The sequence below is a fragment of the uncultured Fibrobacter sp. genome, from assembly GCF_947166265.1.
GTDB lineage: Bacteria > Fibrobacterota > Fibrobacteria > Fibrobacterales > Fibrobacteraceae > Fibrobacter.
Map to the genome: position 1 here is coordinate 1 of NZ_CAMVDO010000007.1, position 57,671 is coordinate 57,671.

Here is a 57,671-nt window from a genome sequence, read left to right on the forward strand (position 1 = left end):
CAATGCAAGATATGAACGACCAGGTGCAAGCGCGCCTCGCTAAGCTCGACAAGTTTAAGGAAATGGGTGTGGAAGCTTATCCGCACAAGTTCAACCGCACGCATGATTCCAAGGTTTTGAAAGAAAATAAGGAAGCCCTGATGGCCTCTGGCGAAGAAATCGCTTTCGCTGGCCGCGTGGTTCGCTTTAACCGCAAGGGCAAAATGTGCTTCATGCACCTCAAGGACCGTTATGGCCGCTTGCAGGTGGTGGTCGCTCGCGACGAAGTCGGCGAAGAAAACTACGAAGTCGTGAAGATGACCGACCTCGGTGACTTTATCGGCGTGAACGGTTCCATGTTCGAAACCCAGACGGGTGAATACTCCGTGCACGTGAAGAAGGTGACCATGCTGTCGAAGGCCGTGCGTCCGCTCCCGGTCGCGAAGGAAAAGGTCGACGAAAACGGCAACAAGGTCGTGTTCAACGAATTTGCCGACGTGGATACCCGCTACCGCCAGCGTTACATCGACATGGCCCTGAACGACGACGTGAAGGACGTGTTCATCAAGCGCTTCAAGATTCTGCAGGCTATCCGCGAATACCTGATCGAAAAGGGCTTCATCGAAGTCGAAACTCCGACGCTTCAGCCGATTTACGGCGGTGCAAACGCCCGCCCGTTCACCACGCACCACAACGCTTGCGACATGACGCTTTACCTGCGCGTGGCTCCGGAACTTTACCTGAAACGCTGCATCGTGGGCGGTATGGAAAAGGTTTTCGAATTCTCCAAGAACTTCCGTAACGAAGGCATGGACCGTACGCATAGCCCGGAATTCACCGGCCTCGAATTCTACGAAGCCTACGCCGACTACAACGACATGATGGTGCACTTCGAGAACATCTACGAACGTGCCTGCATTGCGGCGAACGGCACCACCAAGATTGACTACCAGGGCAAGGAAATCGACTTCAAGGCCCCGTGGCCCCGCTACAGCATGATTGAGGCCATCGAGAAGTTCGGCGGCCTGAAGGTCAACGAGATGAGCGACGACGAAATCAAGGCCAAGATGGAAGAACTCGGCGGACACCTGGACGGTGAATTCAGCCGCGGTCGCGGTATCCTCGAACTGTTCGAGCTCACCGTGGAAGACAAGCTTATCCAGCCGACCTTCATCAAGGACATGCCGACCGAAAGTACTCCGCTCTGCAAGAAGCACCGTACCATCGAAGGCCTTATCGAACAGTTCGAGCCGTACGCTAACGGCTGGGAACTGGGCAACGCCTATACCGAACTTAATGACCCCATCCGTCAGCGTGAGCTCCTGGAAGACCAGGTGCGCCGCGGCCGCGGTGGCGAAGGTGAAACCCACCCGATGGACGAAAACTTCATGCACGCTATCGAAAGCGGCCTGCCACCTACCGGTGGCGTGGGCTTCGGCATCGACCGAATGGTTATGCTCCTTACGAACCAGCAGACCATCCGCGACGTGCAGCTGTTCCCGCTGATGAAGCCGGAGACTTGCTAGTTTAGACGAGAGAACGCTCACTCCGTTCGCTACAGACGAGAGACGAAAGATTTTTAATATGGCTGTTTTTGCATACAGAAAGTTAAATGTCTATCAGAAAGCTCAGCAATGGGTGATAGATGTTTATGGCTTGTGCAAAAAATTTCCGGAATATGAAAAATTTGCACTAACTAGCCAAGTCCGTCGAGCAGCAGTCTCTGTGACATCAAATATTGCGGAAGGAATGAGCCGTTCTTCAAATAAAGAGGTCGCTCATTTTCTTGAAATTAGCTATGGATCTTTGATGGAAGTTCAAAGTCAACTAGAAATAGCACAGTTGTTGAATTATATGACAAAGGAATCTTTAGACGAAATTGATCCAAAGACTGAAGAAATTGCAAAGATGTTATCTGGTTTGAAAATGTCTAAGTTGCAATAGTCTCTCGTCTCTCGTCTCTCGTCTCTCGTCTATGATTAAACGTCTTGAATTATTAATCGCCTGGCGTTACTTGGGGGCTCAGCGTAAGAGTCTCTTTGTTTCGCTTATTGGTATCTTCAGTATGCTGGGTGTTTCCATCGGCGTGTTTGCGCTGGTGGTGGCGCTTGCCGCGGTGAACGGCTTCGAAGAAGAGGTGACCGCCCAAATGATTGGGAAGGACGCTCACTTCGAGGTGATGGCATACAATGGTGACATGATTGCTCCGTACGACAGCCTCACGAAGGAAGTCCGTGAGCACGATTCTCGCGTGGTGGCGTCGTCTCCGTTTATCATTTACAAGGTGGGCATCAGCTCCAAGAAGGTGAACGACGGTATCGTGATTTACGGTATCGACCCCGAAACATCGAAGGGCGTAACCGATATCCACAAGTACATGAAATGGGGCAACTACTCCGTCGATAGCCTCGAGGACTTGAGCGGTACGCTGCGTCCGGGAATTATTCTCGGGTCGGGACTTGCGAACCGACTCCGCGTGGTGGTGGGCGACAAGCTTGTGTTGCAGACCTTCCAGAGCCCTGACGCCATGGTCAGTAGCGGTGGCCCGAAGATGATGATGTGCGTGGTGAGCGGCATCTTTGAGACGGGCACTTATGAATACGACGGCAACCTCGCATACGTGGGCATTCCGGAACTCCAGAAGTTGCTGGGACTCGGTGACGTGGTGACCGGCATCCAGTTCCGCCTGAACGACCACTGGTTGGCGGGCGAGGCTGTCGATAGTCTGGCGTCGTGGTTAGGTTATCCGTATTACGTGATGGACTGGAAGACGAAAAACATTACGCTTCTCAAGTGGATGAACTATGAAAAGTTTATCGTGGCGGCGGTGATTTGCCTTATCATTCTGGTGGCAGCGTTTAACATCATCAGCTCCCTGATTATGGTCGTCATCGACAAGACGAAAGAAATCGGCATTCTCCGCAGCATGGGCTTCAGCAAGGTGGGCATCATGCGCGTCTTTATGCTCATGGGTAGCTTTATCGGCGTGGGCGGAACGATTGTCGGTGGCACCATCGGTCTTGTGCTTTGCAAGTTGCAAGAGGCATACCACTTTATCAAACTTCCCGGTGATGTCTACGTGATTCCGTACTTCCCGATTTCGGTGCACATTGTTGACGTAATCTTGATTTTTGTCATCGGCATTGCGCTTTGCGTGGCAGCGACGTTGCTCCCTGCATGGAAGGCGAGCCGCTTGGATCCTGTAGGAGCCATTAGACATGAGTAGCTTGTTGCAAACAGTTAATCTTCGCAGGGTCTTCTCCGAGACGGGCGAGAACCTTGAGATTCTCAAGGGCGTGAATTTTGAAATGGAAGCGGGGGAGCTGGTGGCTCTCACGGGTTCTTCGGGGTCGGGTAAGTCCACGTTTTTGAATTTGGTGGGGATGCTCGATACGCCGACTTCTGGTGAAATCCTTTTCAAGGGTAAGCCACTTTCCAAGTTCAATGGTGAAGAACGGGACCGTTACCATCGTGTGCAGGTGGGTTTCGTGTTTCAGTTCCATCACCTGTTGAGTGAATTTACTGCGATCGAAAATGTGTGTGTGCCGGGCAGAATTCTCGGGACTTCCGAAGCGGAATGCCGTGAACGTGCCGAGATGCTTTTGGAAACGGTGGGCCTTAAGGATCGCTTTAAGCATTTGCCGCGTGAACTCAGTGGCGGTGAACGCCAGCGCGTGGCGATTGCGCGTGCGCTCATGAACCATCCGGACTTGGTGCTGGCCGACGAACCGAGCGGCAACTTGGACGAGGCTAATTCTGCGATGCTCAATGAACTGATTGGTGAACTCAACGAAAAGTTCAACCAGGCGTTCTTGATTGTGACCCACGACGAGAAATTGGCTAGTTTTGCAAAACGCCGCGTCGTCATGCACGGCGGCGTTATTCAGTAAACTTGCTTTGCAAGTTGATGTTATACGTTTTCGTAGTGACCTTTGCAAGAAAGAATGTCGATAAACTCGCCGTTGATTCTGTAAATGAGCCGTCGTCTATTCTGCGACTCCAGAATCCGCTTAGGTTGCCTTTCAATGCTTCGGGTTTGCCAATGCCTTCAAAATGATTACGCTCAATGTCTTTCACAAGTTGGTTCACTCTTTTGAGTGTCTTTTTGTCTTGCGCTTGCCAGTAGAGGTAGTCATCCCAGGCTTTGTCAGACTATATTTTCTTCATTAGTCGTCGACCTCAATGAGTTCGTGTTCTACGCCTTTCCCGGCGTTCAACTGCTCAATGCCTTTCTTAAGAGCTTCGATATCGTTGGCGTTGTAACGGGCGGTGGGTTCGCGAACCTCGAAGGGGATGCGGCGTTCATTGATGACACTCTTGATGAACATATAGATGGCGGCAGATGAGGACAGCCCTACATTGTTGCAGAACTTGTCAAAACTTTCTTTGTCTTTGCTGTCAATGCGTGCGGAAACTGTTGCCTGTGCCATAATGTTACTCCATTCTTTTTTCTATCAAATATATAAAGTTTTTCTGCAAAGTGCAATATATTTTATGCTGTATTCTGCAAAAATATGCAGTTTGCGCTATATTGCATAAAACGTAGCGTGCTTTGCTTGGCTGAAAATCGGCGTCTTGGGCATCATGAGTGAAGTTTCCGTTGGATAGAATTTTTTATTTTTGCCTATGAGAATTTTTATTGCGAATTACGAAATTATAATTAGAATATGTCAGATATCAACGGTATTTTTTCAAAGAAGGCGAAGGCTGTTTTACAGGCGGCACGCATTGCGGCACGCAACTTGGGCAGCGACAGCGTAACGACGGAACATTTGTTGTTGGGGCTTGTCCGCGAAGATTCCGGCTTTGCTGCCGAGACTTTGATGGCGCTTAAGGTCAACTTGAACGAACTTGGTGAAAATATCCAGCGTTCCTTGACGACTAACGGTGGCATTATGACTGTGGGGGATTCCCACGGGGCGCTCCTTTCTTTTACGGCGCGTTGCAAGGCTGCCCTTTTTAATGCGGCAAAGATTGCCAAAGAAGAAGGCGACCAGTACATTGGCCCGGAACACTTGATGCTTGCCATTTTGCAGCAGGCGGAATCTCCGGCGGCGGGTACGCTTTCGACGTTTGGTGTCACCTACGAGAATTTTGAAGCGACTTTGCTGCAAGTCAAGCGAGAAGCGATGAATGGGCAGGCTCCGTCTGATGGCGCCGACGATGGCGATGACGGACGCTTTATCAATCAGGGCCGTGGCGATACGCGTCAGCAGGTTCGTAGCCAGTCCCGCTCCAAGACTCCGATTCTGGATCATTTCGGTCGCGACTTGACTGCGCTTGCGAAGCAGGGAAAACTCGATCCGATTATCGGCCGTAGCCGTGAAATTGAACGCCTGATCCAGATTCTTTGCCGCCGCAAGAAGAACAATCCGGCGCTCATCGGCGAACCGGGTGTCGGTAAGACTGCGATTATCGAGGGGCTCGCTCAGAAGATTGTCCAGAAGAAGATTCCTGAACTCCTGATGAACAAGCGTGTGGTGACGCTCGATGTGGCCGCCATGGTGGCCGGTACCAAGTACCGCGGACAGTTCGAAGAACGCGTGAAGGGACTCATTACGGAACTTCAGCGTGTCGACAGCTCCGTCATTTTGTTCATCGATGAACTCCATACGATTGTGGGCGCGGGCGGTTCCGAAGGAAGTCTCGATGCGAGCAACATCTTTAAGCCGGCTCTTGCCCGTGGTGAACTCCAGTGCATTGGGGCAACCACCATCGACGAATACCGCAAGTATATCGAAAAGGATGCTGCGCTCGAACGCCGCTTCCAGACGATTATTGTGAATCCGCCCAACTCCGAAGATTCTATCCAGATTTTGGATGGGCTGCGTCCGAAGTATGAACAGCACCACAAGGTGCATTACACGCCCGAGGCAATCCGTGCCGCGGTGGTGCTTGCCGAACGCTATATCAGCGACCGTTTCTTGCCGGACAAGGCCATCGACGTACTCGACGAGGCTGGTGCATGTGTGCGCTTGAATTCGATTCGTACGCCGCAGGACCTCAAGGAAATGGAAGATGAGCTTGCGTCTGCGATGCAGAAGAAGGAAGAAGCTATTGCCGAACAGCAGTACGAAACGGCGGCTTCTCTCCGCGACAAAATTGAGGAACTGACAAGCCGCATTGCCGAACGCCGCGAATCATTGAACAAGGAAGATTCTGCGGATTTGCCCGTCGTGGATGAAAACGAAATCCGCGATTGCATCAGCAAGATGACGGGAATTCCGATCAGTCGTCTTGCCGGCGAAGAAACCCAGAAACTTTTGAAACTGGGCGATGAAATCAAGGAAAGAATCATTGGTCAGGATGCTGCGGTTGATGCCGTTGTTAAGGCGATTCGTCGTACACGCGCCGGTATCCGCAACACGAAACGTCCCATGGGAAGTTTCCTGTTCCTGGGCCCCACGGGTGTGGGTAAGACGGAACTAGCGAAGGTGCTTTCCCAGAGCCTGTTTGGTAGCGAAGATTCCATGATCCGTATCGACATGAGCGAATACATGGAAAAGCATAGCATTAGCCGCTTGATCGGTGCGCCTCCGGGATACGTGGGCTTCGAGGATGGCGGTGGACAGCTGAGCGAAAAGGTGCGCAAGCGCCCGTACTGCGTGGTGCTCCTCGACGAAATCGAGAAGGCTCACCCGGACATTTACAACCTGCTTCTGCAGATTTTGGACGACGGTATCCTTACGGATAGCTATGGCCGCAAGATCAACTTCAAGAACACCATCATTATCATGACGAGTAATGCGGGTGCCCGTGAAGTGCGCCACAGTTCGGGCATGGGATTCACCAAAATGGGCGAGACCGACGACTACGAACGTATGGAAACGGCCATCAAGGAAGAAGTCAAGCGCGTGTTCTCGCCGGAGTTCCTGAACCGTATCGACGAACAGATTGTGTTCCGTCCGCTTTCGAAGAAGGACCTCGTTTCTGTCGTGGATATCCAGCTTACGTTCCTTCAGAAGAATTTGTCCGAAAGGGGAATCCTTCTGGAAGTTTCAGAGGCCGCGAAGGAACATGTTGTGTCCCATAACTACGATTCTGCTTTGGGGGCGCGTCCGATTCGCCGCTCCATCCAGAATCTGGTGGAAGACGAAATTGCGGAAGGTTTGCTGCTTGGCATCTACAAGGATTTCTCGACGATTTCCATCGATGTCGAAAATGGCAAGCTCAAGTTTACGTCTGAAGCTTTGCCTAGCTGATTTTTCCTATATTTGTTCCCGAATTTCAACAATCAACCTAAGAGGTTTAACATGTCTCAAATTTCTGCAGTTCTGATCTTTGGCGCTCCCGGTTCTGGCAAGGGTACCGTCGGTGCAAAGCTCGCCGCCACGACCGCCCTCAAGCATCTTTCGACGGGTGACATTTTCCGTGGAATCGCTCCGTCCAGCGAATCTGGCAAGCTCCTCGCTTCTTACTCCAGCAAGGGTCTTCTGGTTCCCGATGAAGCCACTGTTGAAATTTTCGGCCGCTTTGTCGAAGGCCTCGTGAACACGAACAAGCTGAATCCTGAAAAGGATACGCTCCTCCTCGACGGCATTCCTCGTACGGTGGCTCAGGTCGATCTTATCAAGCCGATCGTCGACGTGAAGCACATTTTCGTTCTCGACATCAAGGACGAAGCTACCATCGTTGCCCGCCTTCTCAACCGTGCTAAGATTGAAGGCCGTAAGGATGACGCCGATGAAAACGTTATCAAGAATCGTCTCAAGGTGTACAAGGAATCCACTGCCAAGGTTCTTGAAAAGTACGATCCGAAGATCATCAGCCACATCGTGGGCGACAATACTCCCGACGAAGTGTTCCTTGACGTGCTCAAGGCTTACGTTGACTTCACCAAGAACGCATAACGTTCAGTGTCGCTGACTATTGGGTGCTTCATTCTGCTCTGAATGAGGCGCCTTTTTGTTTTGTTTTGGTTGTTAAAAACTTTACATTTCGGTTACTTTTTTTTAAATTTGTTTTGAATAATTTTTATTTAGGATTACACTAATGGAACAAAAGATTCAAATGGGCAATCAGAACGTTCAGTCCTCCGCACCGAAGGATGAAGACGAAATTGATATCCTTGAAATATTGGGTTTGCTCCTGAAGCATAAGCTTTTTTTGGGAATCTGTATCTTTCTTGGCTGTATTGCCGGTTTTTTGGCTGCGAACTGGATGCATCCGCAATATACAAGCGATGCGCTTTTGCAGATTGATGTGAAAGGTAACAAGGCGGGGCGCGCCATGGGCGAAATGGGTGCCCTTCTTGATGTTGCTAGCCCTGCCGAAGCGGAAATTGAACTTCTGAAGAGCCGTATGGTCCTGAATTTTGTTGTCAATCAGGAACATCTTTGTTTCAAGGCTAGTCCTATTGGTGCCCTCGATCGTCTGCTACATCGTGAAGGCCGTATGGATTTGGAAAACCTTTACATTCCGACGATAGCCCGTGCCGAAAAGTGGATGGCCGAAGTGGTCGGTGAAAACGAAATTGCCGTTATCTCGCCTGACGGTCGTAAGCTTGTTCAGGGCCCCGTGGGCGAAATTCTTTCTGCTCCATACGGTGGCGATACCTTGGTCATTCTGGTGAAACGCCTGCTTGCAACTCCCGGTCAGAAATTCATGATTTCGCAGATAGAACCGCTAGATGCAGTTCGTGCTCTGATTAAGCAGCTCCAGGTGAGTGAAAAGGGTAAACAGACGGGTATCATTGGTGTTTCCTATACGAGTAAATATCCGGATAAGGCCGCCTCTATTCTGAATACGATTGCAAATGTTTATTTGCGCCAGAATGTCGAAATGCGTAGCGCTGAAGCCGAAAAGACCCTGGAATTCCTGGAAGAACAGCTTCCTGGTGTTAAGGCAAAGCTGGATACTGCAGAAAAGGCCTTGGCTGATTATCGACATAAGATTGGCTCCGTGGATATGGGCGGTGAAACCCGTGCCCACCTTGAAAAGGTGTCTACCTTGGAAAAGGAAATCCTCGAATTGGAACAGCAACGTGAGCAGGCAACGCGTTTGTTCAAGGAAGAACATCCCTCTGTTCAGACGATTGTAAAGCAGCAGGATCGCCTTCGTTCCGAACTTTCCAAGTTGAGAGGCTCTGCTGCCAAGATGCCGCTTACGCAGCAGGAAGTTTTACGCTTGCAAGAAGAAGTGGCCGTGAACAATGCTCAGTATACGGCGATGCTCAACAACATTCAGCAGTTGCGCGTGGTTCGTGCGGGTGAAGTGGGTACGGTGCGTATTGTGGACTATGCCCAGATTGAACGCAAGCCTTCTAAGCCGAACAAGAAGCTTATTTTTGTGGGGTGTGTTGGTGGCTTCTTCCTCTTGGGTGCTCTGCTCATTTATCTGTTGCAGATGACGAGGCGTGGTGTACGTAGCTCTCTTGAAATTGAACGCGAAACGGGAATCAGTGTTTATGCCAAGATTCCGAAGGCCGAAAACGCAATTCTTTCCAAGCGCAACAAGGGTAAGAACACGAAGCCCTTGGTCGAAGAAGATCCTGAAGCTCCTGCAAGTGAATCTCTCCGTTCTCTTTATACCGCTATCGAATTTGCCGTTACCGATATGCATGTCATGATGGTGACCGGTATGGTGCCTGGCGTGGGTAAGTCCTTTGTGTCTAAGAACGTGTCTGCCTTGTTTGCGGGGTCGGGCAAGAAAACCTTGCTGATTGACGCGGATATGCGTCGCGGTGTGGTCTATAGCCATCGTAAGCAGGGCTTGGGCGATGTCCTTGAAGGTCGTTGTTCCCTGGATAATGCGGTTGCCGATTCGATTACCAAGAATTTGTATGTAATCGGTGCGGGTAAGACGAATGTGGCTCCGAGTGAACTTCTACGTGGAGACACGTTCAAGAACTTCCTTGAAGAAGCGAAGTCTAAATTTGATATCGTTGTCGTGGATACTCCGCCTCTGGAACTGGTGACCGACTCCGAACTGATTTACCCGGTGGTCGACTTCGCCTTGTTCGTACTCCACTACGGTAGACACTCCATGGACCAGATCAAGGAATCCATGATGAAGCTCGACCGTTGCTGCGAAGGCAAACCGCGTGCATTCGTGATGAACCATTGCGAACACGAAGGCCATGGTTACGGCTACGGTTATGGCTACTACGGTGGCTACGGCTACTACGGTAAGTACGGGTATTACAACAAGGACAAGAAGAAAAAGTAGAACTTAGAGCTTTGGCTCGGCAAGCTCACGCTTCGCACGCTTGCGAACCTTCAAGGTCCCTGAGCTTGTCGAAGGGCCTGCTAACTTCTACCAAATTGCAACGCGGCTTTGCCGCGTTTTTTCTATATTTGCGCCTATGAAAATCTCCCTATACGATACGACTCTCCGTGACGGTAATCAAGACCGTAAGATAAGCCTTTCTCTTGCCGACAAGTTGCAGATTGCGCGAATTCTTGACCATTTCGGTTTTGACTATATCGAAGGGGGGTGGCCCAATCCGAGTAATCCGACCGACGAGGAATTCTTCCAGAAGATCAAGGAAATCAAGCTGAAGCATGCGAAGATTGCTGCTTTTGGTTCGACCCGTCGCCCCAAGGTGCTGCCCGAGAACGACCCGCTACTGCAGGCGCTCGTGAAGTCCGGTGCCCCGGTCAAGACGATTTTCGGAAAGAGCTGGGACCTGCACGTGACCGATGTCATTCGCACGACCCTCGAAGAGAACCTCGACATGATCGAGTCCTCGGTGGCATACCTCAAGGAATATTCCGAAGAGGTGATTTACGATGCGGAACATTTCTTTGATGGCTACAAGGCGAATCCCGAGTATGCGATCGAGACGCTGAAGGCTGCGGAACTCGGCCATGCCGACTGCATCGTGCTGTGCGACACCAATGGCGGGACGATGCCGTGGGAACTCGAAGAAATCGTAAAGGACGTGAAGAAGAAAATTTCGACACCGATCGGAATCCATGTGCATAATGATGCAGGCCTTGCCGTGTGCAACAGCATCTATGCCGTCAAGAACGGTGCGACGATGGTGCAGGGCGTGGTGAACGGTTACGGCGAACGCTGCGGTAATGCGAACCTCACGACCATTGCTGCAGACCTCCATTTCAAGATGGGCGCGAAGTTCTTTGCTGCAAAGAAAATGGCTCGACTCCGTCAGCTGAGCAGCAACGTTGACCAGATCGTGAACTTGCCGAGCGATGTGCATGCTCCGTACGTGGGCGATGCCGCCTTTGCGCATAAGGGCGGTGCCCACATCGATGGCGTGATGAAGGTGTCCCGCAGTTTTGAACACATTGATCCGCATGCCGTGGGTAATGACCGAGTGTTTGTGACGAGCGATCAGGCGGGTGGTTCCCTGGTGGTCGAAAAGCTCAAGGCCATCAAGCCGGGCATCGACAAGAAGGACCCGGTGGTAGGCAAACTCCTTACCCTTATCAAGGAACGCGAAAACGCCGGTTGGCATTTCGATTCTGCCGAGGCGAGCTTCAAAATGTTGGTGTACCGTCAGCTGGGAATGGTCGAAGAACCGTTCAAGGTGCTGAACTACCGCGTGATTGAAGATAAGACTCCGCAGGGCGTTTCTGTGTCGCAGGCGACGGTCAAGCTCCAGATTGGCGATAAGATTAGCCATCAAGTGAGTGAAGGTGACGGTCCGGTAAACGCACTTGATGCGGCTCTCCGTAAGGCATTGCTCCCGTTCTTCCCGAATATGGCGAAGGTCAAGCTCGACGACTATAAGGTGCGTGTGCTTGGATCTAAGGTCGCTTCCGATGCGACGGTCCGCGTGTGGACGACGTTCGGCGACGAGAAGGGTTACTGGAACGTGGTCGGTGTTTCGAGCAACATCATCGAAGCGTCGTGGATGGCTTTCGTGGATGGCCTCACCTACAAGATTCTGGTGGACAACAAGGTGATTGAAAACGCCTACAAGCATTTGGACGTGAATCCTGTTGCCCCTGCCAAGGCCAAAGAAGAAACTGCTCCTGCCAAGACGAAAAAATTGACTGCCCGTAAGGTCCGTAACCTCGCCGGTGTTTCAAGGAAAAAGTAAGCTATGCAAATTGTAAAAGTTACTCCGAAATCTGCTGAAATTGAACGCATCTGCGGCCGTGAAGTCGCTCCGTCCAGAGAAATCCATGACAAGGTGATGCAGATCCTTGCCGACATCAAGAACGGCGGTATCGCCAAGGCAACGGAATACGCCCAGAAGTTTGACGGCCTTAAGGGCAAGAATATTCGCGTACCGGCATCTGCCATCGCGAAGTCTGCTGCCAAGTGCCCGAAAGAACTCCAGAAGGCCCTGAAGCAGGCCATCAAGAATGTTCGCGACTTCCACAAGAACCAGATGGAAGAATCCTGGCTCATGGAAGGTGCCGATGGGGTAGTCCTCGGTCAGCGCATCCGCCCCATGAAGCGCGTGGGTCTCTATGTGCCGGGTGGTGCAGGCATTTATCCGAGTACCGTGATTATGAACGCCGTTCCGGCCCTGGTGGCGGGCGTTCAGGACATCGTGGTGGTGACCCCGATTAAGGGTGAAATCAATCGCGCTGTGGCTTTCGTGCTGCAGGAACTCGGCATTGACGAAGTTTACCATATCGGTGGCGCCCAGGCGATCGGCCTCCTCGCATACGGTGCGAAGGATGCCAAGGGCAAGACCGTCGTGGAACGCGTCGACAAGATTGTGGGCCCGGGCAACGTCTTTGCCGCTATCGCCAAGAAGGAAGTCTTCGGTGTCGTCGATATCGACATGGTGGCAGGCCCCTCTGAAGTGCTCGTGATGGCCGACAATACCTGCGATCCGGACTTTGTCGCTGCAGACCTGCTTTCCCAGGCGGAACACGGTTCCGGTTTCGAAGCGGCTATCTGCATTACCGACAACTTGGAAACGGCCCAGCTGATTTCTGCTTGCGTCGATGTGCAGGTGGAAAATTCCCCGAAGCGTGAACTCCTTGAAAAGGTGCTCGGAAACTTCGGTCGAATTCTCGTGGTGAAGGACTGGTTCGATGGTGTTGAAATCGCGAACCGCATCGCTCCGGAACACTTGGAAGTGATGACCGCCGAAGCGGAATCCATGGCTGCCCAAATTGAAAATGCGGGTGCCGTATTTATCGGTCCGTGGTCTAGCGAACCGGTGGGCGACTACTTTGCAGGCCCGAACCATGTGCTTCCGACGAACGGCACGGGCCGCTTCTTTAGCCCGCTCGGCGTCTACGACTTCCTCAAGCGTATGAGCATCATCCGCTACAGCGAGAAGGCTATCAAGAAGAATGCGAAGGCCATCGCCGCCGTTGCAACCGAAGAGGGCTTTATCCACCACGCCGCTGCAGTGCTGAAGAGGCTGTAGAGCGAGTGAGGAACGAGGTCGCGCGTTTCACGCGCTTCGAGGTCTGAGGATGCTCGCTGCGATCGCTTCGAGGCATGAGCTCACACCTCAAGCCTCTAGGCCGGTTAGGCCGTACCTAGAATAAAAACATAGTGCCATCGCCGAGGTTTACGCACACTCGGTTACGCCCCGATTCCTTGGCGTTGTAGAGTGCGTCGTCGGCGCGTTTGATGATTGTCTCGACGGAGTCTCCATCTTTACGTTCGGTAAAGCCGACACTGATGGTAACCGAGATAAAGTCTTTTTTGTCCAGAAGCGGAATTTTCATAGCTTCTACACTGGCGCGGAGCCTTTCGCCGACAATCTTTGCGTTCTCGATGCTTGTTCCTGGCAGGAAAATCGTGAACTCTTCGCCACCGTAGCGCACGGGCATGTCGGTGGGGCGTAGACACTCTAGAATTGCCTTAGACACCGCGATAAGCACCTGGTCGCCGACGAGGTGACCGTAGGTGTCGTTGATTTTCTTGAAATGGTCGATGTCTAGCATGAATGCCGAAAGGTGAAGATTCCCGGCGTTACTTCGGCTCAGTTCGCGGGTGTACATTTCTTCGAGCCAACGGCGGTTGTGAAGCCCTGTAAGTGAGTCTACCTTGGCGTTTTCTTCGATGCAGCGGATATGGTATTCTTCTTCGCATACCACCTTGTTGTTGTTGCGCAGGCGATTGCTCAGAAGTTGTAAGAAATTCAGGCATAGGTCGTGCGAAGCATTGAGCATGGCGAGTGCTGTTTCGCCATCGATAATTAGGACCTTGCAGTTTTCCTTGGCGTATACCTTGGCACTTGGTTTGATGTTGTCAAAAATAGACATTTCCCCGGCGCAGTGTCCAGGCTTGATATGGTCGATGTATACTCCGCCCTGGGATTCCACCTGCACTTCCATAAGCCCGTCGAGAAGCACAAGGAGTCTTCGTTGTGGCTGATCAGGGTCGATAAGGAGTGTGCCTGGTTCGGGATAAAACGTTTCACAGCCGAGCAGGTAGCCTGCCAGGCTTTCGAAGGCGACATTCTTGAAAATTTCCTGCCGCTGAAATTCGGCCCTGGAAATGGGCAGCGTCTCTAGTTCGTTCGCACTCATACCATAATTATATACAAAAACTTGTGAAAATGAAAAAATAAAATACTACTTTTTGAAAAAACATACGAAAAGAAGGATTTATATGGCAAAAACAATACTCCAATCTGTATTATTCCAGGGGAAAACTCAGGATATCCTTATCTCGGGTAAGAAATTTGCTAAGGTCGGGAAAGCTCTTACCGCTCGAGATTACGACAAGGCCGATGTGGTGGACTGTAAGGGCCTTGCGATTGTTCCTCCTTTCTATAACGGTCACACCCATGCTGCCATGACGCTCCTGCGTGGGTATGCCGACGACATGCCCCTTCAAAAGTGGCTTATGGAATATATCTGGCCCTTTGAAGCGAAACTTACGCCAAAGGATATTGAAATTGGCTCTCGCCTTGCCGTACTTGAGATGATTAAATCAGGAACGGTGTTTTTTGCCGATATGTACTGGCATCGCGAACACACCATGAAGGTGGTTGAGGAAATGGGTATTCGAGCCGCCATTGGTGTGACCATCGCCGAAAACCTGGGTACTTCGGGGCGTATTGAAGAGAACATGAAGTTCATCCGAAATCATTGCCATGAATCGGATCGTGTAAAGATTTCAGTAATGCCCCATTCCATTTATTTGGTGGGAGAAAAACTCTTTAAGCGTTGTGCCAAGGTTGCTCACGAAGAGGGAATGGTGCTCCATACGCATTTGGCCGAAACGCTTAAGGAAGTTCGCGACTGCAAAAAACAACATGGCTGTACGCCGGTGGAACTCCTGGACCGTTATGGAGTCTTGGATGATAACCTGGTGGCAGCCCATTGCGTTCATTTGACGCAAAGCGACATGGCGCTCATGGCAGATGCGGGCACAGCGGCTATTCTGAATCCATGCTCCAACTTGAAGCTGGGCAGCGGAATCCCGAAGATTGCCCAGATGATGGATGCTGGCATCTTGCTTGGTGTCGGTACCGACGGTGCCTCTTCGAATAACAACCTCGACATGCACGAAGACATGAAACTCGTTTCGCTGTTGGCAAAGGCTAACGGCCAAGCCGATTCGCTCCCGGCCGGTGAAGTGCTGAACATGGCAACGGCCCACGTGGCGATGGCTTACAATATTCCTGCGGGAGTCATTGGCGAAGGCCTCTTGGCCGATGCTCTTTTGCTGGATCTTAAGAATGAACGCCTGAATCCGCAACATAACTTGGTAAGCAACTGGGTGTATGCAGCCGACAGCAATGCGATTCATTCCGTAATTTGTAATGGCAAGTTTGTGATGAAAAATCGTCATGTCGATGGTGAAGAAGATATTGTGAAAGAAGCCAATGAATGCGCCATGCGGCTCGCTCGCCAGTAACTGATTTGCTATATTGCACATCCGTATATCATATAGGAGCGCTTGATGGCAAATATTGTAGATGGTGCAGTACTCGATCGTGAATTAAACCCGGAGCAGGCGGCTGCCGCAAAAAAAATTGACGGGCCGATGCTCATTTTGGCGGGTGCAGGTTCGGGAAAGACGCGTTGCATTACCTATAAGATTGCCCACCTTGTGTCGCAGCACGGGGTCGAGGCGGACCGTATTCTCGCGGTGACGTTTACCAACAAGGCCGCGCGCGAAATGAAGTCGCGTATCCAGAAGTTGCTTGATTGCAACATGAATTTTAGCTGGATGGGAACGTTCCATTCCGTGTGCTTGCGCCTGTTGAAGCTTTGCCTTTCCAAGGAATCGGTCGTGGCTGCCATGGGCGGTCAGTGGTACGATGGCAATTTCTCGATCTACGATGACGACGACCAGAAGCGCATTCTCAAGGAAATCTTGAAGGAAGACCTGGGCGACAATTTCGAGGCGTCCGAAGTCAAGAAGTTGCATGCGGCGATTTCGAAGTACAAGAATACCGTTTTGAACAAGGGTGGCTTTGCGCAGTTGCAGACGCCGGACATCGCTCTTGAAATGGCAGCCTTTGCCGACGAGGAAAAGCGGGCGAAGTACTACGCCGAATACCAGAAGCGTCTCAAGGAATCGAATGCGATGGACTTCGATGACTTGCTGTTCAATACGGTCTACATGCTGCAGAAATTGCCGAAGTTAGCCGATCAGCTGGCTGAACGTTTCCGTTACGTGGTGGTGGATGAATACCAGGACACGAACGATGTTCAGTACGAACTGCTGAAATTACTGATAAACGAGAATAAGAATGTGACCGTGGTGGGCGACGATGACCAGAGTATTTACGGCTGGCGTGGCGCAAACATCAAGATTATCCGTAACTTCCACCGCGATTTTGCTCCGGTGACAATTGTAAAGCTCGAACGCAACTACCGTTCGACTGCGAACATCGTGAAGGGCGCTGGTTCCGTGATTGCGCATAACATACGTCCGCAGGAAATGCAGAAGAACGTATTCTCCAAGGAAGATGCGGGCGAGCTCATTCACGTGCGTCACTTTATGGATGACCGCGGCGAAGCGTCGGCGATTGCCGATACGATTGCGAAGGCTGGCCCTGATTTTTATGCAAAGACGGCGGTGTTCTACCGCACGAACGCGCAGTCCCGCGCCCTGGAAAAGGCGCTGAATGACCGCCGTATACCGTCGGTCATTTTTGGCGGCATGCGGTTCTGGGACCGTAAGGAAATCAAGGACGTTCTCGCATACTTGCGCCTGCTTGCTAACGAAAAGGACGATGCCGCCTACCTGCGCGTGATCAACACGCCTCCGCGAGCCATTGGCAAGACGACCGTCGAAAATATCCTGGAGCGTGAACGCAATGGTGAAGGAACCTTCTGGGAAAACTTGCTTGCCGAAGCGAACGGTGTCGGTCGTACCGCCCCCAAGCTCAAGGGATTCACCGACTTGGTGCTTGGCTGGAAGGCGCTTGTTGCTGCCGGCGAGACTCCGCTCCCGATTTTGGCGGAACGCATCATCAACGATGTGGGCTACAAGGAATTTCTCCGCAAAGAAGATGAAATTACTGCCGACGAACGTATCGGTAACTTGGACGAAATGGTGAACGCCATCCGCGAATTCGACGAAGAACATCCGGGGGCGACTCTCGATGCGTTCTTGCAGGATATCTCGCTTTTGACCGATGCCGACAAGAAGGTGGACAATTCCAAGGGCCAGGTGACGCTCATGACGATTCACATGGCGAAAGGTCTTGAATTTAATACCGTTCACATTGCGGGCTGCGACGAAGAAATCTTCCCGCTCATCCGCATGTCCTCGATGCTTTCGGGGGCCGAGATGAACGAGCAGATGGAAGAAGAACGCCGACTTTTTTACGTGGGCTGTACCCGCGCTGAAAAGAAACTTTACCTGTACCATGCGGAACGCCGCTTTTTCCAGGGAAACATCCGTCCTTTTGCTCCGTCGCGTTTCCTGAAGGAACTCGATCCTTCTGTTGTTGATTTTACACCTTGTACAGATTTCGGCGGTTCCGGTTTTGGCGGTGGCTTCGGTGGCGATGACTTCAACCAGGATTTCTCGGGGGCGCGTCTTTCGCGTCCGCCCCGTCCGAATATCCCGTCGAGTTTCCCGCGTAGGCCGTCAAGTGGCTTTGGTTCCAGTGGCTCAAGCGGTTTCCGTCCGGGCTTCAACCGTCCGCCTTCTATTCCGAATTCCGTAAAAAAGAATGACAAGCATATTGTCTATCGCAACCCGGTGAAGGTGGCTGCTCCGCCAAAACCAGCCGCTCCGACTGGTCCGCGTGTGGTCTACGATGAATTCAGTGAAAATCCGTTCCATCCGGGAGTTCGCGTGCGCCATACCAAGTACGGAGTCGGCACGATTGTCAAATGCTACGGCTCGGGGGACAATGCGCGCGTAGATGTGCGTTTCGGGAACGATCCAACGGTCCGCACGATTATCTTGAAGTATGCTGCATTGCAGATTGTTGGGTAGTTTTTTAGAGAGGATTCAATGGCTCAGGAAAATGAAAAATCCGCTTTGACAGAATCGCTCGGGCTTGCTCCCGTAAGGATCGCCCGCCTGATAGCGTCGCTGATAGCCCTGATGGGAATGTTCTTGTTGCTTATTCAGCGGGTTCTTTCCGCCGTCATGGTGATGGCCGCCGATGGCGTCAAGATGGGGCTTGCGCGTTACAACAACTTTACGGGGCGATTTGCGGCACAGAATTTTGCTGAAGACCGTCAGCTTCTCAAGTTGCTAAAGGAAGTGCAGAATCTTTTGCCGACGGCTTCGACTGCGCTTTCGATTTTGATGGTGACATCGATTCTTTTATTGGTTGTTGCGCTTGCCGGGCTTGCTTTCCCGCGTCAATTTACTCATATCCTGGTGGCGTTGAAATTGCTCCGCTGGGTACAACCGGGTGAAACCATGGAAACTTCCGATGCGCGTTCGTTACGCGATGCGCTGACAAAATTCGGTAATATCCCCTTAAAAAAGCTGTCGATTCCGGTTGGCGTTGTAGCAGGCGTTGTTATTCTTTGTCTCGTTGTTTCGAACTGCCACGACAAAATACAGGAAGGCTCGACTGCAGATGCTGTCGATGAATTGCAACAACAGGCGCTTTCCTACATTACCGCTCAAAGGGATTACTTTGCAAAAAACAAGACGCTTGGAAACGCAAAGGCGTTGCAACTTTCGGATAGCCTGTCTACGGACGTGTTTACCTATAAGGTGACACCGTCTCGATTTACGGCGGTGTCTAATGTTGCGCTCGGAAAATGCCCAGCAGGAAGTAGATGGAGCGTGAGTGCGACAGTCAAAGGTGTTTTCAACAAGGAACTTTCGCTATACAGGGGTGTTCCGAAGGATTCCAGTTGTGCCGTTTTGACTCCCGATTATAAGCAGCTGGGGAGAACTCCCCAAAAAACGGCTCCTTAACGATTTCATTAAATGGGGTATGTCATGTCTGAAAAGATGGTTTATGCGTTGACGATTGCCGGTTTTGACGGATCTGCCGGAGCGGGCTTTATTTCGGATATCAAGACAATGGCTCATTTCGGCGTGTACGGTCAGGCGGTTTGTACAGCTTTTACCGAACAGAACGAGGACGAATTTGTTGCTCCCGGCTGGGTGATATGGGAACGCATCGAGGCTCAGCTTGAAACACTTTTTAGACGCCATACGTTCAAGTTCGTGAAGATCGGTCTTGTCGAAAAGGCGCGTACGCTGAAACGGATTGTAGAATTTGTCCGCCAAAAATCGCCGGATGCCTTTATTGTATGGGATCCGATTGCAAGTGCTTCAGCCGGTTTTCATTTTATGCGTGATGCCGAAACCTTCTTGCCCATTATGAAGTCGATTGACTTGGTGACTCCGAATCAAGACGAATATGAGTATTTGGGACTGGAATCTGCGGCAGCCCGCGGTGAAATCCGGATGGGGCATGACTTTGCGCTGCTTTTGAAAGGCGGGCACGCCAAGGGAGATGAATCGGTGGATACCTTGTGGTACAAGGATCATCAGTTTAAGTTCACGAGTCCGAGGCTCCCTGGCAAAGGTAAGCATGGCACCGGCTGTGTACTGAGTTCTGCAATTCTTGCAAACGTGGCTCTTGGCAAGGATTTGCCGACCGCTTGCGAAATTGCCAAGCAGTATATGAATGAATTTCTCGAAAGCGGTGAAGGCCGCTTGGGATTTTTGGTTTAAAAAGGAGTTATTTATGGCTTTATTTAAAAATAAGAGGATGTCTTTGCGGGGATGTGTAGCTACCGTGGCAATCTCTAGCTTGTTTCTTCTTGCCTCTTGCGGTGGCGACAGCGGATCTAACGGTTCGAGTGACAATGAATCCTCCGAAGAAATCGAAAATGACGATTCCTCCTCTTCTTGCGAGGACTGTGAAGACGATGCAACCTCTAGTAGCTCTGCCAAGACGAAATCTTCTTCCAGCGTCAAGAAAGGATCCTCTTCTGATTCCGAGGTCAACGACGAAGAATCCAGTAGTTCTAAGGACCCAGAAGAGTCCTCCAGCAGCGAAGTCTGTGAACAGGATAGTTGCTCTATAGACCAACCCGATGAGTTTATTGTGATTAGCGGTGTGGCGCAAAAGGGACCGTTTGCTTCTGGCGCGTCTGTCAAGCTGTACGAATTTGATAGTACGACTTATACCCGGACCGACAAGAACTTTACGGGAATGATTGTCACGAACGACGGCCAGTTCACCATTTCGGATGTGACGCTTGCTGGTGGGTATGCTTTGTTCGAAGTGGATGGGCATTTCCGTAATGAGATTACCGGCTTGAGATCGAAGGCTGCCGTTACCCTGAATGCTCTTGTTGACATTTCCCACCGTAAGACGGTGAACATCAACTTGCTTACGCACTTGGAATACGAACGTACCCTATACTTGATGAGCCTTGGTAAGGACTTCGTTTCTGCCAAAGAGCAGGCCGAGACTGAAGTTCTGAAAGCTTTTGAAATCAAGAGTAAATTTGCAAGTCCTGAAGACCTTGATATTTTCGGTAAGGGAAATGGCAATGCAGCACTTCTTGCCATGAGCGTGCTGTTGCTTCGAGAATTGAAAGAATCGGAACTCAACGATTTTCTGGACAATTTGTCGACCGATATCGTCAGTGACGGAGTCTGGGGTGATGAGTATGCCAAGGCAGAAATTGCCGACTGGGCACGGACGAAGGACCTTGCGCGCAAACTTGCTGAAATTCGCTCCAATATCGAAAAATGGGATTTGGGAACTGTGCCTGAGTTCGAAAAGTTTGTACGTAACTTCTGGTACATGAATTACGGCTTGGGTGAATGTGATTCAAAGAACAATGCCGAAGTCAAGGCTTCTAGCAACGAACTCACCGAACCCTACGGTACGCAAATTCGTTACATCTGCAAAGATGGCGCATGGATTGAAGCGACAGACATGGAAAAGGATTTTTATCTGTCTGGTAAAGATATGGGAGAAGATGGCGAATTTTGGACGGGACTTGTGACTGAAAAGAAATACAAGTACGATGAAAAATTAGGTGAATGGTTGGAAGCGGATTCGATAGATGTGATTTTGGATAATGCTTGCGTCGAAACACGCATAGGTTTGGTTGATGGTGATGAAAATGGTGGTAAGTACTACTGTACCGCAAACGGCTGGTTGAGTATGGTGGATAAATGGTCTTATGAGGTGCCGAAGGAGGTTCGCATGAATCCGGAAATTGAATATGGTACCATGACCGATTCTCGAGATGAACATACCTATAAGACGGTGAAGATTGGTAATCAGGTGTGGATGGCGGAAAATCTGAACTATGCCGATAGCTCTACGACACCGAGCCTGTTGAAGAATAATTGGTGCTATACCTATGGGGAAAAGTCGGAAAACTGCACCGTGGCAGGTCGCTATTACACTTGGGCTGCGGCTATCGATTCTGTCAAACTTTATGAGGATTATACGATTAAATGTGGCGATGGCGAAACCTGTACGTTGCCTGACACCGTGTACGGTATTTGCCCGCCGGGATGGCATTTGCCGACAGATGCCGAATGGAACACTCTGATTACCGAAGTTGGTGGAGAAAAGACTGCCGGTATAATACTGAAAACGCAGACCGGTTGGGACGAAAGGAAGGGCGGTACAGACGAAGTGGGCTTCTCGGCGATACCTGCTGGCTTCAGGGAAATAAATGGCTACTTCGGTAACGAAGGCTTACTCGGTTACTTCTGGAGTGCTACTGAGGTCGATCGCGACAATGCAAGCAATATGTACGTGGGTTACTATAACGGCGCATACCTGCGAGGCAGCAGTAAGTACTTCGGTTATTCCGTTCGTTGCCTCCAGAATGAACAGTAAGACTAAGGACTCCGTAGGAGTCCTTAGTTAGGTGGGGGAAATGCCCTCACCTTTTGTATGAGAAAAGCCCCGCAGAGCGGGGCTTTTAATGCTTTTAGATCCTTCGACTTCGCTCAGGATGACAATTGCGGTCTCTGTGAGCAACAAAGCCCCTGGTATTAACCAGGGGCGGTTGCGAGAGCGAACGCTTCGGGGCCGTACTTTGATGATTAGGCGTGAGCGGTCTCTGTGAGCAACAAACGCCTCGTATTAACGAGGAGTGGTTGACGCTTTCAGCGTCCGCGGCTGCACTCGGTCATAAAATCATGCAAGCATAATTTTGCGACACTCGTTTTGCACGCTTTTGCGAGAGCGAGCGCTCAGGGGACGTGCATCGTCCGATTGGGCGTGAGCGGTCTTTTGTGAGCAACAAAGCCCCTGGTATTAACCAGGGGCGGTTGCGAGAGGACTGGCTCCAGAGTAAGGATTTTGCTGGTTTTAGCCAGTCCGGTCGTTTAGTCTTCTTCGGCCGGGCGCTTGGAGAGCTGCTTACGCTTGATCGGGTCGAGCTCGGTCTTGCGGAGGCGGAGCACTTCCGGCGTGACTTCGATGCATTCGTCTTCGTTGATGAAGGTGACGCATTCTTCAAGGGTCAGGCGGCGGTACGGAGTCAGCTGGATCATGTCATCGGCGGACTTGGAACGCATGTTGGTAAGGTGCTTACCCTTGGTGACGTTCACGATGATATCGACGTCGCGGTTGTGTTCACCCACGATCATGCCCGGATAAACTTCGGCACCCGGTCCGATGATGAGGTAACCACGATCTTCGAGGTTGGAAAGTGCATAGCTTGCAGCTTCGCCCGGTTCCTTCGCAATGAGCACGCCGTTCACGCGGGCCGGAATTTCGCCCTTGTACGGTTCGTAGTCCTTGAAGATGGACTGGCTGACGGCATAACCCTTGGAAAGGGAAAGGAGCTTCGGACGGATACCGATAAGGCCACGGCTCGGAACGAGGTATTCGAGAGTGACGCGGTCATTTTCGTCGGTGGTCATGTTGACCATTTCGCCCTTACGGGTGTTGATTTCCTGGATGCAGGCGCCGCTGAATTCGTTCGGCACTTCGACCTTGAATTCTTCGATCGGTTCGAGGAGCTTGCCGTTTTCGTCGGTCTTGAAAATCACCTGCGGAGAACCGATGGTGAATTCATAGAGTTCACGACGCATGTTTTCGACGAGGATGGTCAAGTGGAGAATGCCACGGCCGGACACCTTGAAGGTGGAGGCGCCGTCGACCTTTTCGACGAGGAGGGCGGGGTCGGCCATGTGGGCGCGTTCCAGACGTTCCTGGAGCTGGTTACCCGTCATGAACTTTCCACCGTACTTACCGGCCAGGGGCGAGGTGTTCACGGTGAAGAGCATAGAGATGGTCGGCGGGTCAATGTGGATGCGGGGGAGGTGCACCGGATTGTTCGTCGAAGAAAGGGTATCACCGATGTCGAAGTTGTCGAGACCGGCGATCAAGATGATGTCGCCCGGACCGGCTTCTTCGATCGGCTGCGGAGTCAGGCCTTCGTAACGCAGAATCTTCTGGATACGGATGTTCTTCACCTTGCCGTCGCTCGTAGCCTGGGCAACGGTCATGTTCGGCTTGAAGGTACCCTGCTGCACGCGGCCCACGGCCAAGCGGCCGAGGAAGCCCGAGTATTCAAGCGATGCAATCTGCAGAAGCGGTTCGGCAGCCGGATCGCCCTTCGGGGCCGGGATGCGTTCGATAATCTTGTCCATCAAGATGTGGAAGTCGCCATCGGGGTCTTCCATTTCGGCCTTGCAGATACCCTTACGGCCAGAACCGAACACCTTGTCGAAGTCAAGCTGCTGTTCGTTGGCGTCGAGTTCGCAGAACAGGTCGAACACCTTGTCGAGTGCTCCGTGCGGATTGCAGCCGTCGCGGTCGATCTTGTTCACGACCACGATAGGGATAAGTCCCATTTCAAGGGCCTTCTGGGTCACGAAACGGGTCTGGGCCATGGGGCCTTCGAATGCGTCTACCACCAGGATAACGCCGTCCACCGTACCGAGAACGCGTTCCACCTGGCCACCGAAGTCGGCGTGCCCCGGGGTATCGACGATGTTCACGCGATAGCCCTTGTACATGACGCTCGTGTTCTTGGAGAGGATGGTGATGCCGCGTTCGCGTTCCAGGTTGTCACTGTCCATCACGCGTTCGTTGACTTCCTCGTTTTCGTGGAAGGTTCCGCACTGCTTGAGGAGTTGGTCCACCAGGGTAGTTTTACCGTGGTCAACGTGGGCGATAATGGCGACGTTTCTGATTTTAGATGTATCCATAATGGCTCTTTTGATTAGCGTTTATTTTTGGGCGCAAATTTAGAAATTATAACCGATTATGGCAATGTTTTTGCCTCAAGTTTACTATATTTGGGCTACTATGGCAAATGAATTCGACAATTTTGATGACGAAGAAATGGACGAGGCCGCCCTCGAAAAGTTTGAATCCGAGGAAACCCTTTCCCAGGCACCCCAGGTCCGCGATTATAGCGACCGCCGTATCCTGATTTGGGAAGAAGACGATTCTCACCGCGAAGCATGCCTTACCGTGTTGACCGACCTCCTGGTGGGTGCCACCATCAAGGCCGTAAAGACCGAAGCCGAAGCCCAGGAACAGCTCGAAAACGACGACTGGGACACGTTCGTTGTCGATTTCTATACCGAAGGCGTTTCTTCGAGCGATTTCATCAAGAGTGCGAACAACTATCCGGGTTCCATTCTGGTCGCCATCAATATGGGCCCCTTGACGCTCCCCGAAGAACGCGATCCGGTTCGTACGGAGCTTCTGCGCAGGCTGTTCGATGTCGAACGCGCCAATACGCAGATTCACGCCTAACGTCTGCAGTACCCTTGGGTATTAGAACCAGGAATTCGGTTTCGGCAGGTCTTTGATCTGTTATTTATTGTTGCTTGCCCCGGTGAAACGGGGCTTTTTTTATTGTTCAATAAATTTGAGGTTCAATTATACTGCGAAAAAGTGCTGCAAAAATAGCTTGAATATAATATTGACAAGGTTGTATATAAAAACTATTATTTCGCCCAAAAAATTCTGTATAAAAATTTTTACCTTATCTGGTTACGAAAAAACAGAGGATGTCTGATATGAAACTTCAATGTGTAAAGTTCTGTGCGCTCACCGCCCTGGCTACGTTTGGCTTCTGGGGGTGTGGCGATGATCTTGCCATGTCGGAAAATGCGGTTCAAACGTTTACCACGATTGAGTCCCTGACGGAACTCTGTACCGAAGATATCGATGGCACTATGGTCTTTGAGAAAAGTACGGCCACGATGTATGTGTGTGCGGATGAAGAATGGGTTGCCATGAAAAATACGGACGAGAACCCTGGCGAGGCTTATAGTAAGTATGTCATGGTGCGCTTCCCGGTGCAGACGTCCAAGGAAACGAATTCCGAAAACATCTACGACGAAATCTGGAAGAACTTCAAGGGTGGTGAAAATGCCGAACTTATCGTGATGAGCCTTGACGAAAACCTCACTCCGAACGGCAAGGTGTTCTTGCAGGACCTGTTTGCCTCTGCCAACAAATCCTTCGTGACGATTGAAGAAACGAACAATAAAACGGTGGAATACAAGATTGCCCGCCTAGAAGGTCGTATTGATATGACGGACTTGACGTCTCCGATTGTCAAGCTCCGCGTAAAGCTGAATCTGACCAATAACGTGCTCGGCGACGATGGTAAATTCGGTTCCAATGCAACGGATGTTATCTACAATGCCTATGTGGACTTGTCCGGCGAATCCGATACGGTTGTAATTGACTTCTTGACCGACTACAAGGCCGCCCGCGTAAAGAGCTTGATAGCCGACGGCAAAGGAAAAACGGACTTTGTAACTGCAAGTAAGCAGGCCAACCAGGAACTTGCCGATGCCCTCTACTTGGAGAAGGATGGCGAGGATGTATACCCGACATTTGAAACATACGTGCCGAATGAAATTGGCTTGGCCGAATACTTCAACAGCGTCGTCTGGGTGATGGCCCTCATTGACCAAAAGGACAAGACTCCGGGTTTTAACTCGGTCTATAACGCATTCCGCAATGTCTTTGCCGAAAATGGTGACTTCAACAAGGCAATCACGACGACATACGCTGGCGAAGATCGCAGCATGTTCTTTGTAGACTACCTCGCTTTGCTTATCGATGCGAACTTCTTCAAGTGGATCCAAATGCAGCATGGCGACTATACTGCTGAAACGAATGTCTGGAGTGGTACGGATGCCGTCTATTACAAGATTTTGCAGAATGGATTTGTGGAAGCCTATAAGCTTAAAGTCGAAGACGCAAAGGTTTTCAATGATCCGTTTGGCTATAGCAGCAAGGTGTATAAGTCTGATGTCGAAGGGGGATATTTCCGTTACTTTGAATATATCGAAAACGAAGAAGTTTGGTATCCTGTAACACTTTGGGCTGTAGGTGTTGCAACGGTGGAAAAAGTTTGCGATGCTGACGCTGTTAATTCGACCTTCTTCTATAGCTTTGAAGGTCTTGATGAAAATGCCATTTGTGTATGCGACAATGGTAAATGCTACTGGCTTGACACCAACGTATGCCTGGGCCGTAGTGAAGGCGATAAGGGATCGGCGTTCATTGACGGGGAAATTCAAGAGTATGAGTGTGTCAAAGAGAAATGTAATCTGTCTGATTCTACTGTTTGCAATAATCTTGGACTTGTGCCTGGCATTCCGAGCTCTTCGAACTCTGTTGCATCCTCTTCTAGCGCTGCAAGTGGCAAGACTCCGGAAGAACAGGCCAACAATCCGGAATCCAAGCTTTACCTCGGTGTGTGCAATGTCGACAACGCTGGCGAAGAAAAGCTGTTCGACATCAGGAATGCGGAACTAGCCACGGCAACGAGCAAAACAACCCTTGTATGTGATGGCTCCAAATGGAGAAAGAAAGATGGTCATGACGAGGAATATGGAATATGTACAAAAACCGTGATGAAAAAGGGAGTCGTCAAGGATGAAAATGGTTCCGCCTGGTACAAATGCGATTACCTTGATAAACAGGAAAAATACGAATGGATTGCTACTGATTGGCGTGACAAGGATTTAGAAAAGGCTTGCCATTATGGCAATGTCAATGAAAAAGTGGTTACTGAATCCGGTTATGAATATGTTTGTGAAGAAAATTCTGAATATACAGACAACGACGGTAACCATACCCATGAATGGCGTGAAACGACTGCTGATGAATATTGCGTGGGTGACCGCGTCAAGGCTACAGTGCAGAAGCTTGAAGACGAAGACCTCGGCGAATCGACCTTCAACGAAAAGTGTAGCTACCACGGTTCTACCTATGTGAGAAACAATACTGCTAGCGGGGCCAAGAAATGGGTGTACTACGGTGATTTCACCAACGAAAGCACAAAAAACAGCGTTTTCTTGTTCTTGAATGGTTATAAGGATAATGTAATTTACACTTGTAACGATTGGTACTGTGATTCTGTTTCTGTAGAAGTCGTGCAGGGTGCAATTGCCTCGAATATGCCAGAAGACGAAAAACAGAAATGGATTAATGTCCTTTGCAACTATGGCGATTACAAGCGTGCTAGTGGCTACGCCGACGGCATCGCCTTTGAAGTCGAAGTGCAACTCTCTGAAGCCGAAATTAAGAAGACTTATGTCGCAAGCGCTTCTAGAAATGATTGGCACGAACCTACCTTTGAGGATATCTATGGCAAATGCGACGAAGATAAGATGAAAAATCAAACCGAAGTAGCTGTTTACGAAGGAATAAAATACAAGTGTAACTACATTTCTGGAGCTTCTTCCAGCGGATACTCTTGGGTTAAAGCAAGCGATTTGGATGAAAACGCAACGCTTGGAATTTGCACGAGAAATCGAATGAAAGAAAAAGATGTCGCTATAGTCGGTAACGCATACTATGGATGTCTTTATAATAATAACGTAGAAGGAATCCCCGCAAGTTCTTCCTCCACAGATTGGCTAGAAATTGGTGAAAAAGAGTACCTTAACGCCAAGTTTGGTGATTGCGAAACCGATAGAGGTGATACTAAAAATATTACAGACATTAAGAGCGAAACCCTCAAGGACGGTGAAAGCCACAGTTTCAAGTGCTCTATAGCTAAAGAAGTCGAAAATGGTAATGGTAAGTGGGTTGACGCCTCCACAGACATTGCTCTCGACAAGATTTGCAACAGAGATAACGAAGATGCAACTGTTACCAAAGAAAGCGTAATCTATGTCTGTGCGTACAAGGATGAATCATCCATGTATCAGTGGATTACTTTTGATGAGTACTGCGAAACTAATGGTGAAAATTTGACTTACGGTGGGTATCATGACAATCCGCATAGTTCTTCTAGTATGTCTCACTGTGGCGAAAGTCATGAATGTCAAACGGAAACCGACAAGAAAATCTGCCATGCCGGTACCGAGTCTTTCGTCAAATTGGATAGCGTGTGGCAATCTGTGGCAGTATATTGCGATAATCATTCTACAGGTTCCGCCTGTGAATTTGTCAATCATGAAGGTAATATACACGAGTCTACTGTTAAGTATTACGAACAAACGGAATACTACGTAAAAACAGAACAAGGTTATAAGAAAGCAAAAACTGCAGAAGAATATTGCAGCAAAGCGTTTGGTCCGAATCATGAAGAGCTCTGCGTATTTGAATTTGATGTTTATTCTTATAGCGAAAGTTCCAGTGAATGGATTCTTTTCCGTGAAAACTAACCGACCCGTGGATAGAATTTGTACTAGAACATGAAAAAACTTACCCTTATACTTGCACTTGCGCAGGCGGCGGTATTATATGCTGCGGAATCTACCCGTTACAAGGACCGCATGTTCGAAGTTGAAAAAACTTCGGACGTGGTCTATGCAACGGGTGTTCCTCAGTTGAATAAACTTCACCAGTTGTCAATAACGTTCCTGGCCTTCGATCAGAATATTTATTTTTATCAAGATGAATCTTCGACGGAGAATGTTAACCTGAAAATGGATATATACACTCCGAAGGACGATAATCAGGTGAAGCGAGCTGCCGTTATCGTGGTTCACGGTGGGGCGATGATTGGGGGTGCGAAAGACAAGAATAGCAAGATTGTTGCTTACTGCGATTCTTTGGCCGCTCGAGGCTTTGTTGCGGCCTCCATTGATTACCGCCTTGGCGTTACGGTAACAGGAGAATTTTCGTTAAAAGGCTTGCTTAAAGGTAATACCTACAATCTGGCGGTAGACAGTGCCGATTATGCACGGGCTGTCTATCGTGGCGTTCAGGATGTCAATGCCGCAGTTCGTTACATGCGTGCGAATGCAGATAAACTCGGAATCGACTCGAACAGAATTTATCTCGTAGGCAACAGCACCGGTGCAATTCTTTCCTTCGAGAACATTTATGCCAACAGCAAGGACGATTTCTTTGATTACCTCGAATACGACGGTGTCCCGACTCTCGGCGATCTTAACGATTTCGGCGAGCAAGGCGTGAGTGCTCATGCCAACGGCGGCGTGTTCCTATGGGGAGGCGTTCACGATCCGAAAATTGTCGCGAACAATCGTATTCCAGTCTTGCTCGTCCATGGAGAAGAAGATTCGACCGTCTTGTTCAAGACGGGGCGCCCCTTGCAGAATTTTTCCCTGACGGGGACGGGTATTCCGAAGGCTTTTGCAAACAGGTTGCTGATCAACCTTGAAACTCCGACCCTGTACGGAAGCTTTGTCGTCGATTCTACACTGTCTGCAAGCAACGGCGAAAAGGCTAATCAAGAGACTTATTTCGTAGAAGGTCAAAAACACGAATTCTACGATAACTCGGATTATACGGATAACGTCAAGACGAAGGTGTTCGATTTTCTTTATAAGCTTGCGACCTCGAATAAGGTTATTTACGATTTCGGTGCGATAACGATTACCGAAGATAACAAGGGAATACGCCATGCCTCCGTTGACGGAGAATACAATGGCTCCGGTATCGTTTCGGTAGACCGGGAAATTCCGGTGAACGATGTCGTCCTGGAAAGGACCTTCAATACCAGCGGGTATTCTACGGTCGTGTTGCCTTTCAGTGTCAAGAGCGGCGATGTATCGGGCGCAAAGCAGTTCCTAGATTTCGTCGGCGTTGAACGCAATGCCAAGGGGAGATGGGTGGTGCAGATGATGCGCGTCTGGTGTGATGAAAAGACCGTGATCGACGATATCGAACAGATGAACATTAGCGATGAAGATAAGGAAATCGCCAAGGAAGGTTGCCGAAGTGTTTCCGGGGATGACATCGTCCTTTCCGCTTATAAGCCGTATTTTTTACAGATGCAAGGCACGGAACTCACTTTTAGCGGAGCCGTGACGTTTGAACCGTCGGCAAAAAAGGTTGAAACTGTTGTGGATGATTGGATTTTCCGTGGAACGCTGGCTCCGAGGCGGTGGACTGAAGGTGACGCCGAACTGGGCTATGCCTACGGATATTCTGCTATCAACAAGGACCGTGTTAAGATCGGCGATTTTGTAAAGGCAGGTAAAAACGCCTACATTAATGCGCTGCGCTGCTATTTGCTGTATAGCGTCCAAATAATTGACAATGTTCAAGACATGCGCTGGGCTCCCGTGCCGGTAACTGTGAACAATCTCCCGGAGAGCATGGAGGTCGTGATTGTCGACCGTGTTCACGACGAGGAAAAGACGACCGTCATTGGACGGATCGATACACGCACCGGAGAATTCACTGCGGTACCCAGTTATCGTGCTTTCGACCTTAAGGGGCGTTCCGTGGGCAAGGGACGTTCTGCGGCGGGAATGTACTTGAAGAAACGGGTTGCCTCTCCAAAATAACGAAGGGTAAAGGATTTTTATGAAAAAAGAGAATGCCAAGAAAAAGGCTTATGCCGCTCCCAAGATGCGTGTTGTAAAGTTAAAGTTCCAGGAAAAACTGTTGCAAGCGTCTTGCGAGGGTTCGGAATGCAACTTCCAGTAGTTCAGCTATTGTGAGGAAAGGCGTCTGCGTCTCACGACGCAAGGGACGCCTAAAAAATGAAATTTCTAAAATAGCCCGTTAATCGCCGGTAGCTACTTCGCCGGGAGTCGGCTTGCCGAGGTACCAGGCGGTGGAATCGAGGCGGTTTTCCCATTGCGCAAGATTGAGCTGCGTGCTGATGTTGTTCTTGGAACCTGCGCTGGGGATGACGTTCGCGTGTAACGAGTCCGTGTCTGTGGCGTAATACAGTGAATCGAGTGTAGCCCCGTCACACTTGAGTACGATGCTCCCCTTCGTATTGGTGATGTCGTTCCAGCTTTCTGTATTGATATGGTTGGGGGGAGTGATGTCCTTGGTGGCATCTCCGATGGCAATCGCCTGCTGCGGGGCGATTTCGCTGATAGTCAGGGGCAGGTAGCGGATGGAACCTGAACTGGTTGCCCCGATGGAACAGTCGTCCAGAATCAGGGTGTCGATACTTCCGTTGTAGATTTCAATAAATTCGTATTGCGAAGAGTCGCTCTTGGCGGCTGTCGTGTAGAATTCCGTAATCAGCAGGTCGTTTGCCCTGGGCTTGCGGTATCCGGCTTTCAGCGGAAGGGTGATTTCGACAAGGCGTTCGTTTGCTGGCGTTACAGACAGCGTTACCTGGCTGCGTAGCGAGTTCAGGGTCAGGTTCGGTACAGGGCTGTCTTCCGTGAGCAGGAACTTGTCGACGAGCTTATAGATTTCGTTCCCGTCCGAATTGAACAAGGTGATTTGCACGTCGTATTCCTTTCCCAGCTTGAGCATGCCGCTCTTGAATACAATGCCGCCGGTGGTTTCTTCCATCGGAATTTCGTAACGGGTCTTGCCGGATTCGAGAGTCATCAGGCCGCTTGCGATTCCGTTTTCGTTCTTGAGGCCGAGGGGAACATCGACAACGACAAAGCCTACAATCGGGTGCATCTGGATCGAAAGATTGGCGACAGACCCTGCCGAGAGCTTGGTTTCGAGTTCGCCGCGCTGCATGAGCGCCCCGTTCGCGTAAATCTTGGCGTCAAAGCGCCAGTTGTCGCTCGGGAAAAGGTCCATGTTGAAGTGGGGATTGTCGGCAGAGTGCACGTAATGAAGCGTGTCTGCTCCATAGCAGTCGAGTACAAGGCTGTCCAAGAGCGGTGGAGCGCTGTATTGCAGGCTGAGCGACACGTTCGTCATTTCGGAGTTGCTTTCGATGGCGTTGGTATCGCTTGATTCGTTTCCGCAGTTCCAGAGGGCGAATGCGCAGAGGATGCTTGCGGCGAGGGGTGCGTGTTTTTTCATATTAGGACTCATTTTGACCTCCATTGGTTGAGATGTCCTATATGTATACACGTATTTTTCAGGCCGCCACTTGGCTTTTTGCTTAATTTTTATAGTAAAATAATTTTTACTAATTAAATCTTTAGCGGCTTTTGTCCATTCTGCTTGCGGTTGCCCTGCAGCTTGGTGGCGCAGGACTTGTCCTGCCGAAGAATTTTGACTAGTGCACTGGGGGTGAGCCCGAATGCCGCAGCCGCAGCCTTGGTGTCACCATTTTTGGTGGCCATGATGTCGAAAACGTGGGCGACGAACAGCGGAAACAGCGCGTTGGATGGTTGCAAGTGTCCGTTGCTCCCCGGAAAGGGCATTTCCGGATTGGCAGGTGTCTCGCGAATTTGCAAAGCGAGGGCCATTTGCATTCGGTGCAGAGCATGCACCTTATTTTCGTGAGCCGATCTTCCTTCGCACGATTTGATTTCTAAATTGAATTCACGCAGGGTGAGTAAGACTCCCGTGTTGGTCTTGTTGCGGTGTTGGCCGCCTGGACCAGATCCCTGGAAACCCTTAAGGGTGCAGGCGCGGAGTAGCTCGTCCAGATTCATCTTTAAGTAGGTATCGCGATGCATATACTGAAAAATACAATTGTTTTGTCTCTTTTGTCGCTCATCCTTTCTGCGATGGTATGCTTGGGCGGGTGTGCCGGCTCATCGGAAAAGGGAACCTCGGAATCGGCCGAGGTCAAGAATGCGAAGTATCAGGACCGTGAGCAAGACAAGCAGACCATGCTCGAAAATATGTTCAGGAACTTTATGGCGGCCATTCGTGAAGATACTCCTGCCGAAGTCCTTTACTCCATGCTGACGGATTCGTCCGAGTACTGGCTCGATACCTTGGAGCGCCATGCCATGACTTATGGTCCTGAAGAATTGGATACATGCCAGTTCTACGAAGTCTATTCCATTTTGCTTTACCGCCTTTACGAGCGTGAACATCTGTGGCTTGTTCCCGAAGACCGAATGCTCTGGTTGTACCTTTCCAAGGCGGGAGTCATCCACAACTTTACCAAGCTGAAACTTGGACCGATGAAGGTGAAAAATGACCGCGGAAGCATTGGCCTTGCACAAAGCCCCGAAGTACCTATTATGATTTTTGAATGGGACGACAATGCCTGGAAATTGGATTTGACCGAAACGGTTCCCCTGATTACCAAGGGCATCGAGGCGACTGCGGTCAAGAAAAGCTGGAGTAACAAGAAACTCGCTCTTTACTGGCTTGATCGCGAATATCACTTGCAGTATTCGAGGCTTGACGATTCCCTCTGCGAACCGATCGGTTTCTAATCAAGTTAGCACTCACGATCTCCTATGAAATTTTTTAACGCCATTGTTTTTATTTTCGTTCTTGTTGCTTCCGTGTGGGCCGCGCCTTCCAAGACTTCGGGCGGTTATACGGCCGGTTCGGCAAAACTGCTTGGGGCGGTGGAATCCAAGTCGCCTTTTAGCGGAGACCGCCTGTTTTCGACGCTCGATTCCGTGGGGGGGACCGGCTCCTGGATGGAATGGGACGTGAACGGCGTCAAGGACCCGTCGCTGATGGGAATTCTGGATCCGATGCTCAAGAGCGCGAACAAGCCTGAAATGGTGTGGGTGATTGTAGAACGCACAAAGCCGCTCGTCGCCGTTCTTTTGCCCAAGGGCGCAGGTGAAGTCATCCTTTTTTACGAAGTGTCTAAATTTGACGCAAAAGTAGTTCCCTTGAAGGTAAATCCGGTGCTAAGTCCCGAGGTCGTTTTCCGCGATTATAGGCAGATCTCGGAAACAGAATATGTCCACCGCGATAAGGGTAATCTCAAGATTGTGCTTCTGAAAAACGGGATGCGTTTTTCGTACACCAAAAAAGATGAGCAACCCTTGCGTATTGAACCTGGGTATGCGACCAAGTCCATTGCCGAAAAGCGCACGATCTTGCGGGATTACGAGGACTATTTCAAGTATGAATATTCTCTTATGTTAAGGGCTTTTGTGCAGTCGACGCGAGGTGTCTTTAACTGGCAACCTTGGCACTGGTATATGCCTGAATGGAACTCTAAGTTTATGATGAAACGCGATGAACTGGAAGCGATTCTGACGAGTGGTCGTGTCCCTTCGATGTGGATTCTTTTCAAGGCGAAAACAGAACGTAACGAGTCCATTGTTCTGAGTACGAGTGGAAACGGCTATTGGGAAATGGAAATCAGCTGGTAGCTGGTAAATCGAGCCCGCTGAACCTTCCTTAAATGAAGGCTTGTCGCCTGCAATTTACTATTTTAGCAGTGTGAAGTCTTTATATTTCCTTGTCCTGTTGATTCTTTTGGGTATGTCGACGGTTTCTGCCTCGACTTTGGGTCCAAAAGTTTTAGAAGATTCCCGGTCGAAGTTTATCCTGGAAGATGTCGTCATTCAATCTGAAGCGCAATCCTGCGACTCCCTGGATGATCGTGGTGCAAAGTTTGTTCCTGAAAATGCGGCGTATCTGGACGGCAACGCGATGCCGTTTCGCTATTATCGTGTGGCGCTTCCGACAAAGGACAAGCCGACGGTGTCTGTTTCGGACGTAAAGACGGTTCCTCTGGGAAAGCCCCTCTGTAAGATAGGGCCGGACGGAACGTCGGGTATCAAATTCGAATCGGTCCATGTATCTACGCCCGTCCTGCGCGATGGGCTATGGATGGCCGAAATTCGCGTTCCGCTATATGTCAAGCGCGGATCGTCTGTAGCTTTGCGCAAGGACTTTAAGTTGAACGTTCATTTCAACGGTTCTTCTTCGGGCGTGAATCCCGGAAAAAGGGCGCTGGGTCGAGTCAAAAATCCGAGGGCGGCCTCCCGCTTTGGCGTGTCCCGCGTAAAACAGCAAAAGGCGTTCCGCAAGGCCGCTACCGACCAGACGTCCGATGTCGAGTTTCTGGCCCGCTTCAAGATCGGTGACCGGAATATGGCGACTTCGGGCGATGACGGACTGTATAAGGTTGCCTTTGAGGATATTAGCAAGGCGCTGAGTACCTATGACCGTCAGTTTGAACTGGATGGACATCCAGTTGACCGTATTTGCCTGTATGGAGCGTCTCCAGATACGTTGGCGGATCAGGGGCCCGGCGAGGCGGAACGCAATCCCAATCAGATTTTTGAAATCCCGATAGAAATTCGGGACCATACTCCGAATAGCGACCACTCTTCGGGAAGTAGTTCTCCGGACGGTACGTTCAACAAGGGCGATACTCTCGTGTTTGTCGGCTATGGAAACTCGTTCTGGAAACGCTGCGACCGCGAAGACAATTTCTTTATCAATGGGCGGATGGACTATTTCCATTCGTATTCCCCCTATTCGTTCTATCAGTATTTCCTCTTTGGAATTAAGGGAATGGGGAAGGGGCTTCGGCTTTCGAACAAGGTCCAGTCTCCGTCCGGAAAGGGGAAGGATGTCCGCTGGATGCGCTATGTGCGTGTCGAAAAGGATCTCTCGCTGATCGATACCTATTTCGGAAAGGGGCTCGACTGGGAAAAGGCTACGGGAAAGGAATGGTTCTGGCAGTGGCATGGCCGTTTCGAAACAACGACGGTGCGACTGAGTGCAAATGAAACTTCTTCGCTTCCGGGGCTTGTTTCTGGAGGCTCGCAGTATGTGGCGGTAACCTATTTCCCGCATCGTTCCATTTGGGCGGGGGGAGCCGTGGTTGCTGAAGACCAGATGCCGGACCTGCTCTTGTCGGGAGAAAGTTACGAAACCCGCATGAAAGAAATCCGATTCAATCTGGACGTGAACGGGCTGGTGGTTGATCGGAGCGAAACCGCTCTTTTACCTGGGGGAAATTTCCGCGTAGACAATCCGGGTTTGATGGAGCGGGGGAACAGCTATACGCTCCAGATGCTTCCGAACGAACTCCAGTTCGACCGTTTCGACGGTTACACGGTCGCCTACCAATGGAATCCTGTGGTGGATTCGGCGGAGTGGCTCTTGCCGGGTGAAATTTCGGGAATCGTGAATGTCCCCGTTCCGTCGGGAACCCAGGTGATGAAATTTGTGAATTTGCGTCCGGTTGGATTCCTTACGGCAAATGGCAATGTCGCGAAGGATAGCGTTTCTGCAGAAACGGATGTCCGCTACCTGGCGGTACGGTCGAATGTTTTCCGTGACAGTCTTAAGATCGAGGGCATTCCCGCTTACGGGGGGTCGGGCGTTTTGACGGACATCAGTCGGCCGAATACCAAAATGGAGTATTTGATTATTTCCCCGATTGAATTTTTGGAACCTGCGGCGTCCTTGGCTGCATTCCGTTCCGGGGATTCCGCGGTCGCTTCTTTTGCGACGTCGGTTGTCGCCCTTGAAGATATCTACAAGCTCTATACGGCAGGTCGAATGTCTCCTATTGCCATTCGTAACTACATTGCGTATGCCTATTCGGTATGCCCCAATTTGCGTTATGTCCTTTTGGTGGGGGGTGGGCACTTTGACTACCGCGGCCTCAGCGGTCATTTGAGTCCGATGATTATTCCTCCGTTTGAAAAGGAAGATGGCGTAACGGAAGATTTCTTTGCAATTCTCGATTCCGGTGAAGTCTGCCGTTTCGGTACGTACGACCTGGACGTGGCAGTGGGGAGACTCCCCGTGACATCGGCGAAGGAATTTGCGCAATATGTCGAAAAGGCGAAGGATTATGAAAAAATCGGGAAAATGGATTATTCCGATTGGCGTTCGAATCTTTTGCTTGCGGCTGACGATGCCAAGAACAACGGTGCCGAGGACCATACCAAGCATACGGAATACCAGGAAACGGTGTCGCGCTTTATCGATAGCCTTTCGTCTTTAATCGGCATCCGCTGGAATATGAAAAAGATCTATCTGCTGGACTACACGGAAGATGCCGCCGGTCAGAAAAAGGACGCTGCAGATGACTTTCTCAATATCCTGAATCAGGGAGCCCTGTTCACGACGTATTTTGGACACGGTTCCAAGACGGATTGGGCGGGCGAAGGTCTTTTAAAGCCTAGCTATATTTCCAAGCTCACGAATCAAGGTCGTTACACCATTCTGGGGTCTTTCTCTTGCACGGTGGGGCGCTTTGACGAAGGCAATGGACGTTCTCTGTCCGAAGAATTCCTGCTTGCGCCTGCTAAGGGGTCTATCGCCTCGGTGGGGGCTGCTCGTGAAACTTTTGCTTCGTACAACGAAGGTTTCGGCGAAAATCTTCTTTTGAATGCCTTGCTCGAAAATGGCGAAACCATCGGAAACGCTTTTCTGAATGCAAAGCGGGCTGCCGGTATAGATTACAGCAGGCAGCGTTTCAATAACGAACGCTACGTGTTGCTGGGAGAGCCGGTCATTAAGATGCCCAGTAGCGAATTGAAGGTTTCTTTGGATGTTCCGCTCGATACCATCAAGGCTTTGGACAAGATGAAACTGTCGGGAACCGTTGACGGCCTGGATGATGGGTATATCGATCTAGTGCTTCGCGAGGGGCGTTTGGAAAAGCGGATGTCCTTGCAACTTTCGGACGATGATACGGTAGATGTGTTCTATGACGGTGGACTGATTTATTCTGAAAAGATTCCGGTCAAGTCGGGACGTTTCATGACGGAATTTGTAACTCCTCGAAAAATTTCGATTGGCGATACGAATGCCGAATTTAGTGCCTGGGCCTATTCGTCGAAGGTGAGTACGGTTGGGCGTTCTTGGATTCGCGATCTCGTTATTGGAGGTGTTTCGGACTATGCCGACTCGCTGCAGGATACCGTTGCGCCCACCATCCGTATCCAGACTTGCAATACCGAAGGTGCTGCGACCGATTTTTCGGACGGAGAGACGATTCGCCTGCAGGCTCCCGCATGTCTTCAGGTGGTGATAGAAGATTCTACGGCGGTTGACTACAGGGAACAGGCCGACGAAGGTATCACTTTTGAACTGGTCGGAGTGCAAGAACCTTTCCACCCGTGGCCTTACCTGGAACAGAATTCTAAACGGGCCAAGCTGCGTATGAATTTCGGTACGGAACAGTATCCGCCCGGAATGTACGTGTTCAAGGTTCGCGCCTTGGACGTCTTGGATAACGAAAGCATCAAGACGGTGAATGTCGAAATTACGGATGACATGGAAACGGGGCTTGCCGATGTGTTCAATGTCCCCAATCCGATGGGCAAGAAAGGAACGACTTTCTATTTCAAGGACTTGACTCCCGATGATAGGGAATCGAAGGTGAATATCTTTATCTACAACCAGAACGGTAAGTTGGTAAGGGTTCTCAAGAATGCGGTTTCGGGGGTGACCCGCTGGTACGGTCATGACAATCATGGTCGCCTGCTCGCTAACGGCTTGTATCACTACGTTGTACGTAGCGAAGTGTCCGCTTCTGGAAATTTCGGCAAAAAGACTTGGACTAAAAAACAAAAACTACTGATATCGAGGTAAAAATGGATTTGAGAGAAAAACCGGGCAAGGTACAGACGATGCTCGAGCTTATGATGCGGTTTAGATTGATTGCCGTCGTCGCTATGGTCATTGCGACTGTATCTTTTGTGGCGACCAATTGGCAAGAAATTGTGTCTTTGCCGCTGGCGTCTTCCGAGGCGTTTGGAATGTGGCTTGCCGAGATTGAAAATGTGCAGGGCGTGTGGGACTCCGCTCGCTATATCACCGTTGCAAGTCTTGCCGGTGTAGTGATGTTCTTTGTCTTTGGCGGTATTCGCGGCGGTGTGGCGGCGATTGTTTCTGCGGCTCTTTCTGCGGGCGGCCTGTATTTGCTCGGTGGTAGCGAGACGATGCCTCTTCCGATGTTTGGCGTCTTTGCGCTTGTCGCCCTTATCTTGATTTTGTTTGCGAAACTTTCTGTGGCGTGCGGACTTTTCCCGTTCGTGCTCTCTTGGCTTTTCTTGTGCGGACTGATGGCAGCGATTCCGCAGATGCTCGAACCTTCGTGGCTTTTGTGGGCGACGCTCTCCGCATTCGGCTTTGCATCGGCGATGTCCTTGTCGTTGGTGGCCGGAAAGCACCTCGGTGCTGGCGCTCCGCCGGCGGGTTCCCTGGTGAAGGCTGCCAAGCAGATGCTTACGCCGGTCTTGGTCGGTTCTCTTTTGCTGATTGCATCCATTGCGTTTGACATGCCGGCCGATGTCGCGGAGTCGGCAGCGGAAGCTGGGGAGGCTTCTGCCGAAAATGCATCGGTAACGGCAAATATTCCGGGGGCGTTGCTTTATTTTGCCGTGTTCAACGTCTGGTTCTTCGCGTTTCTTTTCCCGACGATGTCCTTTGCACCCTGGGAGCGGTTGCGTGCAGGTTCTCGCCGCGTCGAAATGAAGGACAAGAAAAAGAATACGGGGAAGTCCAAAAAGAAAAAGTGATTTTGACCGTTTCGGTTGAGCCAAAAGAAGGAAGAAAATATGATATCAATTCGCCACCTGAAAAAGGTGTATCCTAATGTCACTCCACTTTTGGATGTCAATGCCGAAATAGGACGCGGAGAGGTGATTTCGATTATTGGCCCTTCGGGAACGGGGAAATCGACTTTCTTGCGTTGCCTTAATCGTCTTGAAAAGCCGACGGAAGGCGAAATCCTGATTGATGGACAGTCCATCACGGCGCCCGGGGCGAACGTTCCGAAGATTCGCCGCAAGATGGGCATGGTCTTTCAGAATTTCAACTTGTTCGATCACTTGACAATTGTCGAAAATATCATGATTGCTCAGGTGGACCTTTTGCATCGTTCAAGGAAAGAGGCCTACGATAAGAGTATGCAACTTTTGCATAGGGTGGGGCTTGCCGATAAGGCTTTGAACCTGCCCCGTGAACTTTCGGGCGGACAAAAACAGCGTGCAGCCATTGCTCGCACCCTGGCGATGGATCCTGAAATCGTCCTGTTCGATGAACCGACAAGTGCTCTTGACCCGACGATGGTAGGCGAGGTGCTTTCCGTTATCAGGAGCCTTTCGAAACAGGGGCTTACGATGTTGATCGTGACGCACGAAATGAAGTTTGCCCGCGACATTTCGAGTCGAATCTTTTATATGGACGAGGGCGTCATCTACGAAGATGGGGCTCCGGAACAGATTTTTGGAAATCCCATGCGTGAACGTACTCGACAGTTCATTCGCCGACTCAAGGTGTTCGAAGAGAAAATCGTGCAGGGGAATGTCGATTTTGTGGGCCTCATGAATCGGTTTTTCGTCTTTGTCGAAAAGAATCAAATCGATCGGACTTTGGTCAGAAACATCAATTTTGTCATTGAGGAACTTTTATCGCAGGCTTTGATGCCGCAGCTTTCGCCGGGTGCGGAACTGGAATTGACTGTTGAATATTCCAGTGAAAATCAACGGGCTGAAATCTTGATAAAGAGCAAAGTGGCGTTTGAAAATCCGTTGGATCGCTGCGATAAAATTTCGAAGAAGCTAATAGAGCTTGCCACCGAAAGCTATGATATCAGAAATTTAGACGGTAAAACTCAAATTCGAATTCTGGTGAAGTAGGAGGCGGAAATGTTCGGCGTCAAATTTTTCAATCAACTTGTAATAGATGTTCTCTTAATTTGCTTACTTTCGCTTTTTGCAGGATGCCGTAAAGAAAAAGCGCAAATCAACAGCGCCAAAGATCTGAATTCCGCAGACATTTGGGTGGGGTACAGCGAAGGCCATTCTGCTGCAACAATGTTGCCGATTGTTTTGCCGAATGCCAAGTTGAAATCTTTTAACGACAATGTCACTGCTTACGAGGCTTTGAAACATGGAAAAATAGATGCCTTTGCTTTTGAAAGACTGCAAATGCAGATGGCCATGGAAAATGGTTTAAAGGGTGTTCGACTTCTGGATGAAAATCTTGGTGATACCGTCGATGTTTCCATAGGCATTTCTCCGGTGTCCAAAATCGATAGCCTTGAATATAAGCTGAACCGTTTTATTGATTCTCTGGAAGAAAACGGCGTTTTAAAAGACATGCGACATCGTTGGCTTGCCTTGAAACAGGAATCGATTCCCGACATTCCCAAAGTCCAAAATCCGAAGGTACGTTTAAAAGTTGGAACTACAGGAATTGTTCCGCCTTACAGCTATTACAAGGATAATGTGCTGAATGGTTTTGATATTGAACTGTCTCATCGGTTTGCTCTTTGGATGCAGGCGTCCGTTGAATTTAAGGTTTATGACTATAGTGGAATTATTGCGGCCGCTGCATGCGGAGATATCGATATTATTGTAGCCAATCTGAATGTAACGGAAGAGCGAAAAGAAAAAATCAAGTTTTCCAAGCCCATTAGCCGTTTGGTGAACACGTGGATGGTTCGCGATACAGATTCGGAACCGTCTTCAAATTTGGAATCATTGGAAGAAACGGTAGATTCCAATTTGATGTTGAAAGATGTTCCGCCTCAGTTTAGAAACAGAACGCTCAAGTATAATTCTATTGCCGACATGAACAAGAATGAAAGGCTTGTTCTCGGTATGCAGACCGGATTTGTATTTGTAGATAAAGAGACTCGTCGACTTCTCCCCAAGGCAAAAATCGACTATTACAAGTCTACGCCCGACATGGCGTACCTGGTGGCAAATGGTAAGCTGGACGGTTTTATCAACGACGAACCAATCATTCGTTATGCGGCAATCGAGAATCCGAATCTTGGCTATATCCATGCCGGTTTTGAACCGATGGACATTGTGGCTGTTTTTCCGAAGAACGAAAAGGGGCGTAAACTTCGCGACGAGATGAATGTCTTTATCGAAAAGTATCGTGCTGCAGGGCTTTTGGATTCGATAGACAATCTTTGGCTGGGTAACGATGAAAACAGGAAAACGGTGGATTTCCCGAAGGCAAAAGAGGGCAAACCAACGCTCAAGATGGCGACAAATGCCACGACCCCGCCTTTTGAGTACATTAAGAATGGCCGTATCGTCGGGTACGAAATGGATTTGATGGCTCGATTTGCGGCAGAGATGGGGTATGGTCTTGAAGTCCACAATGTGGAATTTGAATCGGTGATTCTCGGCATAGAAACGGGAATGTACGATTTTGCGGCGGCAACGCTAAGTGCGACTCCCGCGTTTAAAGAGAAAAATTATCTCTCTAATGCCATCTATGTTTCGGAATGCGTGATGGCGGTGCAAATCATCGATGGCAAGAAAGCGCAGCAGGTTGCGAAAAATCCAGAAGAAATGATTGAAGATCTGAATCGCGATGGCGTAAAGATTGGTATGGGAACAGGAAGTGCCTTCAATAAAGTGATGGACGGATTTTTCCCGAAAGCGAAAGCCCTCTTTTTCAATACCTATACTGATATGGTTCGGTCTATTGAAGCTGGAAAGTTGAACGCCATGCTTGTTGATGAACCCACCGCCAGGCTCTTGGTAGAAAGTCATAAGGGAATTGAAATTGTAAATAAGCTTTTGGAAAAGGCCGATTATGCTTTTGCGTTCTCAAAGAGTGAAAAAGGCGAAAAGTTATGTACTCAAATGACCGAGTTTGTCCAGTCGTCCATAAAACAGGGGTTGAAGACGGATTTGGAATCTGTCTGGTTTGGCTCCGATGAATCGGTCAAGAAAATAGATATGTCAAAATTGAATGCGACCAATGGAACGCTTCATTTGGCGACAAATGCGGAAAACGCGCCGTTTGTTTACATCAAGGATAATGCTATTGTCGGTTACGATATTGACTGGGTGGTCCGTTTTTGTGAAGCTTACGGATATGGGCTTGAAATTGTGAATATGAATTTTGAATCCATATTGCCTTCGCTTGTGTCGGAAGCAAGCGATTTGGCCGTGGGGGAGATTACCATTACCGAGGAACGAAAGCAAAACGTTCTGTTCTCGGCCCCTGATTATGATGGTGGTGTCGTTGTCATTACGAAGCGTACGGACGCAAGTGAAGAGGTTTTCTCCGATGAAGAAAATTGGTGGGTATCCTTGAAGTCTAGCTTTGAGAAAACTTTTATTCGTGAAGATCGCTGGAAACTCGTTTTAAACGGTATAGGCGTTACCATCTTTATTTCGGTATTGTCTGCGGTGTTTGGGACCATTCTTGGATTCCTGATTTGCCTGATGAGACTTTCTAAAAACAAAGCTGTTGATGCTTTTGCTATCACCTATATTCGTATTTTGCAGGGAACACCGTCGGTTGTTCTTTTGATGATTCTTTTCTATGTAGTGTTTGCCCGCACCGGTTTGGATGGAATCTGGGTTGCCATCATTGGATTCGGCATGAACTTCGGGGCTTATGTTTCCGAGATGATGCGTACGGGTATCGAGGCTGTGGATAAGGGGCAGATGGAGGCAGCCCTTGCGCTAGGTTACACGAAACCCAGAGCCTTCTTCAAGATTGTTTTCCCGCAGGCGGCAAGGCATTTCTTGCCGGTGTATCAGGGCGAATTCATTTCGCTTGTGAAAATGACTTCGATTGTGGGCTACATCGCCATTCAGGATTTGACGAAGGCGTCCGACATTATTCGCAGTCGTACATACGAGGCGTTTTTCCCGCTGGTGACGACGGCGATCATCTATTTTGTAATCGCATGGTTGTTGACGCGTGCGCTTACGGCAATTCAGAAACGGATTGACCCCCAAAATCGCCGGAAACACCTGAAATATTAATTCCGCCCCCTATTTTTGTCATTCCGCCCCGCATCAAGTGCGGGTAAACTCCGGCAGGAATCTTTTTAATTCTACATTTGTGTTAATGCCCTGCCTGAAAACTACATTCCTCAGCCTGCTTGCGTTTACGGCTATTGCATTTGCCGAACTCGGTGATTCGACTGTTGTTCCGCGAAATTCCACGTCACCGTCGAGCTGCGCCGAAGGTACGTTAATTTCTGCTATTTCGTTTGAAGGACTGGAACATACGAAACCCCGCGTGGTAGAGCGAGAACTGTTGAACCGTGTGGGGGAGCCGTTCTCCGCTGAAAAGTTCGAGGCTGAAAAACGCCGCCTGCAGGACCTGGACCTGTTCACCGAAATCACGGTGTCATGTAATGCCAATTTGAATTCTTCGGATTCGCCTCGCGAAGACTCTCTTTCGTCTTTCGTCTCTCGTCTCTCGTATGTAACCTATTCTTTCAAGGAAATTTTCCGCTGGATTCCGTCTCCGGCAGGGAAGGAAACTGACCGTGACGGGTTGATGATCGGTCTTGCACTCGCGAATCTCAACGTCCTTGGCGAAGATATCCGTGCCGAGGTGCAGTATCGCACTTCGACGGATCCGTTTCTCAAAAATAATGAGTACGCGTTCTATGTGAGTTCGCCATACCTGTTCGGCTTTCCACTTGGCTGGAATTTTGAGTTCCTGCGTACCGACAGCTACGATGACATCCATGGCTATCAGGATGATAGCTGGCTTGTGGACCTTGACCTGGATTACGAAATGTTGCCGCACCTTTCTCTTCTGGGAACGGTTGCCGGTCGTGTGCTAAAGGAAGCCGCTTTCTTGCCAGAGTTCGGCTTGGGCTTTGCGTTCGATTTCCGCGACAGTAAGCTCGATACCCGTAGGGGCGTCTACTACGAATATATGCTGACTCATGTAGGCGCAGGAAACAATCAGGATTCCGGTTGCGATGTGTCTGATGGCGAAAACTGCGAGGGAATGGGAGGCGAAAATTACTGGGAGCTTTTGACGGATGCCCGCGCCTATTGGACTTTAAGCCGGTTTGTGACCGGAGCGACTGCACTTGCCCGTTACCGTCCGGGTGATGTGAAATTCTACGATTATTACTATCACGGTGGCCCGAATACTTTCCGCGGACGTGGCGGCAGTGCGCTTGGCGGAAAAGAGGACGGCGCCGATTCGGTACGTCTAGGAGTCCACGAGGTTTTGCTGACGCTTGAGGAACGTTTTGTGCTGATGGAACGCCACGCGGCCAGTGTCATGGGGGTCAACTTCTTCTATGGCGTGCAACTGGTGGCTGGCTTTGACGGAAGCCTCTTGTGGGATAGCGGACGGCCCGGCTGGGACGATTACGAGGGCGCTGTCTATGGAGGCCTGCATCTGGTGATTCCGGCACTAGACCGCATCCGCTTTGAAGTGGGCTATAGGCCAGATAGGGGTGAACCCGCGTTCTATTTCGGACTCTTTGATAAAGTTACGTCATCACGTTGGCGCAGCAGATAACTTAATAATGAAAAATGAAGAATTATTGTGTCATCCTGAGCGGAGCAATGAAATTGCAAAGTCGAAGGATCTAGTGATGAAATCTCTTGACTATTTTGTAAATAAATGTTAAATTTGACGTATTGTAATAAAAAAAGAATGAAATGGGCTCAATGGTGAGCCTTTGGAGTATAAATGGCTATTAATTATCTGGATCTTCCGATTGGTCGCAAGTACCCGTTTGAAGTGGATTGCGTCGTGGAAATCGGCAAGGACACCAACCTCAAGTATGAATATGATGAACGTCTGCATGTGTTCCGCCTGGACCGCTGCTTGCTTAGCTCGATGAGTTATCCCTGTACTTATGGCTTTATTCCGAGTACCAAGGCCGATGACGGTGACGCTATCGATATGCTGATTTATAGCCCCGCTTCGATGCAGACGGGTACGGTTTGCACCTGTCGCGTAATTGGTGCACTCGACATGACTGACGGTGGCCGCAAGGACTACAAGGTTCTGGGTGTTCCGGTTTTCAATCCGCGCCCGATCAAGGACATTACTGATGTGGACCAGATGTTCTTGCGTATTACACGTAACTTCTTCCAGAACTACAAGGAACTGGAAGGCAAGGATGTGCAGATTGGTGAATGGCAGGACGCCGCTTTCGCCCGCGAAAAGGTGATTGCTGCCCACAAGGCCTATTTCCAGATGCAGGTGCAGGTGCCTGAAACTTGCTACCAGGAACCGGAAAGCGTGGATCACCTCCCGCCCGATGAATTGATTTAGTGCATTGTCATTCTCGCGAAGGCGAGAATCTTTAGAAACATCTTACTTTCACCGGCAGTACGCTGGTGATTTTTGTTTTTACGCTTTCGAGGAATTCCTTGGGGAGCGCCTCGACACCCTTGAGCAGGGGATCGCGGATAACCGTGTAAAGCTGGATTTCGACCAAGTTTGCGGGATTTGCCGTGTAAATGGCGGACAATTTTTCGATGTAGCGCTCGATTTCTGCATCGCTTGGAATTTCGCCCTGCAAGTTGCAGAGCATGGTCTGGATGCAGAGCGGATAACGCTTGATGGCGCTCGCTAAGTTATCTGTAATCTTTTCGAGGTGCAAGGGAGAACGGTTCATTTTCTTGAACCATTCTTCGGTACCGGCGTCGAGTTTCGCCCAGATTTCTCCGTTGCCTTCGAGCAGTTGCGAAAGTCCCTGTTGGACAGCTTCCGCTTCGATGTGGCTTGCGTTCGTGATAAGCCGCAATTTAAAGTCGCCGAGTTTAGGGGCGTATTCCTTTTGGATTTCACGCATGCGGCGGCAGACTTCGGGGAATTCCTTGACGATTGTCGATTCACCGTCGCCCGATAGGCAGATGTCCTTTAAAAGCTTGTTCTGTTCGGGAACGTTTTCGTAGGCTTTGCACCTGAAAAAGTCGCCGGATTCGTAGGTGTCGAGAAAGTCTCGAAGTTCGCGTTCAACGGCATCGATATCGACGGGGATACGCTTGTGGCCTTCTTGCGGGCCGCTTTGGCAGTAGGCGCAAGAAAAGGAACAGTGATGGTCGGGGTTTAAGTTCACGCCGAGCGAAAGACCGCCTGCACGGCGGCTAATGACCGGGTATACCCAGGTGTTGTTTTCCCATTCGCGTGGATGGCTGCTCCACGCCTTGATCAATGCCTTTTCCTGTTCGTTCATGCCGCCAAATATAGTAATAAGAGCTATAGCCTAGATTTATAGCTAGCAAATCGAAAAATGCTATGGAGTTTAGAATTTAGAGCTTAGAATAAGGTCCCTGAGCCTGCCGAAGGGCCAACAAACCTCTACCAACTTTTTACTACATTTCCACTATGCAGTTTGTTTTGAAGTCCTTTTTGATTTTGCTTGTGCTTGTCGGATTTGCTTTTGCCGATGGTATTGAGCCTTCTGCCTTAGCTAAAGACGGTGCTGTTACTCGTGACCGTCATTTGACTGAAATTCGCGATATTATGCGAGGGGGACGCGGTGGCTTTGTCGACTTGGGCTTCTACTATTTGCCGATGCGTTCGCAGACTCCTTTGCAGAGTCCTTACGGTGAACATCAGGGCTACGCGTATAATCATCATTTTGCAGGATATGGTGCCGGAGATGTTGCTCGCGGAAAGCAATTGGGTGCACTACTTTGGTTTGACCGCTCCGGTTGGGATAACGAGGATTTTTTCTTGTTCCCGAAGTATAGCGACTTTTCGATACAGCGTTCCGTGGTGACTTGGGGTTTCTCGTTTACGGATTCTAATCTGGACTGGACTCTGGCTGCGGGTATGCAACATCAGAATATGGAACATGTTGGACATGTTTATCCGCATGAAGACGATTCGCTACTTTATAGCTGGGCTCATTTGCGCGTGAGTAAGCTGAGTGCGCAGGCGAATTTCTTCCGTACCGATTGGCGTCTGTTCCGTTTTTCGCTGGATTTGGAAAGCCGGGCTGTTTATGGAGGAAGAAAGTCGGGAATATTGACGTATTTACCGAATGTTTCTTTGACGATGTATAATACCGATTCCGAAAACGACGTCGATTCGATGCGGGTGATCTGGGAGCAGAATCTTTACGGCCAGCAACTTTATGCCGAGGTGGCTTATGATTTGCCGGATGCGGAGTTTCATAGTGCGGCCCTCAAGTTTTATCCGGATCCGTCTCGCATGATCGGTTTCGAGGCGACCTGCTTGCGTAGGCGTCTGTATGACGGTTCTGACGATTTGCTTTGGGGTGGGGCTGTCGATTTGCTCTTTGCTCGAATCGCGTATAATGCCGCATACGATTACGAAAACTTCTTTGGTGCGAAGGGGACGTTGCTGATTGAATTCAAGTTCAACCTGGCGACCATTGATGGCTTGTTGTTCAATCGAGGCGGAACGCAGAGTGCTCCGCTAGAAACTAGCATTATCAAGGAACTGGATCGTTCTGTTGCACCCAAGCATAGTGAATTGACTCCTCTAAACGAAAAGCACGGCGAGGAACCGAAAGTTCTCGAAGCGAAGGGAATCCGCTACGAAAAGTCGGGGACGTCTTCAAACGGGGCTTCGGGCAGCGCTGAAGGAGGTTTCTAATGAAAATGAAGAACTTGTTTGTATTGGTGGCGCTGGTGGTGTGCAGTCTTGCGCTTTCGGGCTGCCTTTCGCATTGGTTTGTTGATTCGACGACAAGGCTTCAGGTGGAAAACCAGTCGAGCCGTACGATTGTCGGGATAGATGTTATCTCGGAAGATGGAACCCGGACTTGGCAGTGGGTTACAGATACGATTGCTCCCGGTGAAAAGAGTCGCGTTTACGAAGAGGATTTGGTGGGATTGTTCCAAATTCAAATCAAAACGACGACGGGGGCTTATCCCATTGACGAAATAAGGTTCGATGGCGGTAGCGAATATGTCATTTTTACGGATGACAAGGACGGATTCCTTCACTACGAATTCAAGTAAATTTTCCTCTATCTGCTGTCAAATTAAGCCCTGGATTCCGTCTCTCACTACGCTCGTTCCAGAATGACGTGAGTAGTTGCGTCATCCTCGACCAACAGGAGGGGATCCATAACAGTTTCCTAATCACAAACCTCGGTCTACAGCCTACTTACTACTGTTTACTTTACTAAATTAAGTTTCAGTGCAGATTACAAAGTTAAAGATTTTTGGATTCAAGTCCTTCGCCCAGAGGACCGAAATCAACTTCCCGACAAAGGGTCTCACCGCCGTGGTGGGTCCGAACGGGTGCGGTAAGTCGAATATTACCGACGCTATCCGCTGGGTTCTGGGTGAACAGAAGGCAGCATCCTTGCGTATGAGCAAGATGCAGGACGTGATTTTTAGCGGTACCGAAGAACGTGCCGCCATGAGCCTTGCCGAAGTTTCCATTGTGATCGATAACAGCGATGGAACGCTCAATTCCGAATATTCCGAAGTGATTGTGACCCGCCGCGTACATCGTGACGGTTCGGGTGAATACCTGATCAACAACCAGGAATGCCGCCTGCGCGACGTGCATGCCCTGCTTTTTGACTCGGGCCTCGGTTCTAGTACCTATTCGCAGATGAACGCCGATATGATCAAGGCGGTTCTTTCTGACAAGGCCGACGACCGCCGCGTGCTGTTCGAAGAAGCCGCCGGCGTGAGCAAGTACAAGCAGCAGCGTAAGGAAACCCGCCGCCAGCTGGAACGCGTTCAGATGGATATGGAACGCGTGGAAGACAACCTGCGTAGTGTGCGCCGTTCCGTAAAGCTGTACGAAACTCAGGCCGAAAAGGTGAACGAGTTCAAGCGACTCAGCAAGCGTCTGCGTGAACTGGACCTCTCGGTCAGTATCGACAAGTTTGAAGATATGAAAGAGGGCCTCGCGACCCTCGATACCGCGACCCGCCGTCTGAACCACGATGTGGAAAATTCGAAGACGAATGCGACGGTGTTGCAGGCAAAGATTGACGAAAAGAAACTGTTGATTGCCGAAGACGAAAACGCCTACCGCGACTTGGAACGCGAGGTGCAGAAGGCGACTATCGAACTCAACGACTTGAACAACAGCATGGGCCGTATTCGCGACGTGATTTCGAACTTGGAAGCCGCGAACGAAAAGTCCCAGGAAGAAATTGACCGCAACACGGGCAAGGTGCAGGAACTTCTCTCTGAACGCGCCCGCCTCGAAGAAGAAAATGCGGTGCTCAGTTCCGACAGCGACGTGGACGAAATGAACGCGCTGCTGGAGCGTGAACGCGAAATTTTGCAGGTCATGCGCGATAAGGTGGATGACCTGCGTACCCAGTCAAGGGAACTTGCGAACGAACGCTTGCAGAAGACGAACCAGGTGAACTCCCTCAAGAGTCGTTTCGAGCGTATGGATGCCGAATCGGGGCTGTTGCAGGCGAACCTCTCCAAGTGGCGTGCTGAAATGGAACAGGTGCAGTCGCAGAAGGCGAATGCCGAATCTGCGCTTGCCGACATCAATGCGGGCCTCGAAGCCGCCGATGCCGACCTGGAACGCCTTACCGAACAACGCTCGACGCGCGAAGAAAGGCTCGATGCCGAACGCGCCGACTTGCTCGAAGCCCAGAAGAAACTGCAGGAACTGAAGAACGAGGTGGCAAGGCTCACCTCTCGAATCGACGTTTTACAGAGCGTTGCCAACGAGGGCACCGACGCTAGCCGCTGGCTCATGGAGCATAAGGCGGACCTGGTGGGCGGGCTCCTGTCGGAACGTATCGAAGCTGCTCCCGAATATGCCGCTCAGGTGGAGGCCGCCCTTGGTGACTTGATGGATGCCGTGGTCGTATCCTCGGACGATGCCGCGATTGCCGCGGTGGATGCCATGAAGGGCGAAAACGTAGGCAAGGCGGTGCTCGCGCTGGTGGGTGCCGGTGCAGAACCCTATTCCGGCACGTTTATGGCGAAGGAAGGGGGCGACGGTGTAACGGGTTGTCTCAAGGACTACGTGAGTGCCGACGAACAGATTGCAGGCTGGCTCAAGGCGCTGCTTTCTCGTTATTTTGTCGTAGATTCGCTCTCGACCGCGGTGCGCCTTGCGCGAACCATGCGCGGTGAAGACCTTTGCTTTGTGGCTCCCGAAGGCATCGTACGTACGAGCGGCCTCATGAGCAGTGGTACGGCAACGTCTGGTACGCTCAGCCGCAAGAACGAAATTGCCGAGGCGAACAGCCTGTTGGAAGGCGTGAACCTCGAAGTGGCTCAGGCCGAAGAAGAAATTGGCCGCTTGCAGGATTTGGTCGACGAAGACACGCAGATGCTAGCCTCGTTAGTCGACGAAATCCGCGAAAAAGAAGATATGAAACGCGGCGGTAACGCCGGCATTTCGATCCAGAATAACATTATCGCCGGTTGTGACCGCAGACTTGCGCAGTTGCAGGGCGAAATGCAGAACGCCGAATCCAAGATTCAGGCGGCGGAAGCCTCCAAGAACAGCGACCAGGAACTCATGGACGCCCAGGCTTCTCTCGAAAAGATCGAAGAAGAATATTCCCGCGTGAATGATGAGCTGAGCGAACAGGATACGCTCTTCCGCGAAAAGGAAGAAGATGTTCGCGAATTGGAACGCAGCGCTCAAGACAAGACTGCAAAGCTCACGCAAAATACGAACCGCTTGAATTACATCGCCGAACAGGTGGATTTCTTGGAAAATGCGGTCCGTACGCGTAAAGAAGAAATGGAAAAGAACCTGGCCGCCATCCAGAAGAACGAGGAAGACGGCAGGGGAGTCGCTGACCAGGTGCAGAGCAAGGATTCAGCCTTGCGCGAACTGGAAAACCAGCGCGACTTGGCCCGCGAAAAGTACGAACTTGTGTCGGGCGACCTCGAAGAATGGCGCAGCGAAGTCAACCGCCTCCGCGACGACATGATCGAGAAGATGAAGGAATTGAACGATGTGGGCCGCAGGCAGGAAGCCTTGCAGGCAAACCTCGACCGCCTCACCGAACGCATCACCAACGAATACAGCGTGGATTTGGCGAACCCCGATGACATCGAGCGTGTGGAATACAGCCAGCCCGAAGCCGACCGTGAAATCCGCGAACTCCGCGGAAAGATTAAGGAACTAGGCCCCATCAATGTGAACGTGATGGAAGACTACGAAGACGAAAAGAAGCGCCTTTTGGAAGTCGAAGCGCAGTTCGACGACTTGGATCGCGCCCGCGCCTCGCTGGACCGCACCATCACCAAGCTCGACGACATTGCCCGCAGCCGTTACCTCGATACGTTTGCGCGTATTCAGAAAAACTTCCAGTTCGTGTTCAGTAAGCTGTTCCTGAATGGCGAAACCAAGATGAGCCTTGTCGAAAAGGTGGACGAAATGGGCAAACCCATGGATATCCTCGACGCCGACATCGAAATCAACGTGCGCCCCACGGGTAAGAAGATGCGCGGTATCAAGGCGCTTTCCGGTGGTGAACACGCCCTGACTGCAACGGCCTTGCTGTTCGCCATTTACATGGAAAAGCCGTCGCCGTACTGCGTGCTGGACGAAGTCGACGGCCCGTTGGATGACGCTAACGTGGGCCGCTTCATGGCGCTGCTCCGCGAATTCAGCAAGCAGACCTTGTTCATCGTGGTGACGCATAACAAGCGTACCATGGCCGAAGCCGACATGCTCTACGGTGTGACTCAGGAAATCAAGGGTATTTCTCGCATCGCTAGCGTGCAGCTCGCCGACGCCACCAAGTTCGCGATTTAATTAGTTGTGTCATTTCAGCAACCTTGTAAGGTCCTTGAGCTTGCCGAAGGGACAAAGTGCATGCGGGGGCCTCGAAAATCGTGGCCGAAGGATCCTGAGTAGACTCGGTAAATTTGATTGACTGTATACAGGATTGTCATGCCGCACTCGATGCGGCATCTCCCTTTTGCGTATGGTGTTGAGTTTGTCAATTCCGTATTAAAAGTGTATTCAAATTTTTGAATTTTGTAAAATTTGAATAAAAATATGCTTAAAATAAAAAAAAAACGATTTTATGTATCAATTTTATTGACGGGAAAATGTGCGTTTGTTAAATTTCGCGCGATGAATCGTATTTTGCAATATCAGGATTTTAGACGTTTTTTACAGGATTTTTATGACTGGAAAAAGCGTACTTCGGCTTTTTCTTGGCGTGATTATTCAAAAATGTGCGGGTTTACGTCGCCTGTATTTATGAAGCAGGTTTGCGAAGGAAAGGCGAATCTCGGGAAAAAGGCCACCATCAAGGTGGCTGACGCCTTTGGTTTTGTTGGTGTCGAACGAGACTATTTCTTTAGCATGGTCATGTATGCGCAGGCAAAAACTGATGAAAAGAAACGATTTGCCTTTGCCGAAATGCAGTCCATAGCGAAAGCGAATAAGGTGCACCATATCGGTGCGGAATCATTTAAGTACTATGATTCATGGGTGCATCCGGTGGTTCGCGAGCTGGCTCCTGCTATGCCTGGGGCGATGCCCAAGGAAATAGCGAAAAAATGTATTCATGAGGTGTCCGCTAGGGAGGTAAAGGAGTCCATTGACTTTCAGATCGAAGCGGGAATCCTTAAGAAGACGGGTGAATCGACATATACGCAGACGGATAAAATTTTGGCGGGTGAAACGCAATCGCTTTCGTTGGCTGTCCGTTCCATGAATAGACAGATGGCGAATTTTGCCGTAGATGCAATTGACCGTTTTTCCGCGGAAGAACGTTTTGTTTCGGGAATAACCATGGGTGTGTCAAACGATGCTTATGGTAAGATTGTAGATGCCTTGCGTAAATGTCGCGAAGAAGTTCAGAATATCATTCTGAATGATGGCAAGACGGAACAAGTCTTGCGACTGAATCTACAGCTTTTCCCGTTGACTCAAAAAATAGAAGGTGCAGAAAATGAAAAGTAAGGTGTTTGATGGTTTCCTTGCTTCGTTGACTATTTGTATGCTGTCGCATACGCTTTTAGCCTGTTCAGAAAAAGTGGCTTCTGGTGGAACCGTCGATGAAAATACCATCGCAGAAAATGATATCAAGGAACATCATGTAGATTCTACAAAAGTGTTTGCCGAGGCAGAGCCTTCGGGTGTCGGCAATCATAAAATTGACTCTGTTGCATATTGGTATGAAATCCATTTTCATAGCGAAAGGGAAAATTACTTCGCCTATGCAGAAGATGACCCGTACTTGTACTGCTATATCAATGTTTATCAGGAAGAATTTGGAGCGCAATCTCAAATAAGCGTACAAAACGTGGGCGAGTTTGGACGTACTTTCTTTTTAACGTCAGGTGGTAAGGATGTTGTTGCCCATGAAAAGTTAGACAACATTTATTTTGATAAGGCTCGCTGTGAAAAAGATCTTTCTGATTTTGAAACATTCTGTGAAAATGAGGGCGGGGTTCTGTACCGCCATTGGGTAAAATGCGATGAAAATGGATTGCATTTGACGTGTACCTCTTCCAAAGGCCCCCTTGTTGGTAATGCTGGTGACATTTTGGAAGATTTTGCAGAAAAAATGAAAAATTGGTGCTTGGAAAAATAGTGAAATGAAAAGACTGGTGTTTGGTTTGTTATTGGTTTCTTCATTGGCTTGGACTAGTGAGGAAAAAGTTTCATACTTGCCTCCGTATGAACCCCACAGTTCTGTTTCGCCCAAAGTTCAGGAGTTTCTTGAATCTTCAAAAAGTCTGGACTTGGGCATGGATTCGGCTTCTGTGGGTTATGATGTTTTGGGCAGAAAAAATCGCTGGAATCGGTTTACAAATTCCAAATTGTCTGTTCCGCGACAAGCTAAAATGAACGTTCAGGTTGTATCCTTAAGTGTTCCTGAAATGGGTGAACAAACCGTTTTTGCAGAGTACCGTTTTGAAAATGGTGTTCCTCGGTATTGGCTGAATGGAAATCCTGTTTCAGAGGAAAATTATTTTAACAGTATTGAGAAAAATGGAGCAACCCATGTTCCTAACTATGTGGTTTCGCTTACGGCAGAAGAGATAAAATCTTTGCTGCAAGGGCCTGAGCCCATCTATATCAGCGAAATTACAGATGCGGAAGATGCCGCCGTCTATACAAAAATTCTTGATACGACAACGGTCTCGACATGGGCTTTTTCCAACGGTTACAATGGTGACGGAATAGGCGTTTATATTGCCGAAAATGGATGTCCTAAATCATCGGTTATCAATACCACTCATTTTGTTCAAAATAGTTCGTGTTCCAATGGTGTTACAAGTCATGCGACATCCTTAGTACGTATTTTCCAGACAACAGCTCCGAATGCAGTTTTGTTTCAGTATGCTCAGGGCTAGTCTCCAAATATAGCGTCCTTAAATCCGCAAGTGGAAATAGGGTTTCATTCGTATTCTGGAAATGCCGATTCCTCGTATGGTGCAAAAGATTTGGCTTTAGATAATTTTATCTATTCAAATGATATTACGTCTTTTGTTTCTGCAGGAAATCAAAATTCATCTTCGGGAACATTCTATGTGACTAGTTCGGGTAAGGCCCTTAATGCTGTTACGGTTGGTGGTGTTTATCCTTTTTCTAATAATTATGAGTCATTTTCTCGTTGGAAAAACTCTCAAATAAAGAATCAAAAACCGGAAATAGCAACATACGATTATTTCTCTTTTCCGAACGACCCTCATTTCTCTGATGACAATGGCGAAACATACAATGGTGTAATGCGTGGCACGAGTGCTGCTGCCGCATTTGCCGCAGGTGTTATGGCGGATGTTTTGCACCAGCATCCGTTTTTTAAACATCGTCCTGAAATGGCTAAGGCGCTGTTGATTACGGGAAGTACCAAGGCTATTGGTAATGCAACATCTTATGATCAAGATAACAATAGCAAGGCTGCAAAGGGAATTCCATTGTATAAAAATCTTGCTTGGAACACTCGCTCAAGATATTGGCGGGGTAGCAATTCGTGTTGCTTTTCTGGAGATTCTATAGTTTTTACTGAATCGGGAATTGTTAAGGATAAGCGATATCGCATTGCAATATCTTGGCTTGTTCCAGGAAGTTATGTCAATCAGAACAAAACTGTTTCGCAGGATATTGATTTGTATGTGGTGCAAGATGGAACTACGATAGCCTCTTCTGCTAGTGCAAAAAATCCATTTGAAGTTGTTGATTTTACCGCAAAATCGAATAGCGATTTAAAAATTAGGATAAAGCGTTTTGCAAATTCAGGTGTTGGCAAGGTTGCTCTTGGCTATAATCTGTGGTTTGAGTAAAGATTAAAAATACAGGGAAAACGAAAAATGAAAAAAATCTTTTTTTACTTATTTACGTTTATGTCGATTATAGCTTTTGCAGATGATGATTATGACAATGCCTTTAAGGATTTTATACCTTATCCGTCTAATATAAACGAGAAAGCTGATAAATGGGTGGAACCTTATGATCAAACTTTTTTGCCTTATGTTGATTGTGGAGAAGTGAAAAATTTTGAGGTTGTATCGGTTGCTGATTCTGTAAAATATTATTATGATGATAAGGATGATTTTGTGGATTATTTTACTAATGGTCACTTTTTTTGTGTGGCAAGTGTTGTACGTGTTACGTATCATGTAACATGTCAAAATAAACTGAAATATGAAGGAACTTATTATCTCTTTAGTGATTCTTATAAAGAAAAAGATCCCATGATAGGGAGTAATGATGATATAAAAGAAAAATTTAAGGCGTGGGAGCATGGCTGGATAGAAAGGGATCTTTCTTGCTTGAAAAATGATGGAACGTTTGAAGAGTCTTGCTCTGAATATAATGGTCGTACATATTCAGATTATGAAGAGGCTTTTGATGAAAAATCACTGAAAGAACAATGGGTTAAGCAGAAAGTTGCGTATCCAGAATGGAAATATATGGGAGACCCAAAGAAAAAAATTTCAACTCCAATTTTATTTGTACATGGTTTGGGTGATGATTATAAATCTTGGGGCGTGACATCCGCGGTTGATGCTGATTCTTTGTGCAAAAATGATGCAACCTGCGCGGAAATGTGGCCTTCTTTATGCGATGATATTTTTGTGCCATCCCTTGAAATGCGACTATTGCAAAAAAAAACTTGTACAGATGAATTAAAGAAAAAGTTTAATAATTACAAAGAAGCTCTCTTAAGAACCAATAGTGTTTTTCAAAAGGGAATGGTGAAGAATTATAGTTCTGGTTCAGGTCCTGATATTATAGCTCGTAACCAAAATGTTTATGTTACGGATGATAATATTAATAGTGATGGAATATATTTTTTTCAAGCTCCGGGAAAAATCAATGATGAAAAAAAATGGGAAGAAGCTCCGCTAAATTGGGATAATGCAGATGCAAAAAACTCTCAGTCTAGGAAGTTATATCAAAAATTAGAAGAAATTCTAGATGATTTTTTTGGAAGTTCACCCATTAATTGGCGGAAAACTTCAGAGGTGACTGTTGATATCGTTGCACATAGTCAGGGTGGGCTCATTGTCCGAGAAATGCTTCGAGGACTTCGGACAAATGGAGCCTCTTCTGGACCAGAAAACCCTGCAAATCATATTAGGCGTGTTGTTACTGTTGATACCCCCCATTTGGGAGCGGCTACCGCAGCAGACAACTCTAAATCCATTGAGAGGTATCCCGGTTTGGGCAAAATAGTGGATGATTTGAATAATCCTGAAGAACATAGTTTGGCAAATATCAAGGTTAGTCTTGATTATACAGATTGGTTGACTGATTTGGGGCT

The 57,671-nt window shown here is 49.4% G+C and carries 40 protein-coding genes and 1 pseudogene (1 of these 41 running past the window's edge); 34 read left to right on the forward strand and 7 right to left on the reverse strand.

The annotated features are described in order from the left end of the window. Window positions 1-2 precede the first annotated feature (2 nt). From lysS to Q0W37_RS05205, 4 genes are read left to right on the forward strand one after another with little or no spacing between them, the layout of a single operon-like run. Window positions 3-1,505, forward strand: coding sequence for a lysine--tRNA ligase (gene lysS / locus Q0W37_RS05190; RefSeq protein WP_297699438.1), 1,503 nt, complete (start codon window positions 3-5; stop codon window positions 1,503-1,505). 58 nt (window positions 1,506-1,563) lie between these two features. Then, window positions 1,564-1,923, forward strand: a complete 360-nt coding sequence (locus tag Q0W37_RS05195; protein ID WP_297699440.1) for a four helix bundle protein — start codon at window positions 1,564-1,566, stop codon at window positions 1,921-1,923. A gap of 31 nt (window positions 1,924-1,954) precedes the next feature. Then, window positions 1,955-3,205, forward strand: a complete 1,251-nt coding sequence (locus Q0W37_RS05200; RefSeq protein WP_297699442.1) for an ABC transporter permease — start codon at window positions 1,955-1,957, stop codon at window positions 3,203-3,205. Next, complete coding sequence (locus Q0W37_RS05205) at window positions 3,198-3,869, forward strand: ABC transporter ATP-binding protein (RefSeq protein ID WP_297699444.1); 672 nt, start codon at window positions 3,198-3,200, stop codon at window positions 3,867-3,869. Before Q0W37_RS05200 ends, Q0W37_RS05205 begins: the two co-directional genes overlap by 8 nt. A 20-nt stretch (window positions 3,870-3,889) precedes the next feature. Here the strand turns inward: Q0W37_RS05205 and Q0W37_RS05210 are convergent. Then, window positions 3,890-4,146 (reverse strand): annotated as a pseudogene (locus tag Q0W37_RS05210) (Txe/YoeB family addiction module toxin). Further along, on the reverse strand, window positions 4,146-4,409 hold the full coding sequence (locus Q0W37_RS05215) for a type II toxin-antitoxin system RelB/DinJ family antitoxin (RefSeq protein ID WP_297699447.1): 264 nt from the start codon (window positions 4,407-4,409) through the stop codon (window positions 4,146-4,148). The pseudogene Q0W37_RS05210 and the gene Q0W37_RS05215 overlap by 1 nt, the downstream one beginning before the upstream one ends. A gap of 237 nt (window positions 4,410-4,646) precedes the next feature. Between Q0W37_RS05215 and Q0W37_RS05220 the strand changes: the two genes are divergently transcribed. The 5 genes from Q0W37_RS05220 (at window position 4,647) to hisD (ending at window position 13,279) form a co-directional block, all read left to right on the forward strand. Then, window positions 4,647-7,181, forward strand: a complete 2,535-nt coding sequence (locus Q0W37_RS05220; RefSeq protein WP_297699449.1) for an ATP-dependent Clp protease ATP-binding subunit — start codon at window positions 4,647-4,649, stop codon at window positions 7,179-7,181. A 51-nt stretch (window positions 7,182-7,232) separates the two neighbouring features. Continuing rightward, a complete protein-coding gene (locus Q0W37_RS05225) occupies window positions 7,233-7,829 on the forward strand; it encodes a nucleoside monophosphate kinase (protein ID WP_014547240.1) in 597 nt (198 codons plus the stop codon). 142 nt (window positions 7,830-7,971) lie between these two features. Next, window positions 7,972-10,146, forward strand: a complete 2,175-nt coding sequence (locus tag Q0W37_RS05230; RefSeq protein ID WP_297699451.1) for a polysaccharide biosynthesis tyrosine autokinase — start codon at window positions 7,972-7,974, stop codon at window positions 10,144-10,146. Between the two features lie 136 nt (window positions 10,147-10,282). Further along, a complete protein-coding gene (gene cimA / locus Q0W37_RS05235) occupies window positions 10,283-11,986 on the forward strand; it encodes a citramalate synthase (RefSeq protein WP_297699453.1) in 1,704 nt (567 codons plus the stop codon). A 3-nt stretch (window positions 11,987-11,989) separates the two neighbouring features. Beyond that, window positions 11,990-13,279, forward strand: coding sequence for a histidinol dehydrogenase (hisD, locus tag Q0W37_RS05240; protein ID WP_297699454.1), 1,290 nt, complete (start codon window positions 11,990-11,992; stop codon window positions 13,277-13,279). Window positions 13,280-13,394: 115 nt separating this feature from the next. On the opposite strand, the gene Q0W37_RS05245 is transcribed toward hisD, so the two are convergent. Then, window positions 13,395-14,393: a diguanylate cyclase gene (locus tag Q0W37_RS05245; RefSeq protein WP_297699456.1), complete on the reverse strand. Its 999-nt coding sequence runs from the start codon at window positions 14,391-14,393 to the stop codon at window positions 13,395-13,397. Between the two features lie 82 nt (window positions 14,394-14,475). On the opposite strand from Q0W37_RS05245, the gene Q0W37_RS05250 reads away from it, so the two are divergent. From Q0W37_RS05250 to Q0W37_RS05270, 5 genes are read left to right on the forward strand one after another with little or no spacing between them, the layout of a single operon-like run. Then, window positions 14,476-15,729 carry an amidohydrolase gene (locus Q0W37_RS05250; protein WP_297699458.1) on the forward strand — a complete coding sequence of 418 codons (1,254 nt, stop codon included), beginning with the start codon at window positions 14,476-14,478 and terminating at the stop codon, window positions 15,727-15,729. 45 nt (window positions 15,730-15,774) lie between these two features. Continuing rightward, on the forward strand, window positions 15,775-18,273 hold the full coding sequence (locus Q0W37_RS05255) for an ATP-dependent helicase (protein WP_297699460.1): 2,499 nt from the start codon (window positions 15,775-15,777) through the stop codon (window positions 18,271-18,273). A gap of 18 nt (window positions 18,274-18,291) precedes the next feature. Then, the gene (locus Q0W37_RS05260) at window positions 18,292-19,218 is read left to right on the forward strand and encodes a hypothetical protein (protein WP_297699462.1); all 927 of its coding nucleotides are present in this window, start codon (window positions 18,292-18,294) and stop codon (window positions 19,216-19,218) included. A gap of 24 nt (window positions 19,219-19,242) precedes the next feature. Beyond that, complete coding sequence (locus Q0W37_RS05265; protein ID WP_297699464.1) at window positions 19,243-19,986, forward strand: hydroxymethylpyrimidine/phosphomethylpyrimidine kinase; 744 nt, start codon at window positions 19,243-19,245, stop codon at window positions 19,984-19,986. Window positions 19,987-19,999: 13 nt separating this feature from the next. Then, window positions 20,000-22,126 (forward strand): fibrobacter succinogenes major paralogous domain-containing protein, encoded by a 2,127-nt coding sequence (locus Q0W37_RS05270; RefSeq protein WP_297699466.1) that lies wholly within the window; start codon window positions 20,000-20,002, stop codon window positions 22,124-22,126. Between the two features lie 494 nt (window positions 22,127-22,620). Here the strand turns inward: Q0W37_RS05270 and typA are convergent, their stop codons facing one another. Beyond that, window positions 22,621-24,453, reverse strand: a complete 1,833-nt coding sequence (typA, locus tag Q0W37_RS05275) for a translational GTPase TypA (RefSeq protein ID WP_297699468.1) — start codon at window positions 24,451-24,453, stop codon at window positions 22,621-22,623. Between the two features lie 100 nt (window positions 24,454-24,553). On the opposite strand from typA, the gene Q0W37_RS05280 reads away from it, so the two are divergent. From Q0W37_RS05280 to Q0W37_RS05295, 4 genes are all read left to right on the forward strand, one after another. Continuing rightward, complete coding sequence (locus Q0W37_RS05280; RefSeq protein ID WP_297699471.1) at window positions 24,554-25,009, forward strand: hypothetical protein; 456 nt, start codon at window positions 24,554-24,556, stop codon at window positions 25,007-25,009. Between the two features lie 266 nt (window positions 25,010-25,275). Then, window positions 25,276-28,893: a hypothetical protein gene (locus Q0W37_RS05285; RefSeq protein ID WP_297699473.1), complete on the forward strand. Its 3,618-nt coding sequence runs from the start codon at window positions 25,276-25,278 to the stop codon at window positions 28,891-28,893. A 30-nt stretch (window positions 28,894-28,923) separates the two neighbouring features. Continuing rightward, window positions 28,924-30,987: an alpha/beta hydrolase gene (locus Q0W37_RS05290; RefSeq protein ID WP_297699474.1), complete on the forward strand. Its 2,064-nt coding sequence runs from the start codon at window positions 28,924-28,926 to the stop codon at window positions 30,985-30,987. 19 nt (window positions 30,988-31,006) lie between these two features. Then, a complete protein-coding gene (locus Q0W37_RS05295; protein WP_297699476.1) occupies window positions 31,007-31,129 on the forward strand; it encodes a hypothetical protein in 123 nt (40 codons plus the stop codon). A gap of 78 nt (window positions 31,130-31,207) precedes the next feature. Here the strand turns inward: Q0W37_RS05295 and Q0W37_RS05300 are convergent, their stop codons facing one another. After that, window positions 31,208-32,431 carry a lamin tail domain-containing protein gene (locus tag Q0W37_RS05300; RefSeq protein ID WP_297699478.1) on the reverse strand — a complete coding sequence of 408 codons (1,224 nt, stop codon included), beginning with the start codon at window positions 32,429-32,431 and terminating at the stop codon, window positions 31,208-31,210. Between the two features lie 113 nt (window positions 32,432-32,544). Further along, on the reverse strand, window positions 32,545-33,036 hold the full coding sequence (locus Q0W37_RS05305) for a peptide chain release factor-like protein (protein WP_297699480.1): 492 nt from the start codon (window positions 33,034-33,036) through the stop codon (window positions 32,545-32,547). Here Q0W37_RS05305 and Q0W37_RS05310 point away from each other — a divergent pair. The 8 genes from Q0W37_RS05310 to Q0W37_RS05345 all read left to right on the forward strand — a co-directional run bounded on the left by Q0W37_RS05310 (window position 33,031) and on the right by Q0W37_RS05345 (window position 46,282). Further along, on the forward strand, window positions 33,031-33,750 hold the full coding sequence (locus tag Q0W37_RS05310; RefSeq protein WP_297699482.1) for a hypothetical protein: 720 nt from the start codon (window positions 33,031-33,033) through the stop codon (window positions 33,748-33,750). The genes Q0W37_RS05305 and Q0W37_RS05310 overlap by 6 nt on opposite strands. A gap of 24 nt (window positions 33,751-33,774) precedes the next feature. Then, window positions 33,775-34,653, forward strand: coding sequence for a hypothetical protein (locus Q0W37_RS05315; RefSeq protein ID WP_297699484.1), 879 nt, complete (start codon window positions 33,775-33,777; stop codon window positions 34,651-34,653). Window positions 34,654-34,723: 70 nt separating this feature from the next. Continuing rightward, the gene (locus tag Q0W37_RS05320; RefSeq protein ID WP_297699485.1) at window positions 34,724-38,848 is read left to right on the forward strand and encodes a C25 family cysteine peptidase; all 4,125 of its coding nucleotides are present in this window, start codon (window positions 34,724-34,726) and stop codon (window positions 38,846-38,848) included. Between the two features lie 2 nt (window positions 38,849-38,850). Next, window positions 38,851-39,777, forward strand: coding sequence for a hypothetical protein (locus tag Q0W37_RS05325; RefSeq protein WP_297699487.1), 927 nt, complete (start codon window positions 38,851-38,853; stop codon window positions 39,775-39,777). A gap of 39 nt (window positions 39,778-39,816) precedes the next feature. Beyond that, window positions 39,817-40,899: an amino acid ABC transporter ATP-binding protein gene (locus Q0W37_RS05330; protein WP_297699489.1), complete on the forward strand. Its 1,083-nt coding sequence runs from the start codon at window positions 39,817-39,819 to the stop codon at window positions 40,897-40,899. Between the two features lie 9 nt (window positions 40,900-40,908). Further along, window positions 40,909-44,007 carry an ABC transporter permease subunit gene (locus Q0W37_RS05335; RefSeq protein WP_297699491.1) on the forward strand — a complete coding sequence of 1,033 codons (3,099 nt, stop codon included), beginning with the start codon at window positions 40,909-40,911 and terminating at the stop codon, window positions 44,005-44,007. An 85-nt stretch (window positions 44,008-44,092) separates the two neighbouring features. Further along, entirely contained in the window at window positions 44,093-45,517 is a 1,425-nt protein-coding gene (locus Q0W37_RS05340; RefSeq protein ID WP_297699493.1) for a BamA/TamA family outer membrane protein, read from the forward strand. A gap of 174 nt (window positions 45,518-45,691) precedes the next feature. Beyond that, window positions 45,692-46,282 carry an inorganic diphosphatase gene (locus tag Q0W37_RS05345; protein WP_297699495.1) on the forward strand — a complete coding sequence of 197 codons (591 nt, stop codon included), beginning with the start codon at window positions 45,692-45,694 and terminating at the stop codon, window positions 46,280-46,282. Between the two features lie 31 nt (window positions 46,283-46,313). On the opposite strand, the gene Q0W37_RS05350 is transcribed toward Q0W37_RS05345, so the two are convergent. Further along, window positions 46,314-47,189, reverse strand: a complete 876-nt coding sequence (locus Q0W37_RS05350) for a hypothetical protein (protein WP_297699497.1) — start codon at window positions 47,187-47,189, stop codon at window positions 46,314-46,316. A 164-nt stretch (window positions 47,190-47,353) separates the two neighbouring features. On the opposite strand from Q0W37_RS05350, the gene Q0W37_RS05355 reads away from it, so the two are divergent. The 8 genes from Q0W37_RS05355 to Q0W37_RS05390 all read left to right on the forward strand — a co-directional run. Further along, window positions 47,354-48,580, forward strand: a complete 1,227-nt coding sequence (locus Q0W37_RS05355) for a hypothetical protein (protein WP_297699498.1) — start codon at window positions 47,354-47,356, stop codon at window positions 48,578-48,580. Continuing rightward, on the forward strand, window positions 48,580-48,948 hold the full coding sequence (locus tag Q0W37_RS05360) for a hypothetical protein (RefSeq protein WP_297699500.1): 369 nt from the start codon (window positions 48,580-48,582) through the stop codon (window positions 48,946-48,948). Before Q0W37_RS05355 ends, Q0W37_RS05360 begins: the two co-directional genes overlap by 1 nt. Before the next feature lie 181 nt (window positions 48,949-49,129). After that, window positions 49,130-52,696, forward strand: coding sequence for a chromosome segregation protein SMC (smc, locus tag Q0W37_RS05365; protein ID WP_297699502.1), 3,567 nt, complete (start codon window positions 49,130-49,132; stop codon window positions 52,694-52,696). A 324-nt stretch (window positions 52,697-53,020) separates the two neighbouring features. Continuing rightward, entirely contained in the window at window positions 53,021-53,857 is an 837-nt protein-coding gene (locus Q0W37_RS05370; protein ID WP_297699648.1) for a TIGR02147 family protein, read from the forward strand. After that, a complete protein-coding gene (locus tag Q0W37_RS05375; RefSeq protein WP_297699504.1) occupies window positions 53,847-54,491 on the forward strand; it encodes a hypothetical protein in 645 nt (214 codons plus the stop codon). The genes Q0W37_RS05370 and Q0W37_RS05375 overlap by 11 nt, the downstream gene beginning before the upstream one ends. A 4-nt stretch (window positions 54,492-54,495) precedes the next feature. Next, a complete protein-coding gene (locus tag Q0W37_RS05380) occupies window positions 54,496-55,257 on the forward strand; it encodes a hypothetical protein (protein ID WP_297699505.1) in 762 nt (253 codons plus the stop codon). A gap of 30 nt (window positions 55,258-55,287) precedes the next feature. Next, entirely contained in the window at window positions 55,288-56,187 is a 900-nt protein-coding gene (locus tag Q0W37_RS05385; protein WP_367186245.1) for a S8 family serine peptidase, read from the forward strand. A gap of 27 nt (window positions 56,188-56,214) precedes the next feature. Beyond that, window positions 56,215-57,671, forward strand: partial view of a hypothetical protein gene (locus Q0W37_RS05390; RefSeq protein ID WP_297699509.1) — the 5' end (the start) only. The gene runs 2,176 nt beyond the window's last position; the window shows 1,457 of its 3,633 coding nt (coding positions 1-1,457); its start codon is at window positions 56,215-56,217; the stop codon falls past the right edge of the window.

What these genes read in the sequence shown, in the direction of transcription:
- lysS (WP_297699438.1), top strand. Translation starts at nt 3, where the DNA reads ATGCAAGATATGAACGACCAGGTGCAAGCGCGCCTCGCTAAGCTCGAC.
- Q0W37_RS05195 (WP_297699440.1), top strand. Translation starts at nt 1,564, where the DNA reads ATGGCTGTTTTTGCATACAGAAAGTTAAATGTCTATCAGAAAGCTCAG.
- Q0W37_RS05200 (WP_297699442.1), top strand. Translation starts at nt 1,955, where the DNA reads ATGATTAAACGTCTTGAATTATTAATCGCCTGGCGTTACTTGGGGGCT.
- Q0W37_RS05205 (WP_297699444.1), top strand. Translation starts at nt 3,198, where the DNA reads ATGAGTAGCTTGTTGCAAACAGTTAATCTTCGCAGGGTCTTCTCCGAG.
- Q0W37_RS05215 (WP_297699447.1), bottom strand. Translation starts at nt 4,409, where the DNA reads ATGGCACAGGCAACAGTTTCCGCACGCATTGACAGCAAAGACAAAGAA.
- Q0W37_RS05220 (WP_297699449.1), top strand. Translation starts at nt 4,647, where the DNA reads ATGTCAGATATCAACGGTATTTTTTCAAAGAAGGCGAAGGCTGTTTTA.
- Q0W37_RS05225 (WP_014547240.1), top strand. Translation starts at nt 7,233, where the DNA reads ATGTCTCAAATTTCTGCAGTTCTGATCTTTGGCGCTCCCGGTTCTGGC.
- Q0W37_RS05230 (WP_297699451.1), top strand. Translation starts at nt 7,972, where the DNA reads ATGGAACAAAAGATTCAAATGGGCAATCAGAACGTTCAGTCCTCCGCA.
- cimA (WP_297699453.1), top strand. Translation starts at nt 10,283, where the DNA reads ATGAAAATCTCCCTATACGATACGACTCTCCGTGACGGTAATCAAGAC.
- hisD (WP_297699454.1), top strand. Translation starts at nt 11,990, where the DNA reads ATGCAAATTGTAAAAGTTACTCCGAAATCTGCTGAAATTGAACGCATC.
- Q0W37_RS05245 (WP_297699456.1), bottom strand. Translation starts at nt 14,393, where the DNA reads ATGAGTGCGAACGAACTAGAGACGCTGCCCATTTCCAGGGCCGAATTT.
- Q0W37_RS05250 (WP_297699458.1), top strand. Translation starts at nt 14,476, where the DNA reads ATGGCAAAAACAATACTCCAATCTGTATTATTCCAGGGGAAAACTCAG.
- Q0W37_RS05255 (WP_297699460.1), top strand. Translation starts at nt 15,775, where the DNA reads ATGGCAAATATTGTAGATGGTGCAGTACTCGATCGTGAATTAAACCCG.
- Q0W37_RS05260 (WP_297699462.1), top strand. Translation starts at nt 18,292, where the DNA reads ATGGCTCAGGAAAATGAAAAATCCGCTTTGACAGAATCGCTCGGGCTT.
- Q0W37_RS05265 (WP_297699464.1), top strand. Translation starts at nt 19,243, where the DNA reads ATGTCTGAAAAGATGGTTTATGCGTTGACGATTGCCGGTTTTGACGGA.
- Q0W37_RS05270 (WP_297699466.1), top strand. Translation starts at nt 20,000, where the DNA reads ATGGCTTTATTTAAAAATAAGAGGATGTCTTTGCGGGGATGTGTAGCT.
- typA (WP_297699468.1), bottom strand. Translation starts at nt 24,453, where the DNA reads ATGGATACATCTAAAATCAGAAACGTCGCCATTATCGCCCACGTTGAC.
- Q0W37_RS05280 (WP_297699471.1), top strand. Translation starts at nt 24,554, where the DNA reads ATGGCAAATGAATTCGACAATTTTGATGACGAAGAAATGGACGAGGCC.
- Q0W37_RS05285 (WP_297699473.1), top strand. Translation starts at nt 25,276, where the DNA reads ATGAAACTTCAATGTGTAAAGTTCTGTGCGCTCACCGCCCTGGCTACG.
- Q0W37_RS05290 (WP_297699474.1), top strand. Translation starts at nt 28,924, where the DNA reads ATGAAAAAACTTACCCTTATACTTGCACTTGCGCAGGCGGCGGTATTA.
- Q0W37_RS05295 (WP_297699476.1), top strand. Translation starts at nt 31,007, where the DNA reads ATGAAAAAAGAGAATGCCAAGAAAAAGGCTTATGCCGCTCCCAAGATG.
- Q0W37_RS05300 (WP_297699478.1), bottom strand. Translation starts at nt 32,431, where the DNA reads ATGAAAAAACACGCACCCCTCGCCGCAAGCATCCTCTGCGCATTCGCC.
- Q0W37_RS05310 (WP_297699482.1), top strand. Translation starts at nt 33,031, where the DNA reads ATGCATATACTGAAAAATACAATTGTTTTGTCTCTTTTGTCGCTCATC.
- Q0W37_RS05305 (WP_297699480.1), bottom strand. Translation starts at nt 33,036, where the DNA reads ATGCATCGCGATACCTACTTAAAGATGAATCTGGACGAGCTACTCCGC.
- Q0W37_RS05315 (WP_297699484.1), top strand. Translation starts at nt 33,775, where the DNA reads ATGAAATTTTTTAACGCCATTGTTTTTATTTTCGTTCTTGTTGCTTCC.
- Q0W37_RS05325 (WP_297699487.1), top strand. Translation starts at nt 38,851, where the DNA reads ATGGATTTGAGAGAAAAACCGGGCAAGGTACAGACGATGCTCGAGCTT.
- Q0W37_RS05330 (WP_297699489.1), top strand. Translation starts at nt 39,817, where the DNA reads ATGATATCAATTCGCCACCTGAAAAAGGTGTATCCTAATGTCACTCCA.
- Q0W37_RS05335 (WP_297699491.1), top strand. Translation starts at nt 40,909, where the DNA reads ATGTTCGGCGTCAAATTTTTCAATCAACTTGTAATAGATGTTCTCTTA.
- Q0W37_RS05340 (WP_297699493.1), top strand. Translation starts at nt 44,093, where the DNA reads ATGCCCTGCCTGAAAACTACATTCCTCAGCCTGCTTGCGTTTACGGCT.
- Q0W37_RS05345 (WP_297699495.1), top strand. Translation starts at nt 45,692, where the DNA reads ATGGCTATTAATTATCTGGATCTTCCGATTGGTCGCAAGTACCCGTTT.
- Q0W37_RS05350 (WP_297699497.1), bottom strand. Translation starts at nt 47,189, where the DNA reads ATGAACGAACAGGAAAAGGCATTGATCAAGGCGTGGAGCAGCCATCCA.
- Q0W37_RS05360 (WP_297699500.1), top strand. Translation starts at nt 48,580, where the DNA reads ATGAAAATGAAGAACTTGTTTGTATTGGTGGCGCTGGTGGTGTGCAGT.
- Q0W37_RS05370 (WP_297699648.1), top strand. Translation starts at nt 53,021, where the DNA reads ATGAATCGTATTTTGCAATATCAGGATTTTAGACGTTTTTTACAGGAT.
- Q0W37_RS05375 (WP_297699504.1), top strand. Translation starts at nt 53,847, where the DNA reads ATGAAAAGTAAGGTGTTTGATGGTTTCCTTGCTTCGTTGACTATTTGT.
- Q0W37_RS05380 (WP_297699505.1), top strand. Translation starts at nt 54,496, where the DNA reads ATGAAAAGACTGGTGTTTGGTTTGTTATTGGTTTCTTCATTGGCTTGG.